The organism is Arthrobacter sp. Leaf141 (genome assembly GCF_001424565.1).
Classification (GTDB): domain Bacteria; phylum Actinomycetota; class Actinomycetes; order Actinomycetales; family Micrococcaceae; genus Arthrobacter.
Window position 1 is genome coordinate 43,438 of the sequence record NZ_LMOL01000006.1, and the last position, 47,965, is coordinate 91,402.

Genomic DNA, 47,965 nt, shown 5'->3' on the forward strand with positions numbered 1-47,965 from the left:
TACTGGGGCAGGCACGCGCATATAGCTTAGCCCCGTACTCAGCGGTCAAACAAAAGGGCGAGGCTCGTTGAATCGTGGGCACTCCCAGTTACCGCAGCAATAGCCCGTTACCCGATGCGGGCGAGCCAACCTACTAAGTCTGGGACGGCTTCCTCGGCTGGGTGTCTTGATCTCCGCCATAGTCTCGCCGCATGTATCGCACCTGCCCGGTTCGTCAGCTGCCTCGATCTCCATACAACACATTTTAGATCCGGTATGCCAACATGGGACTCATGTCTAACAAAGAAGTCGCAAAGGCCATCCGCGAAGCAGCTCAGTCAATCCGCGAGAACCCGTCACAGTTCACATCTATCAGCATCGGCGCGGCCTTCGTGGGATCGAGCCATAACCAAAGCGGCGGCCAGACCATCGGCGGTTATGTCAAAGCCGTCGGCGGGAACGGGCCAGGAAACGTCACTGGCGTCTCGGCCACGGCTGGGAACGGCGCCGCATTTGATCCCCGCGGTTCCGGCGTGCCGGCCATGCCTGCTTCAGCACGAGAGGGGCAGATGGAGAAAGCCCAGGCCTGGGCTGACGGTTTGGACGACCTGGCAGTCGGAGTGGAAGCAGAGTCTCCTGACAAGGGCTTCGTGGCCCGCAAACTTGCGGCTTTGGCCCAGACCGACATCCCACAGTCCTTGCTTAAGATTGTTGCTGCGCTCATAACCCTTGGAGTCAGCTTTAACGCTGGCTCCTGATTGACCGGCCGGACAAACAGCAAAAGCGCCCCACCTCCGAAGAGATGGGGCGCTGGGCTGGGGTAATTTAACCGGTCTCACGTGCCCGTACCGGAGGCGGCGGCCGCCCACTTTGCCTCAAATAGTGCGTCCTTTTTCTGTTGAGCGGCTGCCGCCAGTCTCTGCAACTCCTCAACTATCTGCTGATATGAAACAGAGTCTCCCAGGACAGCTACTTGGTTCGTTTCCATGTCGATCCGGCGGAGGAAGGAGGATTCCGGCATTCCCTCTATGAAGATTGATCCAGGTTCCCACAAGACCCTGTCCACGATGTTCTGGTTTCCCAGGGCAAGTACTCTGTCCAAGCGGGCGTCAAAGTGCTCGAAAGAATTCCGGACGGCGCGCGACTTTACGGGCGAATCGTCTGTCGCTTTTAGCCATTTCCTGAGTGTTCTAGCCCTCGCCTGTGCGAACTGCCGAAGATCTTGCCATTCTTCGTCCGAGAGATCGTTGTACTCTCGGGGTCGTTCCGCCCCGTGGTTGACCCATAGAAGCTGGTGAACTTGCCCAGCGGCGGTAAGGATTCCTTGCACAGCGGCAAAGCAAATCGCTGCTAGGTTTTTCGGCGGGTCCTGGACCGTTGCCGCGGAGTTGTACTGAAGTGCATGGAGCACCGCCCCTTCCGCCTGATTGATTACCTCATCGAGGTAAAGTTCCATTTGCCTGTCCGTGGGTTCCATGAGCACCAAGCATAGAGTCTTCGATTTAGTACGTAGCCCTAACGTAATGTCCTGAACGGATTGCACGCCAAGTATCATGAGGCCATGGAACGAGCAATTTATATTGTGGGGGCCGTTCTCGGATCGCTTTACACGATCACGCTTCTGCCCTCGTACGGAACCGATGGACTTGTTGACCGGTCGTTCACAGCCTGCGTCATGCTTCTCTCCGGACTATGTCTCCTAGGGATCTTCCGCCCACTGCTGCCCAGCAAGCGGAACGACTAGAAGATTGACCAGCGACTACTCATTTTGGCCCAGCCTTACCGTACTTATCGGCCTCGCGGCCTGGGTGTTTGGTACTCGAATGCGCTTCGGCGCCATTCTCAGCCCCTACTCCCTGATGCTCCTGATGCTCATATCCATTTTCGGGATTCGACCGCTCCTAATGCCAGAGGAACCGGAGTCCTTCGACTTCTACGGCTACGCCATCGGATCTGACGGGTTCGAGGCGGCCGGGGTTCTCGGCTTCGCGGGAACACTGGCCTTTGTTCTTGGGTTTTCCTTCTGGCGCCTCGTCATGAGGCCTAAGCAGACCGGACCGGGGGAAGAGAGTCCAGAGCCGGCAGGGCTCCCCGAGTGGGCCCCGCGAAGGTCTGTGCTGATCGCCGTTGGCCTTTCGGCGGGCTGGTTCTTGTTCATGATCGTCGTGGGTGGTGGCGTGGGCTTCCTCACCCAGCTGTTCGCCGGCCGCTCCGAGACGGTCATTGCTCGACTGGAGAATGTTCCCGCGTTCGTTGGCGCCCTTCCAACGATTGGCTGCCTCACTGTCGCGGCCGTTCGCTTCCAGTACGAGCGTGTCCTCAGGTACACCCGTCCGCAGAGCCTGGCGTACTGGCTTGTGGTAGCTGGCTCCGTCGTCCCGCCAATGGCGCTTGGGACCCGCCGCTACCTCATCCCGTCCATTCTGATCGCTGTGGTCGGAGCAATGGCTGGCTCGTGGAATCGTCGGATCAAGCCGCGATGGATAGGCCTCGGCGTTCTAGGCTTGCTGGCCCTAGCGATCATTCCGTTTGTTCGCAGCGCAGGTTCGCGCACCAAGCTCGGCGGCGACTCGGACATTGTGGGGGCCATGGGGCTCTACTTCCAAGAGCAGGGGCTTAGCGGGACGCTGAATAACTTCTTCCTGTCCTACGACACGGAGATGTTCAACTACCTCGCCTACATGTCCCAAACGATGGGAAACACCATCCCTTTCGGTATGGGCCGTGGGACTATCGGCGAGCTGATCGCCATGCCCATCCCCGATGCCATCACACCATTCCAGCGGTGGAATGACTTCCTGCTGATGCAATCGTTCGGGACTAAGTGCGGGTACGGAAATCCCTGTCCAGTGCCTAGCATCGTCGGCGTACTCTTCTCCGATCTCGCCCTGCCGGGCATCATTCTTGGGATGATCATCCTGGGGATCATGGCCGCACGATTCGACAGGGCGCTGCTGGCGGCATCCGGTACCTACGTTGGCGTCCTGCTCCTGACCGCAGGGTTTGCCGTTGCCTTTGCTCGCGGCAACTCGTTGGCCCAGGTTTGGATCGCCGTCCAGTGCTTCATTGTCTGGTGGGGCGTGCAGAAAGTCTTTCTGCACGCCCCGAAGACAAAGCAGGAAATCAGTCCCGGTAGCCTCCCTGAGGCGTACCGGCGTCTTCCTAGGCCTTACGCCAAAAAGGAATCTGGCCTGCAACGCCGTTGATGATGATATCCGCCCACGCAAAGGGTGCGCCGGGGATGGCGCCGGCGGTGCCCGCTACCGGAGCCGCTGGTGTGGTGGGGAATTGGAGGTCGGTGGTTGCTGTCAGCTTGAAGATGGTAGACAGGAGCTCCACCGTACCGCCCGTGACTTGCAATTTCCTTCCTGCTGCGATGGCGAGCACAGCATCATCTGCTGCGGTCCCACGCCGGATGCGCAACGCTTCCACTCCGCCGAACTTGAGCATCAGCGCGAGTGCCTGCGAGGCGTTACCCGGGTCAAGCGAAAGCTGCGCGTAGTTGCCCATGTTGCCGTCCGTGTGGTTGCCGGCACGGACAACGTTTGCGCCTACGGTGCCGCCTACTCCATCGCTTCCCAGGCCATAGCCGGGCATGATGTTCCGTGCGATAAGGGTTGTTCCCTTTGGCGAGAGCACCGAGAGGTTCTGGGTTGTGGACTTGGGGATGTAGTTGTTGACGTACACGCTTCCGGATGAGCCATCCGTCTGGTCGTGGATTCCGTAAGTGTTCTCGTAGATCGAGCACCAGCCGATGAATGATCCCGGTCCGTCGCCGATGCCAGCTCCAGCGTTGTGATGGATCTCTGCGCCGCGGACGCGGGCGTTGACGCCTAGTGCCAGCCCACCGACGCCCGTCGATAGGCCGCCGTAAGCGTATTCGCCGCCTTCGATGATGCACCCTTGGCTTGACGAGGCGTTGACAGAGCGTGCGCCCACCTTCCAAGAGCGGCAATTGCGAAGAGTGACATTGCGTGCCCGGACTTGGAATCCGTTCGCGTTGGAGCCGGTTCCGCCCGTTGCGAGGCAGTTTTCGAAGACGATGTTGATGCCTTGTGGGTGGGTGTCGAAGATTGAATAGGTATCTACGCCACCCTCTCCAATCGAGTCCACAACGAGTACGTTGCGTGGGCCACCGTAAGTTGCGCCGGTTTCCGCATCGTTGCCGTTGCCGCCCAACGTTGTGAAGGCGTGTCGGCAGTAGCGGGCAATCAGTCGGGACACGATCAGGTTCGCGGTATTTCCAGCCGCCGTGACGCCATAGCCCTGGAAATTTTGCAGGTTCGGCGCTCTGTCCACCAGAGTGCCGTCGATGAATCCATCGAGCACGTCGGCGAAGAATACGCCGCCTGCAGCGTTCTGGATCGTGCAGTCCTCAACGCGGACATCGGTAGCCTTGCGAACAACGATGCCACGAGCGCCCAGAATCGTTGTCGGTGTTGCCGCGGTGATCCGCATCCCCCGGATTCGCACGTGGTCCACCGTCGAGATTTTCCAAACCTTGGCGGAGTCGGCGACGAGGTAGGGAAGGGTGAGCCCAGTGTCCATGACAGCGACATTGCCTGTGACGCTGAGAACCTTGTGCATTTCCCCGGCGTACATGTTGGATGCGAACGCCGGGAGGTTGCTCTCGAATCCGATAACGTCACCCGCTTGTACCGTGGCCGATATTGCGGCGGGGAGAGTGATTGTCTGCGCCCCTTCGCTAGCATCAGCTGCCAGGGCTACCTTTGCTCCATCAGAGCCTGATGCGAACAGGACGCCACCGCCCGATGAATAGGCGCCGCTGGCGGCCAGAATCTCGGAGCCGGGGTCACCCAACACGTCCGCGCCAGCCGGAAGGTTGATCGATCCGTTCACGAGGTAGCGGCCCTTTGGGAACCTGGCCTGCAAGCCAAAGGTGGCTGCCTTGTCGATGGCCTCCTGAATGGCAGCCTTATCGTTCGTCGTGCCATCTCCCTTAGCCCCGTAATCGGTGACTAGAAGAGAAACCTTTTCCGTACGGTCGAGGATTGTGGCAGAAAGTGCCCCTGGGGCGAGGGCTTCGGGGAGGTTGGCTTGTGGCACGCGCTGACCGGCGTCGAGTGGGGCGACACCTGAGGCGGCGCCCTTCTGGCCGGCGTCGAGCTTCGAGGTCTCAACACTCTTGGCAGCGTAGCTGGCAGCCGCCTCAGTCTTGTCGAGCTTGGACGTTTCCACCCCTTTCGCGGCGTACGTTGTTGCGGCCACGGTTTTGTCGAGTTTGGGTGACGCGGCCGCCGCTGCCCGAGCATCGACCGCTGAGCGCAAATCACTACCCGGGTCCCTGACCGACGCCGACACCACCGGGATCAGGTCATCAAGGTTTGACCCTGCCTCGATCCGCGCATCCACCCACGGGGTGAGGCGTTCGGCCAAAAAATCGACGCCAACAGCGCCGGTCGCGCCGGCCACGGACAGAACTTCCGGGGCCTGCACCGTGTATGGCTCCGTCGGCTCATCTGCGGGCAGCGTGTCGAAATCAACCGTTTCCTGCCCGATCAGCGGGGCCCAGGTGCGCCACGCCGTGCGGATCTGATCGCCGTACCAGGACCGGCGGACCACCTTGTACGCGAAGCCCGTCACGAGCTCGCCCATCCGGTTCCGGAAACCCTCCTGGTCCACGAACGGGGCCGTGACCTCGCCCTGCTCCCCGGCCGGAGCGGAAACAGTGTCCGTGAAGTCCTCTATCGGCTGGCCAGTGTCCTCCCACACAACATACTGCGACGGGGTGATGCTGATTTCTGTGCGGTCAGCCTCTTTGCCCGACACGGCGAGCGGCTGGCTGAACGTCAGCGTGGAGTACTTCATCCCATACGGGTAAGCCATGGTGCCTCCTAGGGCATGAAAAAAGCGCCCCAGGAGGCGCCGGCGGTTGTGGGGTGATGCAGAGTTAGGCGTTGCTGGTTTTGCCCTCAGGGGCGAAGCTGGGCAAGTAGCGCCGCAGCCAGTCGTTGACGCCTGGCAACGCGAGGATGCGGGTTACCCATGCGGCCAGCAGCGCAGTGGCCACCAGCACGCCGTTGAGAGCCGGGAACACCCAGACGGGAAGGTGCACTTCGTAGGGCTTCAGCAGCTCCACAGTGACGGCCGCGATGGCGTTGATGACCGGGATGAGCAGGACGATGGCGCCCAGGGTGCGGCGAACCGCTGCACCCGGGTTCCGCTCTTGCGTGGAGACTGCGCTGGAGTGGTCGCCCATCTATTCAGACACCTGGCCGAGTCCGTCGAGACTGTCAACGTCCATGATTTCCCCGTCGCGGGTGAGCGCGATAGCACCGACCGTGTTGAGTCGGCGCATCTGCGCCAGCGCAGACGGATCAGGCACGTGCCAGCGCTGCCCGCCACCGAACGCCCAGATAGCATCCTCGCCCCGCTTGCGGAATAGCCCAATCTCCGCCGGGCCCCGAACCTCCACCCCCATGGCGCCGATAGGAAGATTCCGCACGGCGCCGCCGGCATGCAGCTTCAGCCAGCCTTCCACGTCTCCCTTCTTGAGGTCGGCCAGTTCGGCTTCATCCTTCACGTGGCGGCGAGTGATTCCGTCACCGATCCAAATCCTGCCGTCGTTGACCGCGGAGTCCTTGAAGATAGTTTTCATGTCGTCGTCCTCTTCTTGTGCTTGGGTGGTTGCTGCGTTGGTGGTGGCCCCTTGAAGGACGGGGCCTGTGGTTCCGAACATGGGGGTGGGGTCCACGCATCCGAAGATGATCCGCGGCCAGTTGGTGGAGTAGCTCACCGGGTCAGCGACGGTGACGACGTGAAGGTGCGCGCCGACCTTTTCGGTGCGCGTCTTCGTGTCTCCGGAGGAACCGATGATCTGGCCTTCATTGACGTGCATGCCGACGCTGACGGCTTCATTGCTGGACTGGTGGCCGTAGATGTCGTACTCATCAACTCCGTCGGCCTTCGAGACGGTGACGATGCCAGGGAAGGTCTTGTACATGCCCCAGCGGCGGAAGTACCCGGACGGGCCCCAGGAGTCATCGCCCGGCAGATCCTCGCCCCAGCCCGCGTACACGATGGTTCCAGCCCGCATGGCCCGGATTGGAGTGCCGACCGGGCAAGCGATGTCCACGCCCGCGTGTCCGAACGGCTGATAGTCGCCGTACAGCCACACCAAGTACTGAACCTCGGTACCGTCGGGCCGGCCAACCACTCCGCGGGTAGCGAGCCCGGCAAAGAGCTGGCTGATCGGCCACTTACTGTCAACGGGTCTGGCCATCAGAGGCCTCCTTCTTTTTGGCCCAGTCAGCGCTGAACCGTAATTGAAAAAACAGGATGGCGAGCCGAAGTCCTGAAGCGAGGACAGAGCCGTAGACGAAGAAGCGAACCAGCTCCCGCCACTGGTAGTCCCCGAACAGGTTCGACGTGGCAATCAGGACGAACACGGCGGCTGACGATCCCAGCAGCATCATCAGCGCCCGTCCCTCGCGTGACCGGAACCAATCCGGGGCGGTTATCCAGTAGATGAACGGAAGGCACGCCCAGATGGAGGCTGCGATGTATCCGATGTAGATCGCCTTCATATGGCGCCTCCAATTGGTCGGTCGAATGATTTGCGGATCGCTGGAGCGAATCCGTTGCGGAGGTTCACCTGCTGCAGGTCAGCGACGATCTTGTTGGCTTGGGTAGCCTGCACCTGCGCCGCGCTGTGGGCTTCCACGGCGGCCTCAATGGCAGCGTCCGCTAATGAGTGGTCCACCGGTTCCGGCTGAGGAACAACAGGCGGCTTACTGCGACGTGCTCGGAACCACATGTGCACCACCTCCTGCGTTTTCCTGCAGGGCTGACATGACATGCGTGGAGAACTTGGCCGTCTCGATGAGATCTGAGTTCGTCTTGCTCACCACGGCGTTGGTCTGATTGGCGAGCGCAGCGGCGGACTGCCAGTTGTTTCGGTCTGTGGTGACCTGGACGTTGGCGTTTTCCAGGACCCTGACAACATCGTTGTGAGATGCGCGGGTGACCAGCCTGCCGGTGAAAACTAGCCAGAACACAGCGAGCGTCGCAGCAACCGGTGACGAAAGGCTAACCCATGCAGGGATTCCATCAATCATCGGCCCACGTCCACGGACCAGGCGAAGCTGCAGAACTTTCCGCCGCCGGCTACCCTGTCGATGTTGATTTTGAAGGAAGCCCCGGTGATGTCGCTGATCCAGAATTTCCCAGCCAGACCCATATCGCTCATTGAGGTGACGTTGATCCAGCGTGCGGAGGTTACCGGCACGGACAGGCCATGGGTGACGGTGACGGAGGTCTGACCGTCCGTAATGCCTGTGGTGCCAGTCTCCGCAGTGTTGAAGCCTTGGTTGGCTCGCCAGCGGGCGTTGATCAGGGAACCCGTAGTGGAGACGGGTGTGGTGATGTTGCGGAACCTGTTGCCGATGAAGTTGGACCCGATCACGTCTCCGAGCTTGAAGGCCTCGCCCGCGAGGGTTGATTCTGCGAAGAACCCATTGTCGGTGAAGTCTGAACCGGCTGTACCCATGGAACCGATTTCAACAAGGCCATTGCCGGCTTCGAGTCCGGCCGCGGTGATCAGGATGTTGTTGGTGCTGATCTTGCCGTTGGCAAAGGAAGGCAGGACGATCCATTTACGGTTGGCCCCGCAGCGGACAGTGTTCCCCGCGATGGTGGTGGACCGCAGGACGGTGGTTCCGGTCTGCCCGATTCCAACAGCGGTGGAGCCGTTGACCTGGAACAGGTTGTTGGCGATGAGGTTGTTGTCCTGGAACTGGCCGGTGGAGGCGAATCGGACAGCCGCGCCGCCCCAGGTTCCGTCCACGTCCTCGTATCCGAAGTAGTTGGATGTGATCACGTTGGCGCTGCCCTGGAGGGTCATGCCGTCGTCGTTGTTGTCCCGTCCGTAGAAAAAGCTGCCCGTGATGGTGCAGCGGGACGTTACGACGGCTCCCTTTTCGGTGTTGCGTCCGAAGACGCAGCCCACAAACTGGGAGTTGCGGATCGTCTTTCCTTCGGCGGGCTGGACCCCGACGCGGCCCCAGTTGAACTTGCAGCCGACGGCGTACAGGTCGTTGATGGAGCCGGTGAGGGCGACGTCGTTGAAGCGGAAGTCCACAAAGTGGAAGATGGGGTGGTTCATCGTGACGTACGCGCCGATGTTGTTCTGCCAGATGCGCGAGTCCCGGAGTACGGGGAACCGGTCATTGAGCGATCCGTTGTAGGCGCGGTTGAAGTCGTGGACGTAGACGCCTTCCATCACGAAGGACTGCAGCGTTTCAACGGTCGCCATGTCTACCCAGTGCTGGGATTTGTTCACGCCGCCGAACTCACCGCCGCAGATACCGCCGCCGATGAGCTCCGAAGTTACCGGCGCCTTGAACATGGCCTTTTGCGGGGTGGCAGGGAGGTTGATGGTGACACCGCGCAGGTCGAACCAGACGTTCGACTTCAGCGGGATGCCCTCGGCGGTGTACGTCTTGCCCTTCTGACCGGTGACGACGCCGCCGCCAGCTGCCGCGCAGGCGTTGACCGCGGCAGCCCACTGGGTGGACTCGTTCACCGTCCCGCCGATAGCCCCGAAGTCGGCCACATTGAACACCAGCTCGCCCTTGCCCACCGGACGGCCGCCGCCCTGGGGAGCGAACCGCCCATCGAGGGCCGCAACGGTTTCTGACGCGGTCTGAGAGACGAGCCCTGCAACAACAAGGTCTTGGAACCCGAGCGGCGGTTCGTTGAACCCGGCCGCGTTCTCAAGAGCAGCGACGCGGCCAGCAGTAACGCGGTAGTCCAGGAGGTGCCGCTTCTCCGTGATGAGTCGAACATCTGATGGTTGAGGCATGCTTTAGCTCCTGGCCTTGTAGTACGGGTTGCCGTCGGTGTCCTGAAGGACCGCGACAGTCATGGAACCGAAGTGGATGAACGGCGCGCCGTCGGTGTCGATGTTCACGTTTGAGGTGTCCATCAGGTCGATGACGCCCTGAGTGCGGGCATCGGTATAGATCCGGGCAACTTCCGCGTTCTGATCGATCAGGCGCCCGTGCGCGGCGATCCCGGCAGCGTTCGCGGCAACGCCGACTTGCAGGGAACCGATCTGCGCATCATGGGTGCGGTCCTTAGCGTTCAGAGCATCAATCGCCGCCTGCTGCACGACGTTGCCAGGGTCGCCCTTGTCGCCCTTTGTGATGATCTTGCCGCCCTGAACGTCCGCGAACATGGTCGAGAGCAGGCCGCCGCCCGCAGGCACCACGACCGGCTCCGGATAACGGTCTGGGGGCTGGTAATTCCCGCCCGAATCGCTCCACTCGATGGTCAGCCAGTAGATAGTGGACGGGTTCGTGGACTCGGACGCTGCCAGATCGACGCTGAACGCGCCTGCCCCATCAGCAGGCGTCCGGATCTCCTTCGTTGCCAGTACGGAACTGCCAGTAGTCGCAGGCCGGTCAGGGCGGAAAACCAGCTCCGCAGTCGCACCCAAAGGGAGCGGCCTGAAGTCCTTTGCATTGCCGGTAACCGTAGCCAAAAGAGCCTCCTTAGGTTTGTCGCTGAGTGGGGATAGTGGGGAGTAGCCGTAGCGCGGAAGATCCGATCAGGTGATCTTGCGGAGGTTGCCGTCGTCGTCGATGTGCACGTTCGGTTGGGCGCCACTGGCAGTTCCCGGGTTGGTGATCTTCAGGCCGCCCTGAATGGTTACTGCCCCAACAAGGCGGATTGCTGCTGCCTGGATGCCGGCGAGCGCGTTGCGGGCGAAGACGAAGGCGTTGCCGGCAGGGCCGGTGATTTGGGGTCCGTCCGTGGTGCCGGAGAGGTAGCCGCCGCCTTCGAACTGGACGCTGCCGCCGAGCAGGTCGGGGTCTATTGTTAGCCCGCCGGCTTTGATTTTGCCCTCGGTGGTGACGTTGCCGGTGGTGTCGATATTGAACTGCCCAAACTTGACTGAGCCGTCAGGGTTGATCACGGCGGTTCCGCTGGTGATCTTTCCAGCGGCGCTGATTTCCAAACTGCCAAACTTGGCTGACCCGTCCGGGCGCAACTCGATGCCACCTGCTTTGAACAGGCCGCCGGAGGCAATCTCCAAGTCATTCAGCACAGTCATGATGCCGGAGACATCCACGCTGCCGCTGACGTCCAGCGGGCCGGAAATGATGACCTCGCCCACGAAATTCACCAGGCCGGAAGCGAAGAGTCGTCCGATGATCTCCGCGGAGCCTGTCACGCGCAGGCCGCCGTTCTCGATGGTGATCATGCCGCCGTCGTGGACGGTGAGCCCGCCGCGGCCGATGGCCATGTTGTTCTGGTTCGTGGCATTTTCCAGGGCTCGTAGACGGCGCTCAAAGTCGTCCCCGTTACCCTGCCCCAGGTTATTGATCTGGCCCATGGGTTAGCCTCCTTGTGGCTGCATTTGCAGGGTCACTGTCTCGCGGTCGAAGTTGTACTGGATGAGCCGCCACGTGGACCAGCCATCGGGCAGGTTTTTGACGCCCTTGGTCTTCACCAGGCACTCACCGCCCAGGATTAGGTCCGAAACTTCCACCGGGCCGTCGCACGGGATCTTGAAGCTGAGCTGGCTCGTGGGCCGGTCGGAGACCGCAAGGTCCGCTCGTGTGCGGGCTTCCAGCGGGCCGGGCTCTTTGATGCTTTGGTATGAGGTCACTCGTTCAATTGCGGGGTACCGGGTGCCGGCCATCGAGTCTGCAGACTTGACCAGTAGGCTTCGACCTGAGCCCTCGCCCGTGCCTATGAGCTTGTTGCTCACGCCCGAGCCGGCGTAGGTGAAGTTGATTCCGAAGACTTCGGAACCTGAAGCTGTGGTGTCCCATTCCCTCGGGTTGTAGCCAAGCCCGGGGGCTGCCCGGAACTCCCACTCAAGGTTCCCCGCCGGTGACTTTTCCGGACTCAGGTCTATGTCCGGGCCACCCTCGGTCTTCATGAGTTCGTCAAGTGCATCAGCGACGCTCATGAACTTGAAGCCCTCATAGGTGCGGGCATGGTCGCCGGGCACATCAGGCGGGAAAACAATCGGGAGCGCATACCGTTCCTGCGGCTCCGCGTTGGCGCCCTCAAGGATGACGCCCTTGGCTATCGTTTCCAGCGATTTGCCTGCGTAGGCTATTGGCTCCGCCAGCTGGGAACCCTCGCCGTGAACCCGCAGAACGTGGCGGTTGTTGAAGATCCACCAGATTTCCCGAAGGTCTGCGGTCACTGTTCCTGCGTCTACATCGTGCACCGGGTCAAGGACGTAGCCGGCGTACTTCACGATGTCGTCCCACGCGGCAACGAGCACTCGGGCAAGTGGCTCGATGGTGTATTCCGTCACCACTTCATCTACCTCGGGGTCCCCGACGTTGAACGTCACCCTGCCGGGAACGCCCGCGTTCAATGCTCGCCCGCCAGTGCATTGGGCCGCCGGCAATTCGATCCAGTCCGTCCATGTCAGGCTGCTCACCGTGTAGTACTTCCAAGCCACGGGGCCTCCTCAGATATAGGTGTCGTAGACCGCGAAGGACGCTGTCCCAGTCCCGGTAGTGGTGGCGGTTAAAGAGACGACCGTCTGTGTCCCGGGATTGATGCCCGGGGTGAAGGACTCGGTGATGTTGCCGTGCACTACCAAACCGTTGATCCGCAGCCGGCCGTCGTTGTAGTCGATGACGTGGGGGACGCCTGGCAGGAGCGGCCTAGTGATCACGAACGCCAGGCCGCCCACGCCGAGCCGGTAACCGCCCGGCATTGAGCCAGCGACTGTTGCCACGGGTTTCGCCGGATAGTTGCCTCGGTGGTAGGCGAGCGCGTCAGCGCCTGGTGTCGCTACGAACTCCCGCAGTTCCCCGAATTTTCGGGGGTCCACGAACTTGAGCGGCACCTGCCACGTTGCCATGGTTGCGGTGAGGGGGCGGAACCGGATACGGCCCACCTTCTTACCGTCCGCCCACTGGGAGGCCCCGTGCCCTGATACCTGCGCCCTGCCCGTCATGGCGCCGGTGAGGAATATCCCGGCGTCGTGAAGCACTTCGTGGCTGTGCGCGTGGAGGAGTCCGTCGAAGGTGACTAACCTTGCCCGGTTGTAGATCGGCATGTCATGTTCGCCATCGGCGTCCGGACGGTCGATGACATTTCCCTTCGCTTCGGGGGAGTCCCACCAGCCGTCCGGCGCGGCGCAGGTCCATCGGCCGAACCGGTCAGTTCCGGAGAGGGTGCGGCCCGCCCACTTGATCTGCTCACTTGCCAAGCCGCACCCCCTGTTCCCCGAGCTTGTAGGTGATTTCGTCTACGACGGCGCGCTGGACTGCGTGCACGTCAGTGGCCCCGTAGATCTTGATCCCACCGATGTCGATCCGGGTCCCGGACGTTCCGGCGGCCGAGCCGCTGGGACCGGTCGAGCCGTTGAAGGACTGCGACTGGCCGTACCCGCCCGCCATGGACTTGGACGGAGCCTGGAAGACGTCGTCCAAGTTCAGCCCGTCGTTTACCGCTTTGAGCCAGCGGTCGTTGCTCTTGGACTGGCGGCCGTTGATGATCCACTCTTCGCCCTGCAGCCCGATAGGCTGCCCGCGGACCATGCCCAGGACGTTGTCCCGGCGGAGATCGGCCGGCGCCCGGCCAGGCACCTTACCGCCGGTGTTGAATCCCATGATGGTCCGCACCCGCCCGCCGGTTGCACCCCCCGCTGGGGCAAGAACGCCGAGACCCTTTCCGTAGGAGCCGTCCGCCTCCGAAGGAAGCTTCAGAATCCTCTGGAGAGTTGTCTCATAGGTGTCAATGCGGACAGTGGCGGTCTTCCCGTTGAGCCCATCGGCTTTGTCTCCTACGGCTTGTAGCTTGGCCATGGAGTCGGCGTAGTTCTGGATCGCCGTCTCAATGGGTACACCTTTGGGAATGCCAAGCGCCGACCGTGCCAAGTCGTCCGCCTTTTCCTCGGAGGCGCCAAAGGCCCGCGCCGTGTCGTACAGCGACTGGTAGGTGTTGCTGAGCTTGACGCCCAGCTCGTCTTGGCTCGCGCCGTTAGCTGCCATCGCCTCGGTGGTGGCGCGGGCTTTCGACTCCAGTTCCCCGAAAACGCCGTTGGCCTTCCGGCCTGCCTCCGTAGTGAGGTCGAAGGACCCGGTAGCGGCATCCATGATGGCGTTACCAGCGGACTGCGAGGCCTTGACCTCATCGATCTTCGCCTTCAGCCCATCCAGGGTCTCCTGATAAGCGGCCTCTGCGTCCCTTGCGGACATGCTGGCCAGCCCGGTCCGGAACATCACGTCGAGGAGCTTGGAAAGCGAAAGCACCGTGCCGTCAGCAGCCAGGCCCATATCCTCAAGCTGCTTGGCTGCCTCTTCAGTCAGCTTGGCTTGGTACTCGGCTGCCTTGGCAGCGCCCTCCGTTGATCCCTGCACGGCCTTCATGCGGGCCGGAATTTTGCCCAGAGCCAGCTCTTCAAGCTCGTGCTGCTCCAGCTTCAGGCCGAGTGCCGTTGCCTGCTTCTTGAGCGAATCGGTGTACTGCGGCATCAGCTTGAGCACGTCAGCGATGGACATCCCGGCTTTGCCTTGGGCCTTGGATGACTTGTCGGCTTCGTCCGCGAGGACCTTGAACGATGAGCCGGCCTTCTCTGCGCCGCCGTTCTGCACCAGGGACACCAGGGTGTTGTCCAGGCTTCGAACGTTGTCCCGGAATTTCTGGGTGTTCGATGCTCCGCCAACCATGTCGCCGGCCCAGTTGTTCAGGTTGTCGTACCAGTTGAAGTCGTTCACCCGGACGAGGGCGTCACCGACGCCGTTGATCTGGGTGCCGAGCCCGCCGGTGCTCTTGACCAGGGCATCAACGTCGTTCGTTGATTTGCCCAGTGTCAGGAACGCCTGGGCATAGTCCTCAGCGGACTTCGTGCCGTCCTGCCAGGTCTTGCTCACGGCGCCGGCTATTTGCAGCGCCACAAGGCTGCCGGTCAGTGCGCCGGCTATCTTCGCGGACTTCGACAGGGACCCGTGCAGCTTCTCGTTGCTGCTGCGCAGCTCGTTGAATGCCTTGGCGGACTCGATGGCCCTGGGGAACATGGTGAGGAACGTTCCGCCGACGAGTGCTGCTCCGCCGGCCGTGGCCGTCAGGCCCAACCCGGTCTGCAGCAGTGGTGCCGGTAGGCCACCCACCATGTCGATCAGGTCCTCCGCGCCCTGCGTCAGGCCGCGCAGCACCTGATTGGCACCAGACCCGGATTTGAGGAATACCGAGTCCAGGGACCCGCCCAGCTTCTCGACGTCTCCGGCCAGGTTGTCCTGCTTGATAGCCGCAGTTACGGCGGCGAAACCAGAGTCGTTGACCGCGGTGGTCCATTCCCGGACGCCATCTGCGCCGGTCTTGTAAAGTACTCGGGCGGCGGTGACCTGCTCGTTACCGAAGATCATTCCCAGCGAGGCGTCTCGCTGCGCATCATTCATGCCGGCGTACGCGCTCTGCAGCTGACCGGCCATGTTTGCCAGGCCAAGGAACTTGCCCTTGGTGCCGGTGGCTTTGCCGTCCACGTCGTAGAGGTTGATGCCGAGCCGTTCGATTTCCTTAGCGGCAGCCTTCGACGGGGAAGTCAGCGAGCCAAGCATCCCGCGGAGACCGGTGCCAGCCTTATCTCCAATTATTCCCTGGGTAGCGAAGGCGGCGAGCGCGCCGGTTGTCTCCTCGATGGAGACTCCCATTCCTGCTGCGACAGGACCCACGTACTCAAGGGCAAGAGCGAGATCGGTGACTTCGCCTTGGGCTTTGCCGGCTCCGGCGGCGAGGAGGTCCGCGATGTGCGGGATGTCCTTGCCCTTCAGACCGAATTGCGACATGGCTGTGGCTGCAATTTCTGCGGCCTGCCCGACTTCCAGCGAGCCTGCAGCAGCCAGGGCCAGCGCGCCGTTCAGTCCGCCGGCGAGGATCTCGCGGGTGGTGACGCCAGCCTTGGATAGCTCAGTGATGGCCTGGGCGGCTTCGCGAGCTGAATAGGAGGTGTCGGCGCCCGCGACGATGGCGGCCTCCCTGAGGAGTGCCATGTCGCCGGCGGAGGCGTGCGTGGCCGCGCGCACTTCGGACATTGCCTTGTCGAACTCGGCGTAGGACTTGATGGCCAGGCCAACGCCGACAGAGACAGCTGCGCCGAAGGCCAGCATGGAGCTGCCCGTCCGAGCCCAGTTCTCGTCGTTCTTTGTGGCGTTTTGCACCAGCTGGCCGAGGGCCGTGTTGCTCTGGCGGGCTTTGTCGGCCGCGTACTCCTGATCGGCCGCGAATTCCCGTGTGGCGTCGCTGGCTGCATCCAGACCGAGGGCTGCCGCCTTCGCCTGGGTGACCATCTTGCCGAATTCGTCCCGGAGCTGACCGGTGGCGTCGTACGACAGGCCCATGCTTTTGGCTTGGGACTGCGCTGCCGCACCGGACTTGATCAGTTCGGCCCGCAGCTCGCCGGCCTTTTTCGCAGTCTCTTCCAGAGGCTTCTGGGACTGCTCCCCGGTTTCCTTTACTGTCTGGCCGAGTTTTTCCGATGCCTTCGTGGCTTCAGCGAAGTTCTTGCGGAAGTCGCTGATTTCGGCCTTGAGCCGAACTATTATCTGGCGATCAGACATGGACGCTCCAATCGCTATTCAGATGTCCCGGCCAGCTAGGCGTGGGTGTCTTTCAGGATGATCTTTTGGCCGGGAAAGGTTGAACGGTTCTTGTCGGCCCGCATCTCTTCGATGGGGGCGCACCCATGGCAGAGGACCTGATCATCAGCCTCGTGCCGGCCCACGTTGTGGTCGCCGCGGCTGACCGATGAGTGCAGCCCGCACCCTGGACAAAGGCCGTCCTCGTAGGCCGTCAGCGCGAGCGCAAGGGCGCGGTCGACATAGTTCCACGTGTTGTCGTTCTTGCGCCCGCGCAGGACCGTCTGGGGTACTTTCCAGTCCCTTGCCGTTCTGGCCTCTAGGAGGACGTGAGCCCATCGTCGTTGTGCGAGGGCTGTGACGATTTTGGGACGGTCACCTGAGGCTCTTCGATGGAGGCCCGGGTATAGGCCTTGCTGATCAGGGCGATCTGCGCATCCCCGACGACTTTGTAGAGCTTACGGACCTGGTCAGGCGTCATCCTGGGAGAAACGACGGCCGCGGCAATGGTGCGGACGTTGATCTCGCGTTCGAAAACGTGCTCGGCCGCCGCGGCAGCGAGGTTGCGGCACATCTGGTTCACGTCGTTGACGGCCTTGATTTCGAGGCGTTTGCACTTCTCGACGCCATCCGCACGGGCCTGCTTAGCTGCGGCGTCCGCTTCGGCCTTGAGTTCCTTGCGGACGGCGGTGGAGATGGCTTCCTGCTCTTCGTCGTCCAGGAAGGAGACCCGGATCTCGATCTTGGACGCGTCGATCTGAATATAGAGATCGTCTATCTCCTGGCGGAGCTTCTCTGACGGGTCGCCGCCCATGGACCGGTCTTCCTCCGGGATCTCCGCCTCTGCCCGGAGCTTAGCCTGCAGGACGTCGATCTCGGCCATGAGATCCATCCGTCCATACAGTGTGACGGCGCGTTCGGTGCGCTGCACGGAGTCGATCCAGTCATCCAGGTTGAAGTCGGGTGTTGCCGTTGTTGTGCTGGTCATGCTGAACCTCCAAGGTTTTTAGCGTGGGGGCAAGGTTTTGGGTGGAGCGCCGGCCGGATGGAACCTTGGAAAACCATCCGGCCGGCAGTCTGTCTACGCGACGACGATGCTTCGCTGTACGTAGGCCTGGGGGGCGAATACCTGCTTGAACTTCTCGTACCCGGCGGTGGCGGGGGAGAGGATCTGCTGGTCATGGGTCAGGAACTCGCCGGCCTGCAGCTCATCCCCGACCTTCACCGGAGTGTTCTCCTGGTCTTCGTCGTCCCCGATCTGTCCGATGCGCTGCACCAGATAGCCGGAGATGTCCTTGCCGTCGAACGTGGTCCACGCGACGTCGTCAACGTCGTTCTTGAACCGGAAGAAGTCCATCTCGGCGGCGACGGTTGCCAGACCTGGCGCGGAAGTCTCGATCTGTGCGCACAGGCCCGGGTCCGTGATGGACGCGTTGCCGGTGATACCGAACTGGAAGTTGGCGGCGGTCACGCGGCACGTGATGTTGATGCCGGCGTCCACTTCGGTCTTTTTGATGGCATTGAGGTTGGCAATGCTCGGGACCCACCACAGTGCACGGTTGGCGGTGTTGAGCATTTTTGGACCTTGAGGGGCCATGGTCAGTTACCTGCTTTCGATGAGGGGGTTTCGACCAGGTTCGGGAACCGTCCGTCAAGGTGTGACACGGGCACCTTGTGCGGAAGCTTCTTTCCGGTCTCTTTGTCGTAGGCCGGGACCCGGCCGCGTTTTGCTTGAGGCGTCCCGTCGCCGGTGCCGGCGAGCGCGAGCGCTGAGCTTTCTCCGGTGTTGAGGTCGGCCTCGTTGGTGAGTCCGGCGCTGGTCAGTTCCTGGCGGGCCTGGTCAGCGGGAGGTGTTCTGTTGGTGGGTGGCACGGTGGAACTCCTTCTGGGTGGTGGTTACCGGCCCGCGAAGAGGACCAGTTCATCGACCGCGAAGAGCGGCGATCCGATGTCGGGGATAATGACGTCGAAATCCGTTCGGATGTCCTGCAGCGCTTCGTGCCGGAGTGGGGCACAGGTCCAGCCCGGGATCTGGAGTCGGGCGCCGATGAGTGCACGCCTGGTGAGGCTGACGATGAACAGGACGGATTCGAAGGAAAGCCCGGCATAGGTGAGTTTGAAGCGGAGCTCCAAGGTGTCGGTGCTGGCAACCGGGGCGGCGGATGTTTCCTGGCCGGCGTTGCCGCCGATCAGGATGTAGGGGTAGTCGGCGGACTCTGGTGTTCCGGTGATTGCGCCGAAGTGCACGGCTGGCCCATCGAGGACGGCTTGCGCTACGGCCCGCAGGCGGGCCTCCAGCGCCTTGTAATGTTCCTCAGCCATCCAGGTTCACCCCGGGGAGCTTTGAGAGCGCCTCCTCGAAGCGTGGGGCTTCGGCCTGCAGCGCGAGCAGCGGGTCCGGGACGCTGCCGCCGCCGCCCCGGGAGCCGCCATGGATGGCGACCCCCACCAGGTCGGCGATGCCTTCGTTTTCGAGGAAGGGGGAGATCTCGGCCTCTACCGCGTTTGCCGTGACGTTCCGGTTGTATCGGATGTCACGGATGCCCTTGAAGTGCTCGGAGCTGCGGAAGTCCTTCTGGATCTGCTGTTTGATGTTCAGGGCGCCCTTGGACACCACCTGACCTACGTCTTTCAGCAGCTCGTCAGATGATGCAGCCTGGAGCGTCTTGGTCAGCTCGTTCAAACCGGTTACTTCGGTGCTCAAGAGGTCAGCTCCTCGACTCTGGATCGTTGCGCGGTCGCGTAGGTCTTGTTGAACAGCTCGGTTACCCGGAAGGTCCGGCCGATCAGTTGGGGGTCTTCCGGGGCAGCGGTGACTTTGACGACGTCGTTGATCTTGAAGGGCCCTGCCCCTACCGGGGTCTTCCACACGGTGTCCTGGGCGGTGAATTCGTGTTCGCCGGCTTCGGACTCTGTGGATTGGGCCACTGTCTGCTGGAACTCACACCGCCCGACGTAGATCTCGTCCATGGCCCGGGTCACTTTGCCGTTGGCCGGGTCCGTGGTCTTAGCGCCGGGCCGGTGGACCGTGCAGCGGTCGATCATGCGGGCCTTCGCCCGTCGGCGGCCGCGCGCGAGCGCGGCGCGGGCGGCCCTCACAGTCCACCTGCCACGGTCGGGCCGGCGCCGAAGCGCTTGGCGAGTCGTTCGCGCGTGCGCTCCGGCAAAGTCATTTCAGTGACGGCTTCAACTTCGTCCCCGGTGGCGTACGCTTCGCGGAAGTCATCGATACCCACCGATGAAATCCGGCCGTTGTTCAGGGCGAGGCTGTCAGCGCCGTCCTGAGCGGCCAGCTCGGCGGCGATGACCATCCGGGCCACCAGATCCTTGATGTCGGCAGGAACGGCCGGCAGGCCGTGCGTGTAGTCCACCGTGACGACTTCCAGACCCCGTTGGGACCAGCCGTCGGCGCGGTGAATCCCGGCGGTGAGCCGGGTCCAGCCAATCAGGGGGACTCCGCCGATGGTGACGGAGTGGATCTCCGAGATTGGCAGCCCGGGCAGGCGGAGGATCATGGCCGGCATCGCTGTCAGCTCAACCACTGAACGGCGGCGGAGAATCGGTGACCTGGCGGCGTCCGTGACAGCCTCGGAAGCGGTTGCAATGAATCTGGCCACACGTGGACGGTTCACGTCCAGGTCTTCCAGTTCGTAGGATGCGAGATCTTCGGGCGTGATCAGGTTGGCCACCAGGTCACCTCCTCTCTACTTTTCCGGAGCGGTGGTTTCCGCGTCCGCGGTTGCGGCTTCCGGGTGAGGTGGGACATCGAGCGGGGACGGGCCCGTTTCGGCTCCGTCCTTGCCGGCGGGGATGACCTGCAGCACGGAGCTGTCCAGGTCGGCATCCTCGCTGGGAGCCTCCTGAGGGCGCTCTGCGAACAGTTCACGGATCTCGCCCTGCTTCAGGCCGGTCAGGTCGTCCTCCGTCTTGCCGTTGGCAAGGGCGTAGGCAACCCACTCTTCGCGGCTGGCGTTGCCGCGGGGGCGGCCGTCCGCTGTCGGCTGGGCAGTCAAGTCAGCGACGCTGTTGCCGACGGGAAGGACCAGGCCGGGTGCCACCTCGGGGTTGAGGATCACAATGGCCGGGTCCGGGGTGACCAGCGCCGTTTCCGGTTCGCCGGCCGCCAGGAAGGCGTAACCGTCACGGACCAGGCTGCGGGCCATGTCAGTGGAGACGTCCAGCGGGACGCCGGAGGGGCCTACCACGCGGGGGCTCATGCTGCGGTCCAGTGCGCGACGGCCGTCGGACGGAGAACCTTGCCGCCGTAAACGTGGAGGCCACGCAGACGGTCAGCAAACTTGTTCTGCGCCCGCATGGGCTCGGTCTTGTCGATCTGGGACACGTAGGCCAGCGCCGACTTGTGGTAGGCCACGATGGACGGGCGGCTGACCGTGGGCAGGTTCTCGGAGCCGAAGCCGTCGAAGCCAAGGATGCGCGGAAGCTGTGCTTCCTGCAGGCCCTTGGTGGTGCCGGAGGTGTTGGCCTGCATCAGCTTGGAGTCGTTCTCTTCCAGCAGTGCAGTGAACTCGGCGTTGGCCACGAAGATGCGGTCACCCTGGGGGACCTTGGCCTTGTTGAGCTGCTTGCGCAGGTCGCGGATGACGTTCCACGCGGTCTTACCGTCGATGGCCGGGGCCCCTACGGCCGTGCCGGTGCCCTGCAGGAACAGGAGGGCAGCGAGCCAGCGGTCTGAGTCCTCCACCAGGCCCGCAGCTGCGGAGTCCGTGTAGGGGGTCAGGAGCCGCGTGAACGCCTGGGCGGCGTCGATGTCATCGACGTAGAAGTCGAAGTTCTTCTCCTGGTCGATGCGCAGCTCAATGGTCGTGTCCGTGATGTCGTCCGGGGCGGTCGTGCGGGGGAGTGTGCCACCGCTGCCGTCCGGAAGAGCGCCGGCCTTGTAGTCCTTGATCTGGACGTCAACGACGCCGGTGATCTTGACGGTGTTGCCGGCCTTGACCTCGCCCTCGTACTCGCGGTTTGCGAGCCCGGCGAAGATGGCCTTTTCCCGGAACGCGGTGAGGATCTTCGAAGACCACACCGTGGGGATGAAATTGGCAATTGCCATGTTGTTCTGCTTTCTGTGCGTTTGGCGGTCGGCGCGGTATTACGCCTTGACGCGTCCCTCGTCGTACGCCTTGGCGATCTGCGCCGGCGTCATTTTTTCGAGGTCTGCTGCGGTCAACTTCGTCTTCGGCTTGGGCTTGCCCCGGGCCGAATCGAACTGGGTTGTGCCGCCTTGCGCGGCCAGATACGGGTTCTCTTCAAGGAGCGCCGAAATTGCTTCGGCAATGGCGTCCTCGTCCACCTCGCCGTCCTCATCCACCTCGAGGGAATCGAGGTCGATCAGCTTGACGGCGAGCGCGGGATTGGCGAGTTTCCCGGCTGCAGCAGCTTTCACTTCTGAGCGGAGGATTCTCTTGTTTGCGGCGTCGGTGGCCGCGGTGTGTCCTTCGAGGCGGGCGGCGGCCAGGGCCTGCTCTTCAGCGGGCTTGCCGGCGCTCTCCTTCTCGGCCTTCAGCCGGGCTGCCTCCGTCGCGGATGCTTTCACTTTCGCGTTGGCGGCCTTGAGCTTGGCTTTCATGGCATCCAGCGCCTTCTTGCCCTTGTCCCCAAGGTCCGCAGCGTCCGGGTCCGGGTCAGCGTCCGGATCTGCATCGGGATCAGGGTCAGCGTCCGGATCTGCATCGGGGTCCGCATCGGGATCGGGATCAGCGTCCGGGTCGGTTTCCATGACGGCGTTTCCGAAGGTGAGCCGGTGGAAGTCGATGAGCTGCTGGGCGGCGTCCGTTGCGGACATGTCGATCCCGTGCAGCAGGCGGGGCGTTTCGGTGCTGGACATCATGGCGGTGCTCCGTTTCTCGCGTTGCGCGATCAGGTGTGGACTGGCCGATTGCCGGTCAGTTCGTGCGGTAGCGCTGGGTGAATCCCCGGGCGCTGCCAGCAATTGCCCCGTCCGGCGCTTGGCCGGCGGGAGTGATGTAGCCGTACTCGGTCAGCAGCGCCTTGGCGCGTTCCGGGGAGGCGGCTCGTTTGTAGATCTCTTCGGGCATCATTCGCTGGCGGATGGAGACGCCGTAGCGTTCGGCGCCCTTGCGGTCCCTGGTCTTCTGCTGGGAGCCCCAGTAGCCGCGGCGTGTGACGCCCTCGCGGGTGACCTTGGAGCCGCCGGCGGTGGTGTACATGCCCTTGCGGGCGTTGACTACCTGGAAGATGTCCGAGCCGTCGCGGATGGCCTGGGCTCCGGCGTTAGTGAAGATCCTGTTTTGCTCGGGTTCGGGCAGGGACTGGAAGTACTCGTAAGGGTCCGTCAGGAGATCTCCTGCGGCGTCCTCGCTGGTGGGGATGTGCCGGCAGTCGCACCCAGGATGCCGGTGGAACCCGGCGTTGGAGCGGTACCACTTCCCGGCGAGGATGGCGCAGCGGGCGCAGGAGGGCGGGTTGAGCATCCGGACGTACCCCACCCGCTCGTTGCGGGTGGACATGGACACCGAACCGGAGTTCCTGGCCGCGTCGGAGATCTGCACCTGGGACCGGAGCATGAGGTCATTCAGGCCCCCGGCCATGGACCTCTCCAGAGTCGCGCCGCCTTTGATGCCCCTTAGGGCGGTGAAGGCCGGCGCCGCTAGCGTGCCTGGAAGGTCCAGCGCCAGAGCATCAGGGCTGAGCGGGTAGGCCAGCCCCGCGAACCCTTTCGGGGAGACCGCGGGGCCAGCCGTGCTGATGCCCTGGACGGCGAGCGCTGCGGACATGTAGGCCACGCCGTCCTCTGCTGCGGCGAGCTGTGAGGCTGCCACAACGTCCACGGCGTCCGGTAGGCGCTCCGTCCAGGAGGCGAGGATGTTGCGGCGGTCCACGCCCCGCCAGAGGCTCAGGAGCTTCCCTGCGGCTGCCGCCTGGAGTTCCTTGCCGTAGGCGTAGTGGATTTCCGCCAGCTCAAGCGGCGATGCCATCCGGCATGCCGTTCTGCATTGCCCGCTGGGCTGCTCCCAGCGGGTCCATGGCGGCTTCCTTTTCGATCATCGCCATGACCCGCTTGACTTCCGCCGGGTCCACCAGCAGCTTTTCCGCGATGTATTCCATGGGGAATCCTGCAGAGCGGAGCTTGGTGGCCACATCAGCCATCTGGGAGTCAGAGCGGTACTGGACGTTGCCCCAGACCAGCTTGCCGGCGTTTATGGCCACCAGGCGCCGGTCATTGGCGCCCCTGGCTTTCGCCATCAGCCGCATGGTCTTCTTCAGGCCCCGGCCTGCGTAGGTGATCCGTTCCCCGGTCTTGGAGACCAGGCCGGCCTCTGCGATGTTCAGGGACTCAGCGGCCGTGTTGACCATCTTCGCCACCAAGTAGTGCGGCGGCGTCCGGGTCTGCGCGGCGATGTGCTCCACCAGCTGGCTGATGACCTTGGAAAACACGTCGAGTGACGCTGCGGTCCACTCTTCGACACTGACATCCTTGCCCGGAATCCACAGGATGCGCTCTTTCATGAGCTCATCCAGCTCGACGTCGCGGTAGCCGACTATGGTCGTTCCGTCCGTGTCCAGGATGGGGACCTTGGGCAGTTCGGCGCCGGTGATGACCCGGCCGGGCAGGGACGCCTGGTCGAGTCCGTTCAGCAGGTAGGCCCAGATGAGGTTCACGGCGTCCTGAAGGGCCATGACTCCGGAGATATCCGAGATCGGCTCATCGTCCATCAGGCTCTGGTTGCGCAGCTCGGAGAGCGGGACCTCTCCCAGCGGGTTGGGTTCCACCGGAGTCTTTTCGTCCCGGAGTTCCCAGCCGTCAGCCAGGTCAGCGGGGCCGGGCCGCTCGTGCCGGTCACGCGAGGTGCTGCGCTTGAACTTGAAGACCTGCGTGGGCGAGTAAAGGGTGGCGAAGTCCATCTCGTCGTCAGCCCAGACAACCAGGCCGAACCGGTCAATCCCGGTTGCCGGGTCGGTGTCCACGATGGCGGATTCCGGATGCTCCCACGTCAGCAGCGGCGCACTGTCAGGGCCGGCGCCGGGGTGCACCAGGGAGTACGAGCGTGAGGCGACGCCCTGTAGGAGGAACGCTTCAGAAGAACCGGCGTCCCCGTTGTTGGCCAGCCAGTCCTTTTCAAGGTCCTTGTCCACGCCGGTAACCCGGCCGTACGGGCGGAACCCCAACAGATTCATGCGTTCCGCCGGGGCCTGGGCGACAGGCCGGCACCAGTTGTCAGAGAATCCCTGGTACTGCTTCAGCACGTGCTCCGCGAACTTGGGAGAGGCGTATTGCAGCTTCCCGGTCTCGCCCTTGAAGTACTCGATCTGCTTGCGCATCTCGGGGCGGCGGCCCAGTAGTTCCTTGCTCAGCCGGGCTGTCTTCTGTTTGGCGCCGTTGAGGTCCAGATCCATGGACTCACCCCCTTCTCGTGCTGGTGCCGGTGTGCACCACAGTTGACTGCGAGCGGAGATCTCCGCGCACAATGCCGTCCATGCCCGTCACCGCGGCCTGGAAGCCGTCAATGCGGGTGCTGGACTTCTTACGGTTCGGTTTCACGGGCCGGATGTTGTCCAGGTCATCGGTCTTGACGTCTACGACGGACGCCATCCACTTCATGGCGGGGTTTCCGTCCCAGCCCATGGACTTGGACCGCCAGCGGCGCTCCATCTCCTTGGCCGCCGGAGAGAGCCCGTAGAACGTCTGGGCAACCGGCGTAATTTCGATGCCGCTCAGCTCGGCGTCGAGTTCCTGGACGAGCTGGCCGGCGAACATCCGGTCATAGGAGACGCGCTGCATGTCGAAGTACTCGCAATCGGTCTTCACCGATTCCTTGACCCGGGAGTAGTCGATGACGTCACCCTCGGTGGCGATCACGTAGCCGCGTTCGATCCAGTCCTGCAGCGGGATGAGCAGCTGCTTCTGCAGGTCAATGACGCGCTCTTCCGGGACCCAGATTCTGGTGAAGAGATCCAGCTCGAAGCCGGGCCGGTTGGACTCCACCCAGACGGACCAGGCGGTGAGGTCGGAGGTGGCCGAGAGGTCAAGACCGCCCCATGCCCTGCGTCCCCGGACAGGGGCCCGTGTGGCGATCCGCAGCGCGTTCCACTTGTCCATGTCCACCCAGCGCGTCTGAGACGGCGAGCGGCGGTTCAGGGACAGTTGCAGGAAGGCCGGCAGGGCGCTGGGGGAGTTCTGCGCCTTCAGCGCTTCACCGCGCATGTAGGTCAGAGTGGGGGACTTGCCCAGGCCCGGGTTCGCTTTGTACCAGGTGGCCTCAGCGAACGGGTCATCATCTTCCCCGGCCGCCCAGATCACGCCGTAGAAGGACGGGTCCTTCAGGATGTCGTTGGCCAAGTTGCGGGTATAGGTGTGCTTTTCGTCGTACGGGGTGCCCTCTTCGGCCTCATCCGCGGTGGTGATGAAGACTATGAGCGGCTGATCCCGGGCGCCGACGCCGGTCTCAATGGCATCAATCAGCTTGCGCTGCAGGCGCAGCGTGTGGATCTCATCAATGGTCGCGCCGGACACGTTCAGGCCGTGCGCCGTCTCGGCCACGCGGGAGAGTACCCGGAGGATGCCCAGGGTCTTGGGAACGCGCACCAGGTCCGTCAGCGGCTCGATCCGCTTGCGGGCGGCCGGGGATGTCATGAGCATCTGCTTGGCGTCTTCGAACACGCGGCCGGCCTGTGTGGCGGAACCGGCAGCGTTGTAGACCTCGGCGCCCATCTCGCCGTCAGCGAGAAGGAGGACGCCGGAGATCCCGGAGGCGAAGGTGGACTTGCCGTTCTTACGCGGGATCTCGATCCAGACCTTGCGGATGACCCGCACAACCCGGTCAATCTCTTCGTCGTACCAAACCCAGCCGAAGACAGGGGCCATGACCCAGACAACCTGCCATGGGTCCAGGCCTTCGCCCAGGCGGAGCCGTGTGCCCGCCCAGCGGCCTTTCGTGTGCTTGAAGGACCCCAAGGCCCGCAGAGCTTTCCGGGCGCGGTCTACGTCGAACCAGGCCCCGGGCTGCTGGCTCGCCTGGTTGGCCACAACCAGCGGTTCCTTGCCGGCGGCGTCCACAATCTGCTCGTGCGTCATGCCGAGTTCGATCAGCGACTCATACGGCGCGGGCAGCCTGGAGGAATCGAAGCCGGCAAAGAACATCCCGACCCCCTTAGCGACGCAGGAACCGCCTCCCGGTCTGCATCAGGTGTCAGGTGAGTAGAAGGGGCTTAGATCCTCGGGGGCCAGGACCAGTGCCCCGGTTTGGGTGCCTCGCTGTACGGTACGTACTCGTCAAAGAACAGGCCGGATGGGTTCAGGACAGCGAGGGAAACGGAGCTGATGTACAGCTCTGCCTGCTCATCAGATGGGCGAGCCTCCTGCACGTGGCCTTCCCAGTCCTTTTCGCCGGCGGCATCACTCCAATGCACGCTGGTGATAATCGCAGCGCGCGGCTCGGAGCGGAAATGCCCGTCCTTGCTGCCTCGTGATTCGTAGTGGACGCTGCGGGCAATGCTTGGTTGCTGGCTCATGGTTCCTCAGTTTCAGTCGAAGGGGTCATCGTCTTCGCCGCCGTCTGGCCGCGAGGGAAGTCCGGTGCGGGCCGATGGAGACAGGCCAAGCTCCCGGATGTAGGTCTTGAGCTGGGTTCGGTATTGGCCGGCCACGGTTGTCATGGGGTTTTTGCACGGTCCCCGCTGGCCCATGACGATCAGGCCCTCTCGGGAAAGCTCGTGCTCGCACCACTCCAGGCGGGCCACGCAGATGCACATGTCCACCACAACGGAGTAGTCCGGGCTGCCCAGGCCGATGGACTGAAGTAGCACCGGAACGACGCGGGCCCACTCGGCGGCCGCCCTGCGCTTGACGAACCGGGTCCCGTTGATGGCCTGCCGGCGCAGCTCGTAATCGGTGAGCTGCTTCTCGTAGCGGTACTCGCGCTGGATGAAGTGCTCAATGGATTCGTCCTCGTCGCGGATCGGCTCCTTGGGCTTCCGCGGCGCTTTGGACTCGGGCAGCTCCTTGGACCAGTCCGGCTCCGGAAATTCGGCCGGCGGAACAGTCGCGGACTCAGGAATTGGGCGGTGTCCGGGGTTGCCTTCACGCACAATCGCGAGCGCCGGGCGGCCAACTGGACCTGACATTGGGGCACCCCCTGATCAAAAAGCTCTAACCTGCGGGGCAGGGACTTCCCCTGCCCGGTGGCTATTTGGAGGGGCCTCCAAGGGGGTGCCCCCACCCCCTTGGAGGCCGGAATGTAGGGGCGAATCGACCCTCTTATTGAGGTCGGTTCCACCCTCCGGGCTGATGCCGGGCTGTTTCAGTTGAGTGGCACGGTTTGCAGAGTCCGCGGCCCCGTTTGGGATCGTCAGGGTTCAGGCCCAGCGTTATCAGTCCCTTTCGGGACAACGGGAAGTGGTCAGCTTCTTGAGACGGTCTCCGCATACACAAGACGCATATCGGGTCTCGTGCCAACACCTCTTCGCGGAAGAACCTGTGTCCTGGGCTGGTGTATCCACGGTCTGCTGCGGATCCGCGGTGGAGGTCAGCGGCCCGCCTGTGTTCCTCGCACCTTCCGGAGCTGACCAGATTCGGACAACCAGGGGAAGGGCAAGGTTTCTTCAGGGCATGAGGCACATGACGCCTCCCATCAACGCCGGGTACGACAAAGGCCCCGCCGGATAAACCGGCGAGGCCTCGTGCAAGCTGTATCGGGGACAGCTATCCCCTCGGATTTAGGGTACTACATTCTTCGTCTCGCCCGCATCTCCTGTCTCACTGTCAACACGTCGCCAGGATAGTAGAGCCTTTGGGCCCTGATGTTGGTGGTAACGCGGTCTAGGACGTACGCCAGCTTGCCCAGTTGTACCCAGTTTTCGAAGTCCTTTGTCAGGATCTGCACACGAGCACTGCGCTGTAGGTGTTCCCGCACTCCGCGTGGCGGCAGGGGGTTCCCTCGGGCTCTCTGCCGGAGACGATCCAACAGTTCATTGACCTGGTGAACCGTGTTGCAGTCAGGGCATCTAACCGTTGCATCGTCCGGATGGGCAACAAGTGGACCATCACAGTGGAAGGACTCCTCATCTTCGGTCTCCAGCTCTGCGTCCTGGAGCACGCCGCACTTGCCGTAAACCCGCTTCTCTTCCGGGCCCCACACGAGATCCCGACCTGATGTGACCCACTCCCTTGCCATGTACAAAGTCTGGCCGGCCACGGTGTTCTCCATCGCCTCGGCATGGGCTGAAGTGGGCAGGCTGTGAAGGTGGGCTTTGAGCATGTAGGCATCGACGTTCATGGCTGGCTTCGAGCTGGCTACGCCACCACCACCGCCAGCTCCGGGCGCACTGGTGACTGTCTGCCGGTAGATCACTGCGTCGATGCGTTCGAGGATGGGCGTCACGTCCTGCAGCAGATCGGCCAGCTCCACGATGCACACGGTGCACAGGTAGAGCGTGGTCAGCCGTTTGCACTCCTCGGCGGTGCAGAATCTGACTTCCTCTTTCATGCCTGCCCTCTCAGGTCTCGCTCGATGTGCTTGTTGTGGAGATCCTCAGGACGCCAGACGCCTGCGTTGAGTCCAGCCGCTTGCATGGCAGCCAGGCACTTGACCTGGTCAGGACGGACCCGGCCCTTGCTTGTTTTGAGTTCCCGGAAGAGGACGATGCCGCGGGATGTGCTGATCAGGGTCAGGTCAGGGAACCCGGCTTGCATCCGCCGGCTATCTGGATTGTGGTAGATCATGTCGTAGCCCAGCACCTGGGCAAGGTCAGTGACCTGCTGTTGGAACTGCTCTTCACTGATGGGGTGATGCGATGAAAGTCCTTTGGTGGGCATGCTTAGATTCCCCCTCGCTTCCTGGGGCGCCTTCGTCTCTTAGCTCTGGAGTTCTGCTTAGGGGTTTCAGGGAGCTGGGCTCCCTTCCCTTCCCTGCCCGACCCAAGACCCGTCCCATGTCCCGCCCCGGCATATCCAGATCCGTCGGGCTTGTGGTCTGCCGGATCTGGCTGATCGGCGGTCAGACTTCTGCTGGGTTCCCTGTTGCCCGGGGTGCTGTCTGCGCTGCTTGCCTGGCCGGAGGGTGCTTCCGTTGCCTGGATACTTCCCGGAGCTGCCGTTGCTGGCTGCTCTACGGGGCGCTGCGCTGACGGCGTGCCGTCGGCTGGGGTGGCCTTCTTTTTCATAACCGGGTGCTTGCCGGTTGGTTGTACGTGGTGGCCGTGCTTGGCCAGCCATGTTGCTGTGGAGGGGGAGTAAAACGGGACCGCCGGGGCCGGCTGCAAGTCCAGTAGGTCATCGTGGTTCTTTTTCCGGGAGTTGCATTCACCGCACGCGACTACCAAGGTGTCAACGGTGGCGTCCATGTCCCCGGCGATGACGTGGTCCATGGTGCCGGTGCGTGCATAGCCGCCGGCTCGGGCCGATTTCTTGTCACCGCCGAAGTACACAATCTTGAGGCAGTAACGGCAGGCGTCGCCGTCGCGCAGCCGGACCAGTGAGGTCATCTTCGTGTCGCGAGAATCCCTACGCTGCTGGTTCATCCATTCCTGCTCAGCTTTGGTGATCAGGTGTATGAAATCCGGGTCCTCGATGATCTTCCAGGATGGGGCTCCATCCGTTTCGAGCTGCTCCATCAGGCCGGTCTGCTCAGCGACTTCGAGCAGCCGTTCGTAGTTCGGGCCTCCCATCATCATGGCTACGCCAAATTCGATTACATAGTCAGTTCGGTGCGCAGCCGACTCGTACGCGCACCGGTGGATAAAGCCGAACATCTCGTTGACGCTGATCTCGCCCTTGCTGAAGTGCGGGACGTTGAGGGCCTTCGGAAACGTTGCGGCCTTGTCACTGCCCTTCAGCCAAGACAATGGGTGATCCTACTTTCTCCGATGGATCGGCGAGCGCTGGGGTGTTCCTCTTCCACCAGCGGAGCCGGTAAGGAATGTGCCATTTGCATGCCGGGTCGTGGGTGGTCTTCTGTGGATCATTTATGCGGCCGGCGCGCATGACTGCGTGGTGTTCCCGATCGCAAGTGCATGGTTCGTCTGGTGGCAGCCAGTAGTCGACGGACGCAAGTAGCTCTTCGACGGACAATCCGCCGAGGTCGTCGCCGGGGAATGTGTTGGCGAGGTAGGGCCGATCAACGGTGAGGTCCCAACCGCCGGCTAGGCCGGACATCTCGCCCGCGTCGTAGATGGGTTGCCAGGTAAGTTCTTTGACGGCGTAACCGCGGGATTCGACAGCCTTGCGAATACGGCGTCTTGCCCGGGTTTCGGGCTGTCCCTGCGTCTGAATGTGCGGGGCGGCGGCTTCGAGGATCAGCCGGACTGTTTCCTTGTTGAGGTAACGACCCAGGGCCGCAAGTTCACCTGCTCGCAGGGCTTCGTCGCTGACGGTCATGGCTGCTCCTGATTCGTGTAGTCGATGAAGCATGTGGTGGTGCAGAAGTCGAGTTTCGCGCCGTCATTCTCGGTGGACATGATTTTGGGCGTGCCCTCGATAGCCTTTTCGCAGAAGTCGCAGACGAGTTTCTTGCTCACTGTTCGGGTCCTTCCGGGGCGAGTGCGGCGATAGTCGGGCAGGGCCAGTGGGTCTCGTCGTGGTAGTCGAGGCCGTCGTACTCACAGTCGCCTATGGCTTCAAGGACCGAATCCCCCGTGCAGCTTGTGCAAAGCGTCTTCATTACGATTTGCTCGCCGTCCTCGTCCTGCTTGAACGTCCTATTGGAGTCGTCGTACTCGAAAACTTCGACGGGCTGGTGCAGCTCCCGTACTTTGGCGATCTGCCCGGCCTGCGCTTCCGCCACGGACAGGAGGTAAGCGACGTCGGCGGGAGCGGCATCCTTGATGGCCTGGCAGGGCCAATCCTCGCCATCCTCGTTGCAGCAGTGCCGCTCGTAGTCCTCGGGCACTTCCTCGTCGCCACCCTCCGCGATGTCATCGGCGTATGCGATGTCCTTGTAATGAGCCGCCCACGTGCCCTTGATCGCGTCCAGGCGCGGGTCCGAGGCCGTCACTTCCTGGCCTCCCACTTCTCCAGCACGTCGCCGCGCATGAACGTCTCAGTGACGGTCTTGACGAGCAGGGAAGGCTGATTATCCGACCAGGCCTGGCGGGCGTTCTCCTCAGCCGTCCTGCCGTCCGCACCTTCGAACTCTGCGCTTGCAGTCAAACCGTTCTCGTCAGGGGGGAGTTGGACTTCCCACTTGGTTACGGTCAGTACCTTTTTCTCCTCGGCCATGGTCAGATTTCTCCTTTTGATGCGGCGATCCACGAGATGGTTGAGCGCATGGACAGGGCGAGCAGGCCGGCCGTGGCCACGAGTGTGGCCAGGAGGGCGGTTTCGAGTTTGGTCATCAGAATTTCCAGAGTCCTTGCTTGCCGGTTTCGGGGAAGGGGCAGGAGAGCGGGCGGGGATTGGTGAGTACCCAGTGGTATTGCCCTGGCAGCGCCCAGCCTGAGCACATAGTGGGGTGGTTGGCCTGGCAGTCCCGGGCGTGGTGGATGGATTGCAGGTCCGCAGTGCCCAGGATGTATCCCGGCCGGAATGCGGCATCCACGTTCGCTGCAGCAGCTACGGCGAGCGCGTGGGTGATGAGTCCGTCTGCGAGGTCGCGTTCGGTTGGTTCGGCTAGTCCGGCGTGGATGTAGAGGGGGCCTCGGTAGGAGGTGTGCCAGGAGCGGTTTTCGATGTCTTTGCCGCCGTTGATGATTGCCCAGGCCCACGGGTTGCGGATGGTCAGGGCGGTGTTGAGGAGGACGCGGCCGGCGTTTTCGGTGGGGGTCACAGGTGGGGTTCCACGATGTCCACGACGCGTTTGAATACCAGGTCGGTGATATCGCGGACTGAGCCGCCGCCGCCCGGTTTGAAGGTTACGGATTCGAGGGAGCTGGGCTTTTCCGGCTGTTCGGGTTTGGGGCGCGGGCCGGCGTGGGCGAGTTCGGGGAGGCGGTTCATCCAGCCGTCGCGCCAGTCGTCCAGTTCGGTGGCCACGGTTGATCCATCTTCGGAGCGGATGGGCATCAGGAGACCGAGAAAGGACTCTCCGCAGCTGATGAGGATGCGTTTGGCATCTTCTGTCGGTTCGATGACCAGTGGTTCGCCGTAAGCCTGTGAGGCCGTTGCGAAAAGCCGGAGCAGGCGGCCAGCGGCCACGAGCCGTTCGGGCATAACGCGGTCTGAAAGGACCGCCTGGATAAGTAGCCGGCCGAAGTTCAGCGGGAATTCGTTGTCGTCCCCCTGGGGGATCTTGAATTCCTTGCCGGGGAAGAGCCCGGAGACGTCCAGGAACGTGATGGAGTCGGGGCGGACAGTGATGCGGAGAGTATCCCCGATCTCGTCCTCTGGCTGCTTGCCCTTGGCCTTGAAGATCTGCAGCAGCTCTTTGGCGACATCGGCCGACAGGTTGAAAGCGTCGTCGTTGACGTCGCTAGTCAGCCCATCCGATTCCCAGATGGACGCGACAGCGTGGCCAAGGGTGACGGTGTTGCTGGCGGTGACGTGCAGCATCCCGTCCGTGGCCGTGAAGTGCACGACGGCGAGCGCGGTGCTGAGTTTGGGGTCGCAGGCGTGTGGGGTGACTGCCATGAGTGCTTGGCGGAGGTCGAGGGTGTTGACGTGGAGGATCATGGGTCAGCTCCAGGCTAGGAATGGGACCCAGTGTGGGTGGAGTTGCGTTGGGCCGGTGAGGGTCCATGGCTGGTCTTCGTCTTTTTCCAGCTCGGCGGGGTCTGCCCATTCCTGGGAAGCGTTTTTCCAGTCGGGCATTTGGTCTTCGTCGGGGTCTATTTGCCCGGCCCAGGCGGCACGGGCTGCCTCTGGGTCGTGTGTTCCCCAGACGATGCAGGTTTCCCATTCGGTGGACCACACCCGGTGGAGGCTCTCTTCGCTGCCTCCGCAGGAGTGCAGCTCGACAACGGTTCCCTGCATTTCCTCGGGGATGCTGAGGGGGTGTTCGCAGGCGACGCATTCACTCATGGCCGGGGTTCCTATCTGATCCGTGCTTTTCGCAGTCTGGGTTTGTGGGGCGGGGGTGGGCTGGGTGGTAGCGCCAGGGCGGGCAGCTGCATCCGGGGGTTGGTTGGCGTCCTTGGTGGCCCATGGCGCAGACTTCGGGGCCGTGCTGGTGGGTCACCGGGCGCCTTTCTGGTGGGGTGTTCTGTGGGGGCCCGCCCGGATTCGAACCGGGACCTTTGCTTACTTCCTCATGGGGGGATTGGTTTCGGCGGTGGTTGCCTATCGGGCCCGTGGGGGCGGCCGCTGCGCGGCGCCCTTGGTGGTGCTTGGTTTAGGTTCTTGGGCGGTTTTGGCTGGCGAGGTGAGCGGTGAAGCCGCCGGCTGCCTTTGGCGCGGGCGGTGGGGTGAGGGCCGTGCCTTTTTGGATGGCGGCTTGGATGGCCGGGTTCCGCCCTTTGCCCGCATCGGAGCGGGGGGTGGGGCCGTTTTGAGAGTTGAAGCGTGCGTACACGCTCCATGTTTTGCCGTCTGCGTTTTGGCGGCTGGTAGTTTCGCAACCTTCTTTCCGAAAACGGCCGGGAGACGCGGACGTCTTCCAGTCCGGGACCACAAGGGCCCATTTCCCGGGGTTTGCTTTGAGCTGTTCGATGATGGAGGTGTAGTCGTAAAATTTGCCGCCGCTTCTACCAGGCGGTTCCTGCCACTGGACTTCGTTACTCATCGGTCTCGGCCTTTCGTTAGGAGCAGCGGCATTCGCCGGTTTGCAGGTTGATTGGTCCGTTGCACGAGCCGCAGCGTTCCACTTTCTCGGGCTTGCTGGCCTCCACTTTCGGGCTCATGCGGCTTCCATACCGTTTAGGCGGACACCGGAGCAGCGGTGCGCCTGGATGAATGCCCAGGCGAAGGTGAAAGCCTCGAACCGGGTCTCGTGTTTGTCCAGGCCGGACGACTCCCAGGCGTGCACGATGCCCTTTTCGTCCCACAGGGTGATGAGCCAATGGCCATCCAGATGCTGCCTGACGCCGGCACGCGGATACCGGGCGGACTCTCCCGGGCTGAAAGGTGCCTCCGGGCAGCGGGCGTTCACCGGGCGCAGGTTGAGCGCTTCGGCGTGGTCCAGGACCATCTGCTTGGCCTTCCACTGCTTACCAACCGACAAAAACTCGTTCAGGATGTCCGGGCGGTAGCCACAGATGCAGACAGGCTCGTTCTCACTGTTGCGGGTGAGGCCATGCAGGTCACTCATCGTTTGCTCCCTGCTTGTCCTTGCCGGCGGTCTTCGCCGCTGCCTCAGCTTTGAAATGCTCAATGGCCTCGCGTTCGAATACGGCCGGCCCGTAGCCGAACACTTCCTCGCGGACCCTGATCCACCGGTTGATCTCGGTCTCCTCGCCCTTCCACGGGCTAGGCTTCCTGTCCCACGTGGCTGGTTTGTGCAGGTTGTCAGGCTTCAGCTTCAGCTCGACGCGGAGCATAACGAGTTGGAGCGGCCGCAACTTTGCCACGGCCTCCCGCAGCTCCTGGCCATAGGCAATGTGGCTGTTCTTGTTCAAGAGAAGCTGGCCGGCACGTTCGTAGTGACCGGAGTGCTCGAGTAATCCGGCTGCCATACCGAACTGAAGGAGCTGCTCATCGGCGCGCAGCGGGGAACCGCCGCCGGCGTCCGTGAGCGAGGCACGAAGATGCTCATCCCAGAGGGCCAGATCCTGCTCCAGGCCGGCGGTAATCTCTCTCAGCCGGAGCTTCGCTGCCCGCTCTTCCTCGGTGAGGGACTTGCGGGCCTGCGCGGTCTCGCTGCGCTTGTACCAGCGCAGCTCCCCATCATGAGCGGACACATGGGCGTAGTGCCCCTTCTCTGCGTGCTCCTCGTCCGTCAGCTTGTCGGCGGAATAGTCGCGGTCGTAATGGCCGCTGTCAGCCTGGCCGTCAGTGATGACCTGGGCGCCGGTAGCCTCAATGAGCTTCGCAGCCTCAGCTGCTTTGGCCGGCGCATCCCGGCGTGCGCGGCAGCGCATCACTTCCCGGTCCCAGTCCCACTTATTCCGGTGCGGGTTCGTGGCCAGAAGAGTCAGGGCTTGCGTGGCGTCCGCATCATTTTTGAACTCATCGAAAGCTTCCGACTGCTCCAGCGTCAGGCCGCCGCCGTCAACCAAAGCGTGGGCGACCGCCGGCATGTGGGCCAGCCGCGAGCGCTGACGGATGAAAGACTCGGAGCGGTGGATGGCCTTGGCGACTTTGCGGACGTTCATGCCGTCGCAGTCCAGCAGGGTCTGGATGGCCTTGGCTTCGTTGGATGCAGTGATGCCTACGCGGTGGGTGTTCTCGCGGAGCATGGCCTCGATCTGTTTGGCCTTGGTGTCACAGCTCGGGTCGATCCAGGCTTCCAGTTCCGCGACGTTGCCCAGCTTCGCGGCTTCTCGTCGGCGGTGGCCCTCGATGATGAGGTACTTGCCGGCGTTCGGGCCCGCGGTAATGGGGTGGAGGCGGACGCGGATGGTGTTGCCGTTAGCGGCGAGGTCGTTGGCCAGCTCAGCGAGTTCCTGGGGGCTGCCCAGGTCATCCCGGGGGTTGTTCGGGTGGGGGATCATGTCCTTGACGGGCACCATCTGGAGAATGTTCGGGCTCATGGCTGCTGTGCCCCCAGGATCATGCGGGGAGGGGCAGAGAGCGCCGCCTCTGCGAAGGCGAGGGATGAGCGGAGCCATGCGATGCCAGATACCAGGTCGCCGTTTTCCAGGGCCTTGACGGCATGCTGAGAGTGCACCTCGGCTTCCAGGTGGAGGTCCGTGACGATATTCTCGTCTTCACTGGTGACCCGGGGCGGATCCGTGAACGTTGGGTTGGCTGCGTGCCAGACTTTCGCTTCCTCTCCGGGAGTCCAGAAACCGGCGGGTTCCATGCGAGTGTGCTCGTCAAGGAAGGTCCCTACGAGAGGGATGCCCCGTACTTCGATACCGGGCCTGGCGTTGCCGAGGAACTCTTGTTCCGTGGGCTGTTCGGTCATTGGTCTTTTCCTGTCTCACGTACGAATCCGGCGGCGCCGGCGAGGACGAGTGCGACGCCGGCGAGGTAGCCGCCGTTCACTGTGGGGAGGGCCGCGAGGATCGCGGCTGTGCCCGCGGCGATGGCTGGGCTGTAGAGGTAGGCGCAGCGGCGATTCCGGCCGACCCGCGCCGTGGGCCTCATGGCCTCGGCTCCACCAGCGAGTAGCTGGCGGTGTGGCTACCGTCGATCAGGATGTGAGCGGCATGGACGTCGACCTGGATGGTCTGGGGTAACGGCCACTTGGAGCGGCAGTAGGTCTTGAGCTGCTCCACCAGTTCCTTGTTGTCCCGGTACTGGACGATGGCCCGGTCCTTGAACGGTGCACCGTGAACGGGGTGCACGACGGCGAGCCGCTTGATCCGCGCCTTCACAGCCGAGCCCCACGTGAGGACCGGGCGGCCATGATGCGCTTGACTGCGTCGTCAGCCTTCTGAGCGGACGTCAAGGGGCGGGATACGACGATGTGCAGGCCGGGCCCGGGGAGGGGGCCGGCAGCCGGAGCATTGGGGGAAGGCTCTACGGCTGCCGGGGACTGTGGGGGAGTGCTGCCAATAGCTGCGCGGTAGCGGTCACTGGCCAGCTCTACATCGCGGCTGAGGTTGCGGAGCTGCTTGAACGCGTCGTCAGCGGTGTCGCGGAAATGGGGGAGGGCATCTTCGGCGTTGCCCGTCCCGTCGAAGGACTTGATGTTCTTGGAGGCGTCGACCAGCTGGGCGAGCTTCCGGACCAACCGTGTGTGGTCACTGTGCCGCTTGCCGACCATCAGTTCGATCTGGACCTCAGGCAGGCCCTCGGCCCGCATGTCTTCGCCTCTGAAGAAAAGGTTCCTGGGCAACTGGTCTGGCTTAGCTTCTGCGTCCATTGCTAGACTCACTTCCGATTCGGCAGCCGAAATAGGGCCCCTGCAAGGGCTGGCTGTTGGGTTTGGTTATCGGCGGTCCAGTGAAATCTTTGGCGAGAGGTACTGGGCCGCCTTTTTGTGCCTGAGCTGGGGGTGTCAGGCGGTTCGAGGGTGGCTTTGGCTGCCAGCAGTCGCAGACTCAAGGCGAAGAGCTGCGACCGTTTCCTCCGTGAACCGGTGATGCCCGCCCGGTGTTGTGACGTCCGGGGTGACTGTTCCGTTGAGCACCCAGCGGCGCACCGTAGCGGTGTTGACGCCGAAGCGGTCAGCAACCTGACTAGTGGTGATATACACCGGATTTTTGTTCATGCGTGAAGTTTGTCATGGCGTGCAAGTAGTGTCAAACACCAAATTGCGTACAGCCTAAGCGCGGCCTTCCAATGCATAGCCCAAGGTCAGCCCAAGGTTGGGTCAAGATTGCCAAGGTTGAGCATTGGTTCAATGTTCGGTATTGCGCTTTATGCACGACTTGTGTAATTCTTTCCTCATGAGCACACAAATCCACGGGAAGTTCGTTCCTCGTACCAACACCTTCGGAGCGCGGCTTGCCCTCATCCGCTGGCAGATGGGGTGGAACATGAAGGAAGCGGCATTGGCCTGCGGTTTCTCTCAGCAGTCCTGGCGCGGATGGGAGTTGCAGGGGCATGACCCGCGCGGCTTCGCGGACGTTGCAGAGCGGATCGCTGAACGCACTGGCGTGGATGAGTACTGGATTCTCACCGGTAAAGAGCCGGCTCCGGCGCCTGGTCCAGATGGGGGCGAAAGCGCCCCAAAACTTAAGCCGGTCTCAGACCCCAAGCCTTTGGATTAGAAGGCCGCTGCTCTATCCCCTGAGCTACTGGGGCGTTGGCGTTCGGATGAAACTTCCGGCGCCTGAAAAAGTTTACATTGCCGAGGGGCGGGTTGCAGCGGCCCCGTTCCACGGCCCGACTTGTCCTCCACACCGGGCCAGCAACGCTGGTTGTCCACATAGGCGGCTCATGGCATCGCCCTGCCGGGGCTCCGCCGCGATGCTGGTGTTGTCTGCACCAGGCACCACCAAATGAGACAGGACAGGACCATGATCGATTCCATCACCGTCCGGGGCTATGTGGCCACGGACGTCAAAAGTTCCACCACAACCGGTGGATTCGCCACCGCCACGTTCCGCATGGCCTCGAGCGTCCGCAGGTTCGACGAGCCCAGCCAAACCTGGGTGGACAGCCAAACCAACTGGTATGAGGTCCAGGCCTACCGGCAGATGGCGGGAAACGTCGCGTGCAGCCTACGGAAGGGCCAGCCCGTGATCGTCGTCGGCAAACTGAAGATCCGCGACTGGGAATACGAAGGACGCACCTATTACGCAGTCGAAATCGATGCCGAGGCCATCGGCCAGGATCTGAGGCACGGTACGGCGAACTTCAGCAAAAACTCCGGCAGGCCCGTTCTGTCCCTGATGGAGCAGGCACCGCCGGACGACGAGTCGGACCCGCCGGGCCCTGCGGATAGGGATGGGGCCACCAACGCCGCAGATCCGTCGGTGCTCATTGAGGACACCGACGGCGGCCTCTCCAGCCTCGATCTGCAGACGGGGGAACTCGTCGACAACCGCCCCTGACCTGGGACCCGCCAGGGCCGGCAGCGCTGCCGTGGCAGAATGTCAGAATGCGGCTCAATCCTTCCCTCCGGCAGACCAACCACACCGGAGTCCACGGACGAGACCCACGTTCGGAAACGGCCAACAAGCCAGGCCGGACCCGGACAGCCGTCACCCTCGCTGTAGTTGCCGCGGTGCTTTCGGGCTGTGCCGGCGGCGCCACCGTTGGCACCCCGCCGATCGACAGTTCCCTCGCGGAAGCGGCGCAAACCGGTTCCCCGCAAACAGGTTCCCCGGAAGCGCCAACCTCATCGCAGTCCGCTTCGGCGCAGTCGCCACAGGCCGGCACACCAGCCGCGTCCCCGTCCGGTTCCGCGCAGGCAGCAGCCGCAACCGATGCCGTAAAGCAGTCAGTCACGGACGCCCTGGTGAGACTGGCAGCCGCGGCACCCAAGCCGGCCACCGAGCAGGTCACGGACGCCTTGACCGGATCCGGCGTCGCCCCGGGGTTCCTGGAGGTGTCCCAGAGCCGGACCCCCACGGGTCTGGCAGCCGACTCCATCGAAGCCGCCGTCCTGCAGGGCACGGATTGCATCATCGGCCAGGTCCGCGAGGGCGCCGTCACCGTTACCGTCCTGCCGGTACTGGCCAGCGGGAAGTGCTTCGCCGGGTCCTGATCCCGGCCGTAAATGGAAGTTATGCCCGCCAACCCAGTAGATTTGGAAGCATGGCGGAATTTATCTACACAATGACCAAGGCCCGCAAGGCTGTTGGCGAAAAACTCATTCTCGACGACGTAAGCATGTCTTTCTTCCCTGGCGCCAAGATCGGTGTCGTGGGCCCGAACGGTGCCGGTAAGTCCACCATCCTGAAAATCATGGCCGGACTGGACACCCCCTCCAACGGCGAGGCCCGGCTCAGCGCCGGCTACACCGTGGGGATCCTGCTGCAGGAACCGCCGCTCAATGAGGAAAAGACTGTCCTGGGCAATGTCCAGGAAGGCGTCGGCGAGATCTACGGCAAAATCCAACGCTTCAACGAAATCTCCGAAGAGATGGCCAGCCCCGACGCTGACTACGATGTCCTCCTCGAAGAGATGGGCCAGCTGCAGGAAGCCATCGACGCCGCCGACGCGTGGGACCTCGACTCCCAGCTGGAGCAGGCCATGGATGCGCTCCGCTGCCCGCCTGCCGATGCGGACGTCACCACCCTCTCCGGTGGTGAGCGCCGTCGCGTGGCCCTCTGCAAGCTCCTCCTGCAAAAGCCGGACCTGCTCCTCCTCGACGAGCCCACCAACCACCTCGACGCCGAGAGCGTGCTCTGGCTCGAACAGCACCTTTCGTCCTACGCCGGCGCAGTCCTGGCCGTAACCCACGACCGGTACTTCCTGGACCACGTGGCCCAGTGGATCGCCGAAGTGGACCGCGGCCACCTGTACCCGTACGAAGGCAACTACTCCACGTACCTGGAGAAGAAGCGCGCCCGCCTGGAAGTCCAGGGCAAAAAGGACGCCAAGCAGGCCAAGCGCCTCACCGAGGAACTCGAGTGGGTCCGCTCCAACGCCAAGGGCCGCCAGACCAAGTCCAAAGCCCGCCTGGCACGCTACGAGGAGATGGCAGCCGAGGCTGACCGGACCCGCAAACTCGACTTCGAGGAAATCCAGATCCCGCCGGGCCCGCGCCTGGGTGGCCTGGTCCTGGAGGCCAAGAACCTCCAGAAGGGCTTCGATGACCGCGTCCTGATCGATGGGCTGTCCTTCACGCTGCCCCGCAACGGCATTGTGGGTGTCATCGGCCCCAACGGGGTGGGCAAGTCCACACTGTTCAAAACCATCGTCGGGCTGGAACCGCTCGACGGCGGCGAACTGAAGATCGGCGACTCGGTCAAGATCTCCTACGCTGACCAGAGCCGCGGCGGCATCGACCCCAACAAAACCCTGTGGGAAGTCGTCTCCGACGGACTCGACTACATCCAGGTGGGCCACGTCGAAATGCCGTCCCGCGCCTACGTCGCCGCTTTCGGTTTCAAGGGCCCGGACCAGCAGAAGAAGGCCGGCGTCCTCTCCGGCGGTGAGCGCAACCGGCTGAACCTGGCCCTGACGCTCAAGCAGGGCGGAAACCTGCTCCTCCTCGATGAGCCCACCAACGACCTCGACGTCGAAACCCTCAGCAGCCTCGAAAACGCGCTGCTCGAATTCCCCGGCTGCGCCGTGGTGGTATCGCACGACCGCTGGTTCCTGGACCGGGTGGCCACCCACATCCTGGCCTACGAAGGTGACGAAGAGAACCCCTCCAAGTGGTACTGGTTCGAGGGCAACTTCGAGTCCTACGAGGAGAACAAAGTGGAGCGGCTGGGACCTGACGCGGCCAAGCCGCACCGGGTGACCCACCGCCGCCTGACCCGCGACTGATCAGCCCGCGGCAGACAGCACCGCTGAACCACCGAAGGACGGCCCCCGGAAGGGGTGCCGTCCTTCGGCGTTAAACCGGGACGCGCGCTATTGACCGGGCCGGGCGGCTTCGGCCGGAACCCGGACCATGCCTTCCTGGGCCACGGACGCAACATGTTCCCCGGCCCGGTTGAAGATCTTCCCCGTGGCCAGGCCGCGCGCACCGTGCGCGCTGGGTGACTCCTGGACGTAGAGCAGCCATTCATCAACGCGGGCGGGCCGGTGCCACCACATGGCGTGGTCCAGGCTGGCCACGTTCATGCCGGGTGTGATCCAGCTCAGCCCGTGGCGCCGCAGGATGGACTCAAGCAGGGTGTAGTCGCTGGCGTAGGCCAGGGCGGCCCGGTGCAGGTTGGGATCGTCCGGCATGGGCCCGAACGTCTTCATCCAGACAGCATTCGTGGCCGCACGCTCACCCTTCGCCGACACGTACAGCGGCGGGTCCACGTGGCGGATGTCGAACGGCCGCTCGTAGGCCCAGTGCCGGGCCACGGGATGATCAAAACCGCCCAGCAGGTCCGCGGTGCTGGGCAGGGACTCCGGGTCCGGGATGCCTTCGGGCATGGCGGATGCGTGCTCCACTCCTTCGTCCTCCACCTGGAACGACGCGATCATCGACAGGATGGGCACCCCGTCCTGGTAGGCGTGGACCCGCCGTGCGGAGAAGGACCGGCCGTCCCGGAGCCGCTGCACGCCAAAGGTGATGGGTTTGTTCGCATCGCCGGGCCGCAGGAAGTAGCCGTGCATGGAATGGACGGCCCGGCCGTCCGCCACAGTCCGGATGGAGGCGACAAGCGACTGCGCCAGGACCTGGCCGCCAAACACCCGCTGATGGGGCTGCTGCTGCGAGGGCCCCAGGAAAATATCCTCATCCGTCCGTGCGCCCTCCAGATGGCCAAGGTCCAGAAGGGTGATCAGCGATGAGGTGGGGTCGCCGCTGGGTGGCGCCAGCAGTCCGGCTTCGGCTTCAGTCATGGTTCGACTCTAGACGGCGCCCCGAAGCGGCTCAACCGGACGGCAGCCGGTAGTGTTCTTGGTGTGTCTGATCTGCTTACGTCATCCTTCCGCTTCGCCGACCCGCGGGATCTCGCGGACCTGAAGACCTTCGCCACCCGCGCCAAGGCCATTGATGACGGCGCCATCCGGCTGCAGGCCGCCGGCACCGTCCTGGCCGCCTACGTCTGTGTGCTGCGGCCCCGCGCTCTGGGCGAATCGACGCCCACCATCCTGGGCCTGCGCACCATGGCGCTGGCCCAGCCGTCCGGCACGGACGTCACGGTGCCGATCAGCGCGGTCCTGGACCGGCTGGCGCGGGCGGGGGAGCACGACGTCGACCTGCCGGTTCCGCCGTCCACGGTCACCGAATCGTGGACCGGAGTCAGTGCGCCCCGCGGCGGGTGGGAACGCATTGGCAGCATCAGCGACGCCGACCTGCGTGCTGCGGCCGAAGCCGGCATCACCGAAGTAGCGGGCATCGTCCCCGACAAACCAGGCGCCTTGATCGTCAGCAACGCCCGCGCAGCCGTGTGGGGGCGTGACCTGGACGGCAGCGGGCTGCCGGCCGGGGCTGCCTTCGCCGCCCTGACCCTGGGTTTCCTCGGAACCGGGGAGCAGGCCCTGTTCCGGGCCGGCCGCTGGTTCCGGCTCTCCGGCGACCGCGGCCACGTCCTGGCCCGTACAGGCAGCGGCCCCGTCTGAACAGCGGCCCCGGCCGAAGCCGGCAACCGCGCCTGAACCTGGCCCCGGCCCCCGGGCGCCTCGGCAGGCTACCGGCCCGGCCGCCCGGTCAGGATGAGGGACTGTTGACCATGGACAGCGCCGCGCGCTCCATGTAGTCCCACAACGTGCCCTCGTACAACGGCGGAAGGGCCAGGGCGTCCACGGCAGTGCGCATGTGGAAGAGCCAACGGTCCTTGGCTTCGGGCGTGACCTGGAACGGCATGTGCCGCATCCGCAGGCGCGGGTGGCCGCGTTCCTCGCCGTACGTGGTGGGGCCGCCCCAGTACTGCTCCAGGAACATCAGGAAGCGGCGCTTCGCCGGCGCCAGGTCCTCCTCCGGATACATGGGCCGGAGCAGCGGATCCGTGGCGACGCCGTCGTAGAAAACGTCGATCAGTTTCACGAACGTCCCGTGGCCGCCCACGGCGTCGTAAAAATTGTCCGTGTACCCGGGCTTGCTGAACGGATCGTTCTGCATCAGGGGCCGCTGCGGCTCCAGGGGGAGACTCATGCTATTCGCCGGCTTTCTGTTCGGTTTTGCGTGGTTCGGCGTACTCGGCCGGAGCCATCAGGCCCGCGGCGGGTTCCTGCACGGGGGCCACGTACCGGCCCTGGGACCTGTTACCCACCCGGAGGATCTCGCCGTTGCGGAGGTACCAGATGGCGCCGTCGTCGGACCGGACCCGGGTGATCCGCAGGCCCATGGACTCCACAACGCCCACAACTTCGCTGGTCTCGATGACGTCGCCGATGCCGTACTGGTCCTCGATGGTGATGAAGATCCCGGCAAGGAAGTCACGGATCAGCTGCTGGGCGCCGAAGCCGATGGCCACACCCAGGATGCCCACGCTGGTCAGCAGCGGCGCGATGTTGATGTCCAGGTTCTGCAGCACGTACATGCTGGTGATCACCACCACCAGGACTCCCACAATGCTGTTCAGCAGGGAACCAATGGTTTCCGCGCGCTGGACCCGCCGTTCGTGGTCCAGGGCACGCAGCGCGGGGGCCACCCACTTGAAGGTGCGTTTTTTGAAGAAGTTGCTGCCGGCCGCCACCCGCTTGGTGATGCGGGCAATCGCAAACGTGGCGATCAGCCAAAAGGCGATCCCGATCCCGATGCTGATAACGATTCCCGTGAAGCTGATGCCGTCGGGCGCTGCGGCTGCGTTGGGAAGGATGGACATCATGCTGACCATAAGCGGGAAATACTCCTTGGGGTGGGGGTCTGTTCCCTTTCAACAGTAGCGCCGTACGGTGGACCAATGCGCATTCTTGTCCTGGGAGGTACCGCCTTCCTGTCCGCAGAAATCGTCCGGCAGGGGGTGGCCCTGGGGCACCGTGTCACCTGCCTGGCCCGCGGAACCACGCGGATCCCGCCCGACGGCGCCACCTGGCTTAAAGCGGACCGTTCACTGGGAGCGGAAGCCTACGCCGGGGCCGCCCGGCAGGACTGGGATGCCGTCATCGACGTGGCCCGCGACCCGGCCCTGGCGAAAGGCGCGCTGGCCGCCCTTGCCGGCCGGACTGCACACTGGACCTTCGTCTCCACCAGCTCCGTCTACGCCGACAACTCGGTCCCGGGCGCGGCGGAGGACGCCGCGCTGCTGCCGTCCCTGCCTGCCGGTGCGGAGGCCACACCGGAAACCTACGGTGCGGCGAAGGCAGCCATCGAGGCAGCCACCCTGGCAGCCACGGAAGGCCGGGCCCACCTGTGCCGGGCCGGGCTGATCAGTGGCCCGGGCGACAGCACTGACCGGTACGGCTACTGGCCGGGCAGGTTCGCCCGGGGCGGCAGCCCCGTCCTGGTCCCGGCCATCGCCGCCCACCCCACCCAGATCATCGACGCGCGGGACCTGGCGGCCTGGCTCCTGCAGGCAGCGGAGCAGGGGACCACCGGAACCCTCAATGCCATTGGGGACGCCGTCCCCTTCGGCAGCTACATCGAGGCGTCCCGTGCGGCGGCCGGCCACCGCGGCGGAACAGTGGAAGCTAACGTGGAGTTCCTGGCCGCGGAAGGCGTGGCGTACTGGGCCGGACCGGACTCCCTGCCGCTGTGGCTCCCGCCAGGAAACGACGGCTTTATGGCACGCAGCAACACCGCGGCGAAGGCGGCCGGCCTGACGCTGCGGCCCTGGCAGGAGACCGTCGAAGACACGCTGCTGGACGAGCGGCACCGCGGTCTGGACCGGCCCCGGAAAGCGGGGCTCAGCCCCGCCACCGAGGCCCGCCTGGTCGGCGCCCTCACGAACGGCCCCTAGGCCACCAGCGTCACCGGCCGGTGCTGCACCGGAAAGTTGACGCTCCGGGCGATGAAACACACCTTATTGGCTTCATGGTGCAGCGTTTCCGCCAGCCCGGCCTGCCCGGCGTCGGCCACGGTGACCTGAGGGTTCAGCGTCACGGACTCGAACTGGCCGCTGCCGTCCCGGTTCAGCCGCATCATCCCGGTGGCCTCATCGCGGTAATCCAGCACCGTCACGCCGTGCTGCACCGCCACATGCAGGAAGGACAGCATGTGGCACTGCGCCAGGGCAGCCAGCAGCAGCTGCTCGGGATTAAAGCGCTCCCGGTCCCCGTGGAACGTGGGGTCGGCCGAACCCTTGAGGACGGGCAGCCCGGGGATCAGCACGTTGTGGTCCCGCGAATAATCGCGGTACCCGGATGTTCCGGTCCCCAGGTTGCCCGTCCATTGGACCGCGAGGGCGTAGTGGTGCTCGTGCAGATTCTTCACGGCCTGTCCTTCAGGCGTCCGCGGCACGGGCCCGCAGCGCACGCGCCACGGCGTCGCGGTTTTCCAGCATCATGCGGCGCAGCGCGGCGCCCTCCGCCGGAAGGCCGGCAAGGAACGCGTCCGTCCGGTCCACGGTGGCCTGCGTTGTCAGCAGGGCGGGGTAGAGGCCGACGACGATCTGCTGGGCGAGTGCGTGGGTCCGGTTTTCGACGATGCCCGGCACAGCCTCGAAATACTTTTCGGCGTACGGCTCGAGCAGGGACCGGTCCCGGACCCGCATGAACCCGGCCACCGCCGAGCCCTGCAGGGCGTTGGACAGGCTGCCCTTGACCACAATCGACTCCCAGGCTGCTGCCTTGGCCGCAGCCGTGGGGATCGCGGCCCCGGCCAGCGCCGCGGCGTTCTGCCCGCTGGCGGTGTTGTCGCGTGCCAGCTCGGCGTCGATTCCGTCCTGGTCCAGCCGGCCGCCTGCCACCAGCGAGGCCACGAGTTCCCAGCGCAGGTCCTGGTCAACGGCGAGCCCTTCCAGCGTGACCGAACCGGCCAGCAGCCCCGCCACGGTGTCCAGCTGAGTGGCGCTTCCGGCGTGGAGCGCAAAAGCCTTGATGAACTGCAGCTGGGCGTCGGAGCCGCCGGGCGCTTTGCCCGCGAGGTCCCAGAGTGTGTCTGCCGCCGCCACCGTGGTGGCTTCGCGGTGATCCCCGGAAACATAGAAGTTCAGCGCCGTCGCCAGTTGGCGGAGCTGGACCAGGATCACCGACGAATCGGTTTCGGCGGCGACGTTCGCCAGGATCAGCCCCACGTACTGCCGGGCCGGCGTCTGGCCGTCCCGGGCCGCGTCCCAGGCCGAGTTCCACACCAGGGTCCGGGGCAGGCTCTGGGCGAAGTCCTTGAGGTGGGCCGTGGCGGTGGCCAGGGACGCCGGATCCAGCCGGACCTTCGCGTAGGCCAGGTCGTCGTCGTTCACCAGCACCAGGTCAGGACGGGCCAGGCCCACCAGGGCAGGCACCTCGGTGCGGGGGCCGTCCACGTCCAGTTCCTCGCGGTGCACCCGCTCCAGCTTTCCGGCGGCGGAGAGGTTGTAGAAGCCAACGGCCAGCCGGTGCGGGCGGAGGGTGGGCCACTCCGGAACGGCAGTCTGGGCAATGGCAAAGGAGGTGATGGTGCCGTCGGCGTCCACGTCCAGTTCCGGGGTGAGCGTATTGACGCCCGCAGTTTCCAGCCACTGCTTGCCCCAGCTGTCCAGTTCCCGGCCGCTGGCCTTTTCCAGTTCCACCATGAGGTCGCTGAGCTCGGTGTTCTGCCAGGAATGCTTCGCGAAGTATTCGCGCACTCCGGCCATGAACTGCTCCGGCCCAACCCAGGCCACCAGCTGCCGGAGCACGGAGGCGCCCTTGGCGTAGGTGATCCCGTCGAAGTTCACCTCCACGTCCTGCAGGTCGTTGATGTCGGCGAAGATCGGGTGGGTGGTTGGCAGCTGGTCCTGGCGGTACGCCCAGGACTTCTCCACCGACGCGAACGTGGTCCAGGCACTGGTGAAGGAGGTGGCTTCCACCGCCGCCAGGTGCGACATGTATTCGGCAAAGGACTCGTTGAGCCACAGGTCGTTCCACCAGCGCATGGTCACCAGGTCGCCGAACCACATGTGCGCCAGCTCGTGCAGCACGGTGATGGCCCGGCGCTCCACCTGGGCGCCGGTGACCTTGCCGCGGAACACGTAGCCTTCCAGGATGGTTACCGCACCGGCGTTCTCCATGGCGCCCGCATTGAACTCGGGCACAAACAGCTGGTCATACTTTTCGAACGGGTAGGGGCAACCGAACTGGGCCTCGAAGAACCCGAAGCCCTGCCGGGTGAGCTCAAAGATGTTCTCCGCGTCGAGGTACTGCATCAGGGACTTCCGGGCGAAAACACCCAGCGGGATGACCCGCCCGTCGGAGCTGGTCACTTCGGACCGGACCGACTGGTACGGCCCGGCGATCAGGGCTGTGACGTAGGAGGACAGCCGCGGGGTGGGCGCGAACGTCCACACGGACCGGGCTCCGCCGTCGTCGCCGGGCTCGGCGGGCGCGGGCGCCGGGGTGGGGG

59 protein-coding genes are annotated in these 47,965 nt (G+C 63.9%); 8 read left to right on the plus strand and 51 right to left on the minus strand.

The window, feature by feature from the left end:
- Nucleotides 1-272: 272 nt before the first annotated feature.
- On the plus strand, nt 273-737 hold the full coding sequence (locus tag ASF72_RS07165) for a hypothetical protein (protein WP_056597707.1): 465 nt from the start codon (nt 273-275) through the stop codon (nt 735-737).
- A 77-nt stretch (nt 738-814) separates the two neighbouring features.
- On the opposite strand, the gene ASF72_RS07170 is transcribed toward ASF72_RS07165, so the two are convergent.
- Complete coding sequence (locus ASF72_RS07170; protein ID WP_157370926.1) at nt 815-1,465, minus strand: hypothetical protein; 651 nt, start codon at nt 1,463-1,465, stop codon at nt 815-817.
- A 262-nt stretch (nt 1,466-1,727) separates the two neighbouring features.
- On the opposite strand from ASF72_RS07170, the gene ASF72_RS07175 reads away from it, so the two are divergent.
- Nucleotides 1,728-3,185, plus strand: a complete 1,458-nt coding sequence (locus tag ASF72_RS07175) for a hypothetical protein (protein WP_056597711.1) — start codon at nt 1,728-1,730, stop codon at nt 3,183-3,185.
- Here the strand turns inward: ASF72_RS07175 and ASF72_RS07180 are convergent.
- The 45 genes from ASF72_RS07180 to ASF72_RS20000 form a co-directional block, all read right to left on the minus strand.
- Nucleotides 3,142-5,826 carry a glycosyl hydrolase family 28-related protein gene (locus tag ASF72_RS07180; RefSeq protein ID WP_082484107.1) on the minus strand — a complete coding sequence of 895 codons (2,685 nt, stop codon included), beginning with the start codon at nt 5,824-5,826 and terminating at the stop codon, nt 3,142-3,144. The two genes, ASF72_RS07175 and ASF72_RS07180, sit on opposite strands and share 44 nt — an antisense overlap.
- A gap of 64 nt (nt 5,827-5,890) precedes the next feature.
- Nucleotides 5,891-6,199 carry a hypothetical protein gene (locus ASF72_RS07185; protein WP_056597715.1) on the minus strand — a complete coding sequence of 103 codons (309 nt, stop codon included), beginning with the start codon at nt 6,197-6,199 and terminating at the stop codon, nt 5,891-5,893.
- Nucleotides 6,200-7,222, minus strand: coding sequence for a M23 family metallopeptidase (locus ASF72_RS07190; RefSeq protein ID WP_056597717.1), 1,023 nt, complete (start codon nt 7,220-7,222; stop codon nt 6,200-6,202).
- The gene (locus tag ASF72_RS07195; protein ID WP_056597718.1) at nt 7,206-7,526 is read right to left on the minus strand and encodes a putative phage holin; all 321 of its coding nucleotides are present in this window, start codon (nt 7,524-7,526) and stop codon (nt 7,206-7,208) included. Before ASF72_RS07195 ends, ASF72_RS07190 begins: the two co-directional genes overlap by 17 nt.
- Complete coding sequence (locus tag ASF72_RS07200; RefSeq protein ID WP_056597720.1) at nt 7,523-7,702, minus strand: DUF7620 family protein; 180 nt, start codon at nt 7,700-7,702, stop codon at nt 7,523-7,525. The genes ASF72_RS07195 and ASF72_RS07200 overlap by 4 nt, the downstream gene beginning before the upstream one ends.
- Before the next feature lie 28 nt (nt 7,703-7,730).
- Nucleotides 7,731-8,057 (minus strand): hypothetical protein, encoded by a 327-nt coding sequence (locus tag ASF72_RS07205; protein ID WP_157370927.1) that lies wholly within the window; start codon nt 8,055-8,057, stop codon nt 7,731-7,733.
- Nucleotides 8,054-9,802: a hypothetical protein gene (locus tag ASF72_RS07210; protein WP_056597723.1), complete on the minus strand. Its 1,749-nt coding sequence runs from the start codon at nt 9,800-9,802 to the stop codon at nt 8,054-8,056. The genes ASF72_RS07205 and ASF72_RS07210 overlap by 4 nt, the downstream gene beginning before the upstream one ends.
- 3 nt (nt 9,803-9,805) lie before the next feature.
- Nucleotides 9,806-10,483 carry a hypothetical protein gene (locus ASF72_RS07215; RefSeq protein WP_056597725.1) on the minus strand — a complete coding sequence of 226 codons (678 nt, stop codon included), beginning with the start codon at nt 10,481-10,483 and terminating at the stop codon, nt 9,806-9,808.
- 66 nt (nt 10,484-10,549) lie between these two features.
- Nucleotides 10,550-11,338 (minus strand): hypothetical protein, encoded by a 789-nt coding sequence (locus tag ASF72_RS07220; protein WP_056597727.1) that lies wholly within the window; start codon nt 11,336-11,338, stop codon nt 10,550-10,552.
- Between the two features lie 3 nt (nt 11,339-11,341).
- Complete coding sequence (locus ASF72_RS07225; protein ID WP_157370928.1) at nt 11,342-12,427, minus strand: hypothetical protein; 1,086 nt, start codon at nt 12,425-12,427, stop codon at nt 11,342-11,344.
- A 9-nt stretch (nt 12,428-12,436) separates the two neighbouring features.
- A complete protein-coding gene (locus tag ASF72_RS07230; protein ID WP_056597730.1) occupies nt 12,437-13,186 on the minus strand; it encodes a hypothetical protein in 750 nt (249 codons plus the stop codon).
- Nucleotides 13,176-16,535 (minus strand): phage tail tape measure protein, encoded by a 3,360-nt coding sequence (locus ASF72_RS07235; RefSeq protein WP_056597732.1) that lies wholly within the window; start codon nt 16,533-16,535, stop codon nt 13,176-13,178. Before ASF72_RS07235 ends, ASF72_RS07230 begins: the two co-directional genes overlap by 11 nt.
- A gap of 337 nt (nt 16,536-16,872) precedes the next feature.
- Nucleotides 16,873-17,541: a hypothetical protein gene (locus ASF72_RS07240; protein ID WP_056597734.1), complete on the minus strand. Its 669-nt coding sequence runs from the start codon at nt 17,539-17,541 to the stop codon at nt 16,873-16,875.
- Between the two features lie 93 nt (nt 17,542-17,634).
- Nucleotides 17,635-18,150, minus strand: a complete 516-nt coding sequence (locus tag ASF72_RS07245; protein WP_442854156.1) for a phage tail tube protein — start codon at nt 18,148-18,150, stop codon at nt 17,635-17,637.
- A 2-nt stretch (nt 18,151-18,152) separates the two neighbouring features.
- On the minus strand, nt 18,153-18,425 hold the full coding sequence (locus ASF72_RS07250; RefSeq protein WP_056597739.1) for a hypothetical protein: 273 nt from the start codon (nt 18,423-18,425) through the stop codon (nt 18,153-18,155).
- Nucleotides 18,426-18,449: 24 nt separating this feature from the next.
- A complete protein-coding gene (locus ASF72_RS07255) occupies nt 18,450-18,875 on the minus strand; it encodes a DUF3168 domain-containing protein (protein ID WP_056597741.1) in 426 nt (141 codons plus the stop codon).
- Nucleotides 18,868-19,257 (minus strand): hypothetical protein, encoded by a 390-nt coding sequence (locus ASF72_RS07260; RefSeq protein WP_056597743.1) that lies wholly within the window; start codon nt 19,255-19,257, stop codon nt 18,868-18,870. Before ASF72_RS07260 ends, ASF72_RS07255 begins: the two co-directional genes overlap by 8 nt.
- Complete coding sequence (locus ASF72_RS07265) at nt 19,254-19,652, minus strand: DUF6093 family protein (RefSeq protein ID WP_157370929.1); 399 nt, start codon at nt 19,650-19,652, stop codon at nt 19,254-19,256. The genes ASF72_RS07260 and ASF72_RS07265 overlap by 4 nt, the downstream gene beginning before the upstream one ends.
- Nucleotides 19,649-20,242 carry a hypothetical protein gene (locus ASF72_RS07270; RefSeq protein ID WP_056597747.1) on the minus strand — a complete coding sequence of 198 codons (594 nt, stop codon included), beginning with the start codon at nt 20,240-20,242 and terminating at the stop codon, nt 19,649-19,651. The genes ASF72_RS07265 and ASF72_RS07270 overlap by 4 nt, the downstream gene beginning before the upstream one ends.
- A 15-nt stretch (nt 20,243-20,257) precedes the next feature.
- Complete coding sequence (locus tag ASF72_RS07275) at nt 20,258-20,770, minus strand: hypothetical protein (RefSeq protein ID WP_056597749.1); 513 nt, start codon at nt 20,768-20,770, stop codon at nt 20,258-20,260.
- Nucleotides 20,767-21,618, minus strand: a complete 852-nt coding sequence (locus ASF72_RS07280; protein WP_056597751.1) for a P22 phage major capsid protein family protein — start codon at nt 21,616-21,618, stop codon at nt 20,767-20,769. Before ASF72_RS07280 ends, ASF72_RS07275 begins: the two co-directional genes overlap by 4 nt.
- 39 nt (nt 21,619-21,657) lie before the next feature.
- Nucleotides 21,658-22,395 carry a hypothetical protein gene (locus ASF72_RS20285; protein WP_056597753.1) on the minus strand — a complete coding sequence of 246 codons (738 nt, stop codon included), beginning with the start codon at nt 22,393-22,395 and terminating at the stop codon, nt 21,658-21,660.
- A 55-nt stretch (nt 22,396-22,450) separates the two neighbouring features.
- Nucleotides 22,451-23,503: a hypothetical protein gene (locus ASF72_RS07290; protein WP_056597755.1), complete on the minus strand. Its 1,053-nt coding sequence runs from the start codon at nt 23,501-23,503 to the stop codon at nt 22,451-22,453.
- Nucleotides 23,487-24,923: a phage portal protein gene (locus tag ASF72_RS07295; protein ID WP_056597756.1), complete on the minus strand. Its 1,437-nt coding sequence runs from the start codon at nt 24,921-24,923 to the stop codon at nt 23,487-23,489. Before ASF72_RS07295 ends, ASF72_RS07290 begins: the two co-directional genes overlap by 17 nt.
- Before the next feature lie 4 nt (nt 24,924-24,927).
- Nucleotides 24,928-26,667: a terminase large subunit gene (locus tag ASF72_RS07300; protein WP_056597758.1), complete on the minus strand. Its 1,740-nt coding sequence runs from the start codon at nt 26,665-26,667 to the stop codon at nt 24,928-24,930.
- Nucleotides 26,668-26,735: 68 nt separating this feature from the next.
- Nucleotides 26,736-27,038: a hypothetical protein gene (locus tag ASF72_RS07305; RefSeq protein WP_056597760.1), complete on the minus strand. Its 303-nt coding sequence runs from the start codon at nt 27,036-27,038 to the stop codon at nt 26,736-26,738.
- A gap of 12 nt (nt 27,039-27,050) precedes the next feature.
- Nucleotides 27,051-27,650 carry a P27 family phage terminase small subunit gene (locus ASF72_RS07310; RefSeq protein WP_056597762.1) on the minus strand — a complete coding sequence of 200 codons (600 nt, stop codon included), beginning with the start codon at nt 27,648-27,650 and terminating at the stop codon, nt 27,051-27,053.
- A 599-nt stretch (nt 27,651-28,249) separates the two neighbouring features.
- Nucleotides 28,250-29,011, minus strand: coding sequence for a hypothetical protein (locus ASF72_RS07315; protein ID WP_056597764.1), 762 nt, complete (start codon nt 29,009-29,011; stop codon nt 28,250-28,252).
- On the minus strand, nt 29,008-29,340 hold the full coding sequence (locus ASF72_RS07320) for a VRR-NUC domain-containing protein (protein ID WP_235504677.1): 333 nt from the start codon (nt 29,338-29,340) through the stop codon (nt 29,008-29,010). The genes ASF72_RS07315 and ASF72_RS07320 overlap by 4 nt, the downstream gene beginning before the upstream one ends.
- Before the next feature lie 2 nt (nt 29,341-29,342).
- Entirely contained in the window at nt 29,343-30,368 is a 1,026-nt protein-coding gene (locus ASF72_RS07325; protein ID WP_056597766.1) for an HNH endonuclease, read from the minus strand.
- On the minus strand, nt 30,346-30,900 hold the full coding sequence (locus tag ASF72_RS07330) for a hypothetical protein (protein WP_056597767.1): 555 nt from the start codon (nt 30,898-30,900) through the stop codon (nt 30,346-30,348). The genes ASF72_RS07325 and ASF72_RS07330 overlap by 23 nt, the downstream gene beginning before the upstream one ends.
- Complete coding sequence (locus ASF72_RS20290; protein ID WP_162242792.1) at nt 30,897-31,040, minus strand: hypothetical protein; 144 nt, start codon at nt 31,038-31,040, stop codon at nt 30,897-30,899. The genes ASF72_RS07330 and ASF72_RS20290 overlap by 4 nt, the downstream gene beginning before the upstream one ends.
- Entirely contained in the window at nt 31,037-31,516 is a 480-nt protein-coding gene (locus ASF72_RS07335; RefSeq protein ID WP_056597769.1) for a hypothetical protein, read from the minus strand. Before ASF72_RS07335 ends, ASF72_RS20290 begins: the two co-directional genes overlap by 4 nt.
- Nucleotides 31,513-31,740 (minus strand): hypothetical protein, encoded by a 228-nt coding sequence (locus ASF72_RS07340; RefSeq protein WP_056597771.1) that lies wholly within the window; start codon nt 31,738-31,740, stop codon nt 31,513-31,515. The genes ASF72_RS07335 and ASF72_RS07340 overlap by 4 nt, the downstream gene beginning before the upstream one ends.
- Nucleotides 31,741-31,855: 115 nt before the next feature.
- Nucleotides 31,856-32,287 (minus strand): ASCH domain-containing protein, encoded by a 432-nt coding sequence (locus ASF72_RS20550; RefSeq protein ID WP_056597773.1) that lies wholly within the window; start codon nt 32,285-32,287, stop codon nt 31,856-31,858.
- Entirely contained in the window at nt 32,284-33,129 is an 846-nt protein-coding gene (locus ASF72_RS20555; protein WP_056597774.1) for a hypothetical protein, read from the minus strand. Before ASF72_RS20555 ends, ASF72_RS20550 begins: the two co-directional genes overlap by 4 nt.
- A 3-nt stretch (nt 33,130-33,132) precedes the next feature.
- Nucleotides 33,133-33,477, minus strand: coding sequence for a hypothetical protein (locus ASF72_RS07355; RefSeq protein ID WP_056597775.1), 345 nt, complete (start codon nt 33,475-33,477; stop codon nt 33,133-33,135).
- Between the two features lie 310 nt (nt 33,478-33,787).
- A complete protein-coding gene (locus ASF72_RS07360) occupies nt 33,788-34,177 on the minus strand; it encodes a hypothetical protein (RefSeq protein ID WP_056597777.1) in 390 nt (129 codons plus the stop codon).
- A 114-nt stretch (nt 34,178-34,291) separates the two neighbouring features.
- A complete protein-coding gene (locus tag ASF72_RS07365; protein WP_056597778.1) occupies nt 34,292-34,702 on the minus strand; it encodes a hypothetical protein in 411 nt (136 codons plus the stop codon).
- Nucleotides 34,695-36,083: a ParB/RepB/Spo0J family partition protein gene (locus ASF72_RS07370; RefSeq protein ID WP_162242793.1), complete on the minus strand. Its 1,389-nt coding sequence runs from the start codon at nt 36,081-36,083 to the stop codon at nt 34,695-34,697. Before ASF72_RS07370 ends, ASF72_RS07365 begins: the two co-directional genes overlap by 8 nt.
- Entirely contained in the window at nt 36,080-36,460 is a 381-nt protein-coding gene (locus ASF72_RS07375; RefSeq protein WP_056597782.1) for a hypothetical protein, read from the minus strand. Before ASF72_RS07375 ends, ASF72_RS07370 begins: the two co-directional genes overlap by 4 nt.
- A complete protein-coding gene (locus tag ASF72_RS07380) occupies nt 36,457-36,642 on the minus strand; it encodes a hypothetical protein (RefSeq protein ID WP_056597784.1) in 186 nt (61 codons plus the stop codon). Before ASF72_RS07380 ends, ASF72_RS07375 begins: the two co-directional genes overlap by 4 nt.
- Nucleotides 36,639-36,872: a hypothetical protein gene (locus ASF72_RS07385; protein ID WP_056597786.1), complete on the minus strand. Its 234-nt coding sequence runs from the start codon at nt 36,870-36,872 to the stop codon at nt 36,639-36,641. Before ASF72_RS07385 ends, ASF72_RS07380 begins: the two co-directional genes overlap by 4 nt.
- Nucleotides 36,869-37,336, minus strand: coding sequence for a hypothetical protein (locus tag ASF72_RS07390; RefSeq protein ID WP_157370932.1), 468 nt, complete (start codon nt 37,334-37,336; stop codon nt 36,869-36,871). The genes ASF72_RS07385 and ASF72_RS07390 overlap by 4 nt, the downstream gene beginning before the upstream one ends.
- 162 nt (nt 37,337-37,498) lie before the next feature.
- The gene (locus ASF72_RS20000; protein ID WP_164468845.1) at nt 37,499-37,711 is read right to left on the minus strand and encodes a MerR family transcriptional regulator; all 213 of its coding nucleotides are present in this window, start codon (nt 37,709-37,711) and stop codon (nt 37,499-37,501) included.
- 178 nt (nt 37,712-37,889) lie between these two features.
- Between ASF72_RS20000 and ASF72_RS07395 the strand changes: the two genes are divergently transcribed.
- The 4 genes from ASF72_RS07395 to ettA all read left to right on the plus strand — a co-directional run bounded on the left by ASF72_RS07395 (nt 37,890) and on the right by ettA (nt 41,388).
- Nucleotides 37,890-38,213, plus strand: coding sequence for a helix-turn-helix domain-containing protein (locus ASF72_RS07395; protein WP_162242794.1), 324 nt, complete (start codon nt 37,890-37,892; stop codon nt 38,211-38,213).
- A 231-nt stretch (nt 38,214-38,444) separates the two neighbouring features.
- Nucleotides 38,445-38,999, plus strand: a complete 555-nt coding sequence (gene ssb, locus ASF72_RS07400; RefSeq protein WP_235504678.1) for a single-stranded DNA-binding protein — start codon at nt 38,445-38,447, stop codon at nt 38,997-38,999.
- Between the two features lie 47 nt (nt 39,000-39,046).
- Nucleotides 39,047-39,655 (plus strand): DUF6993 domain-containing protein, encoded by a 609-nt coding sequence (locus ASF72_RS20950; RefSeq protein WP_235504679.1) that lies wholly within the window; start codon nt 39,047-39,049, stop codon nt 39,653-39,655.
- A gap of 50 nt (nt 39,656-39,705) precedes the next feature.
- The gene (gene ettA / locus ASF72_RS07410) at nt 39,706-41,388 is read left to right on the plus strand and encodes an energy-dependent translational throttle protein EttA (RefSeq protein ID WP_050684738.1); all 1,683 of its coding nucleotides are present in this window, start codon (nt 39,706-39,708) and stop codon (nt 41,386-41,388) included.
- 87 nt (nt 41,389-41,475) lie between these two features.
- Here ettA and ASF72_RS07415 read toward each other — a convergent pair whose 3' ends face one another.
- Nucleotides 41,476-42,402, minus strand: a complete 927-nt coding sequence (locus tag ASF72_RS07415) for an acyl-CoA thioesterase (RefSeq protein WP_056597794.1) — start codon at nt 42,400-42,402, stop codon at nt 41,476-41,478.
- Nucleotides 42,403-42,465: 63 nt separating this feature from the next.
- Here ASF72_RS07415 and ASF72_RS07420 point away from each other — a divergent pair, with 63 nt between their 5' ends.
- Nucleotides 42,466-43,125 carry a hypothetical protein gene (locus ASF72_RS07420; protein WP_056597796.1) on the plus strand — a complete coding sequence of 220 codons (660 nt, stop codon included), beginning with the start codon at nt 42,466-42,468 and terminating at the stop codon, nt 43,123-43,125.
- An 88-nt stretch (nt 43,126-43,213) separates the two neighbouring features.
- Here the strand turns inward: ASF72_RS07420 and ASF72_RS07425 are convergent, their stop codons facing one another.
- Nucleotides 43,214-43,657 carry a globin gene (locus ASF72_RS07425; protein WP_050684735.1) on the minus strand — a complete coding sequence of 148 codons (444 nt, stop codon included), beginning with the start codon at nt 43,655-43,657 and terminating at the stop codon, nt 43,214-43,216.
- 1 nt (nt 43,658) lies between these two features.
- The gene (locus tag ASF72_RS07430; RefSeq protein WP_056597798.1) at nt 43,659-44,342 is read right to left on the minus strand and encodes a mechanosensitive ion channel family protein; all 684 of its coding nucleotides are present in this window, start codon (nt 44,340-44,342) and stop codon (nt 43,659-43,661) included.
- A 66-nt stretch (nt 44,343-44,408) separates the two neighbouring features.
- Between ASF72_RS07430 and ASF72_RS07435 the strand changes: the two genes are divergently transcribed.
- Nucleotides 44,409-45,404, plus strand: coding sequence for an epimerase (locus tag ASF72_RS07435; RefSeq protein ID WP_050684733.1), 996 nt, complete (start codon nt 44,409-44,411; stop codon nt 45,402-45,404).
- Here ASF72_RS07435 and ASF72_RS07440 read toward each other — a convergent pair.
- Both ASF72_RS07440 and pepN read right to left on the minus strand, forming a co-directional pair.
- Nucleotides 45,401-45,877: an OsmC family protein gene (locus ASF72_RS07440; protein ID WP_197273532.1), complete on the minus strand. Its 477-nt coding sequence runs from the start codon at nt 45,875-45,877 to the stop codon at nt 45,401-45,403. The genes ASF72_RS07435 and ASF72_RS07440 overlap by 4 nt on opposite strands.
- A gap of 10 nt (nt 45,878-45,887) precedes the next feature.
- Nucleotides 45,888-47,965: aminopeptidase N (pepN, locus tag ASF72_RS07445; RefSeq protein ID WP_235504680.1), on the minus strand; the 2,078-nt coding region annotated here is incomplete at its 5' end.

Coding starts and splice junctions, on each gene's coding strand:
- ASF72_RS07165 (WP_056597707.1), top strand. CDS start 273: ATGTCTAACAAAGAAGTCGCAAAGGCCATCCGCGAAGCAGCTCAGTCA.
- ASF72_RS07180 (WP_082484107.1), bottom strand. CDS start 5,826: ATGGCTTACCCGTATGGGATGAAGTACTCCACGCTGACGTTCAGCCAG.
- ASF72_RS07185 (WP_056597715.1), bottom strand. CDS start 6,199: ATGGGCGACCACTCCAGCGCAGTCTCCACGCAAGAGCGGAACCCGGGT.
- ASF72_RS07190 (WP_056597717.1), bottom strand. CDS start 7,222: ATGGCCAGACCCGTTGACAGTAAGTGGCCGATCAGCCAGCTCTTTGCC.
- ASF72_RS07195 (WP_056597718.1), bottom strand. CDS start 7,526: ATGAAGGCGATCTACATCGGATACATCGCAGCCTCCATCTGGGCGTGC.
- ASF72_RS07205 (WP_157370927.1), bottom strand. CDS start 8,057: ATGATTGATGGAATCCCTGCATGGGTTAGCCTTTCGTCACCGGTTGCT.
- ASF72_RS07210 (WP_056597723.1), bottom strand. CDS start 9,802: ATGCCTCAACCATCAGATGTTCGACTCATCACGGAGAAGCGGCACCTC.
- ASF72_RS07220 (WP_056597727.1), bottom strand. CDS start 11,338: ATGGGCCAGATCAATAACCTGGGGCAGGGTAACGGGGACGACTTTGAG.
- ASF72_RS07235 (WP_056597732.1), bottom strand. CDS start 16,535: ATGTCTGATCGCCAGATAATAGTTCGGCTCAAGGCCGAAATCAGCGAC.
- ASF72_RS07240 (WP_056597734.1), bottom strand. CDS start 17,541: ATGACCAGCACAACAACGGCAACACCCGACTTCAACCTGGATGACTGG.
- ASF72_RS07245 (WP_442854156.1), bottom strand. CDS start 18,150: ATGGCCCCTCAAGGTCCAAAAATGCTCAACACCGCCAACCGTGCACTG.
- ASF72_RS07255 (WP_056597741.1), bottom strand. CDS start 18,875: ATGGCTGAGGAACATTACAAGGCGCTGGAGGCCCGCCTGCGGGCCGTA.
- ASF72_RS07275 (WP_056597749.1), bottom strand. CDS start 20,770: ATGAGCCCCCGCGTGGTAGGCCCCTCCGGCGTCCCGCTGGACGTCTCC.
- ASF72_RS07280 (WP_056597751.1), bottom strand. CDS start 21,618: ATGGCAATTGCCAATTTCATCCCCACGGTGTGGTCTTCGAAGATCCTC.
- ASF72_RS20285 (WP_056597753.1), bottom strand. CDS start 22,395: ATGATGTCCAGCACCGAAACGCCCCGCCTGCTGCACGGGATCGACATG.
- ASF72_RS07290 (WP_056597755.1), bottom strand. CDS start 23,503: ATGGCATCGCCGCTTGAGCTGGCGGAAATCCACTACGCCTACGGCAAG.
- ASF72_RS07295 (WP_056597756.1), bottom strand. CDS start 24,923: ATGGATCTGGACCTCAACGGCGCCAAACAGAAGACAGCCCGGCTGAGC.
- ASF72_RS07300 (WP_056597758.1), bottom strand. CDS start 26,667: ATGTTCTTTGCCGGCTTCGATTCCTCCAGGCTGCCCGCGCCGTATGAG.
- ASF72_RS07305 (WP_056597760.1), bottom strand. CDS start 27,038: ATGAGCCAGCAACCAAGCATTGCCCGCAGCGTCCACTACGAATCACGA.
- ASF72_RS07310 (WP_056597762.1), bottom strand. CDS start 27,650: ATGTCAGGTCCAGTTGGCCGCCCGGCGCTCGCGATTGTGCGTGAAGGC.
- ASF72_RS07315 (WP_056597764.1), bottom strand. CDS start 29,011: ATGAAAGAGGAAGTCAGATTCTGCACCGCCGAGGAGTGCAAACGGCTG.
- ASF72_RS07320 (WP_235504677.1), bottom strand. CDS start 29,340: ATGCCCACCAAAGGACTTTCATCGCATCACCCCATCAGTGAAGAGCAG.
- ASF72_RS07330 (WP_056597767.1), bottom strand. CDS start 30,900: ATGACCGTCAGCGACGAAGCCCTGCGAGCAGGTGAACTTGCGGCCCTG.
- ASF72_RS07340 (WP_056597771.1), bottom strand. CDS start 31,740: ATGGCCGAGGAGAAAAAGGTACTGACCGTAACCAAGTGGGAAGTCCAA.
- ASF72_RS20555 (WP_056597774.1), bottom strand. CDS start 33,129: ATGATCCTCCACGTCAACACCCTCGACCTCCGCCAAGCACTCATGGCA.
- ASF72_RS07355 (WP_056597775.1), bottom strand. CDS start 33,477: ATGAGTGAATGCGTCGCCTGCGAACACCCCCTCAGCATCCCCGAGGAA.
- ASF72_RS07360 (WP_056597777.1), bottom strand. CDS start 34,177: ATGAGTAACGAAGTCCAGTGGCAGGAACCGCCTGGTAGAAGCGGCGGC.
- ASF72_RS07365 (WP_056597778.1), bottom strand. CDS start 34,702: ATGAGTGACCTGCATGGCCTCACCCGCAACAGTGAGAACGAGCCTGTC.
- ASF72_RS07370 (WP_162242793.1), bottom strand. CDS start 36,083: ATGAGCCCGAACATTCTCCAGATGGTGCCCGTCAAGGACATGATCCCC.
- ASF72_RS07375 (WP_056597782.1), bottom strand. CDS start 36,460: ATGACCGAACAGCCCACGGAACAAGAGTTCCTCGGCAACGCCAGGCCC.
- ASF72_RS07380 (WP_056597784.1), bottom strand. CDS start 36,642: ATGAGGCCCACGGCGCGGGTCGGCCGGAATCGCCGCTGCGCCTACCTC.
- ASF72_RS20000 (WP_164468845.1), bottom strand. CDS start 37,711: ATGAACAAAAATCCGGTGTATATCACCACTAGTCAGGTTGCTGACCGC.
- ASF72_RS07395 (WP_162242794.1), top strand. CDS start 37,890: ATGAGCACACAAATCCACGGGAAGTTCGTTCCTCGTACCAACACCTTC.
- ssb (WP_235504678.1), top strand. CDS start 38,445: ATGAGACAGGACAGGACCATGATCGATTCCATCACCGTCCGGGGCTAT.
- ASF72_RS20950 (WP_235504679.1), top strand. CDS start 39,047: ATGCGGCTCAATCCTTCCCTCCGGCAGACCAACCACACCGGAGTCCAC.
- ettA (WP_050684738.1), top strand. CDS start 39,706: ATGGCGGAATTTATCTACACAATGACCAAGGCCCGCAAGGCTGTTGGC.
- ASF72_RS07415 (WP_056597794.1), bottom strand. CDS start 42,402: ATGACTGAAGCCGAAGCCGGACTGCTGGCGCCACCCAGCGGCGACCCC.
- ASF72_RS07425 (WP_050684735.1), bottom strand. CDS start 43,657: ATGAGTCTCCCCCTGGAGCCGCAGCGGCCCCTGATGCAGAACGATCCG.
- ASF72_RS07430 (WP_056597798.1), bottom strand. CDS start 44,342: ATGGTCAGCATGATGTCCATCCTTCCCAACGCAGCCGCAGCGCCCGAC.
- ASF72_RS07435 (WP_050684733.1), top strand. CDS start 44,409: ATGCGCATTCTTGTCCTGGGAGGTACCGCCTTCCTGTCCGCAGAAATC.